Origin of the sequence: Pseudomonas sp. FSL L8-0168 (assembly GCF_037976155.1) — a bacterium.
Taxonomy (GTDB): Bacteria; Pseudomonadota; Gammaproteobacteria; order Pseudomonadales; family Pseudomonadaceae; genus Aquipseudomonas; species Aquipseudomonas paracarnis.
In genome coordinates, this window is the sequence record NZ_CP150262.1 from 3,634,382 (window position 1) to 3,692,052 (window position 57,671).

The window sequence follows — 57,671 nt, forward strand, 5'->3', positions numbered from 1 at the left end:
CAATCCTGCTGTACTGCAATCAGGCCCCAGGAGGGCCCTGATTTAAGGCGGCAGGGAAGCCACACAGACCGTTAATCAGATAGAGCAATCTAAGGAAGTGTTCATGTCACTGTTCAAACGTTCCGTAACGGAAGGACTGGGTACGTTTTGGCTGGTGTTGGGTGGCTGCGGGAGTGCGGTATTGGCCGCAGCGTTCCCCAACGTTGGCATCGGCCTGCTCGGGGTGTCCCTGGCTTTTGGGCTCACGGTGCTGACCATGGCATTTGCCATCGGGCATATCAGCGGCTGTCACCTTAACCCGGCCGTCTCGGTGGGGTTGGTGGTGGGCGGCAGATTCCCGGCCAGGGAGTTGCCGGCCTACATCGTGTCGCAAGTGATCGGTGGCGCCATCGCCGCCGCACTGCTGTACTTCATCGCCAGCGGCAAACCCGGGTTCGAACTGGCCTCCGGGCTGGCAAGCAATGGTTATGGCGAGCATTCACCCGGAGGTTATTCAATGGCGGCAGGCTTTGTCTGTGAGCTGGTGATGACGGCGATGTTCGTGCTGATCATCCTTGGCGCCACCGACCGTCGAGCCCCGGCAGGCTTCGCGCCCATCGCCATTGGCCTGGGGCTGACGCTGATCCACCTGATCTCCATCCCGGTGACCAACACCTCGGTCAACCCGGCCCGCAGCACAGGGCCTGCGTTGATTGTCGGCGGCTGGGCGCTGCAACAATTGTGGCTGTTCTGGCTCGCGCCGATCCTCGGCGCGGTGATCGGCGGCATTACGTACCGATGGTTGGGTGCAGAAAAAACAGCTTGACCCAATCCCTGTAGGAGCGAGCTTGCTCGCTCCTACAGGGTGTTTCACGTGCCGTCAGAGTGCCGATAAGGCAGGGCCGCCCTCGCCTCTTCGGCATACGCCAGAACCCCCACCCGCTCTCGCTCAAGAAAATCCTCCACGGCACTCTTCAACCCCGGGTGGCGCAAGTAGTGCCATGACCGCGTAATCACCGGCTCAAACCCGCGAATCAATTTGTGCTCCCCCTGGGCACCTGCATCGAAGCGCTGTAAGCCGTGGGCGATGGCGTAATCCATGCCTTGGTAGAAACAGGTTTCGAAATGCAGGCGGTCGAATTCAGCCAGGCAGCCCCAGTAGCGGCCATAGAAGCTGTCGCCGCCAAGCAGGCTGAAGGCCATGGCCACCGGGCGCGTGCCTTGTTTGGCCAAGACTACGCGGATGGCTGCGGGCATGCGCTCAGCCAGCAGGCTGAAAAATGCGCGGGTTAGGTAGGGCGATTGCCGACGCACCGCGTAGGTGTTGGCGTAGCAGGCGTAGACAAAATCCCACTGGGCTTCGCTCAGCTCATGGCCTTGCAACCACTCGAACTCGATACCCTGCCCTGCCACTTGTTCACGTTCTTTGCGCATCTGTTTGCGCTTGCGTGAACTCAGGGCGTCGAGGAAATCCTGGAAGTCGCGGTAGCCTCGGTTCTGCCAATGAAACTGGCAACCCAAGCGTTGCAACCAGCCGGGGTGTTGGGCCATGGCTTGATCGGCGAGGGCATCGGTAAAGTTGATATGGGCGCTCGACAGGCCTTCGATCTGCAGATAACCCGGCAGGCTATTGAGCAACTCAAAAGCGTCGGCGGCACTGGCAGCCAATACCCGCGGCCCACCGACCGGGCTGAACGGCACGGCCGTCAGCAACTTGGGGTAATAGTCGATGCCGGCGCGCTCGCAGGCGTCGGCCCAACCATGATCGAACACGTACTCGCCATAAGAATGCCATTTGCGATAACCCGGCAATGCCGCCATCAACCGGTCGCCTTCCCAGTGCAGCAAGTGCTCCGTCTGCCAGCCCGAATGCGGGCCGATGCTGGCGCTGTCTTCCAGCGCACTCAGAAACCCATGCTGCATAAACGGCTGGGCCTGTGGCATCAGGGCATCCCACGTGTGCGCAGCGATATCGGACAAGCTGTCCAGGCGTTGCAGCGGCATCGGCATCCTCATTGTTTCTTGGCATGAAAACCTGGCGAGTATCGCTGATCACAGCCGCGCGCACATCCTCAAAACACGCGGACAGGGCTCAAAACCCTTAGTTCCGTAGCGTAACGATTTGTCATCTAGATGAAATCACTTAGCCACTACTCCGTCATAAACGGTCGCGATACTGACGCCAGTTTTTAGAGCGTCCGGGTCTACCGGGCGACATTTTTTCCGTCCGTCATGGGTCGGTTGTGTCCTGGAGGGTGTTGCCCTCCCTCCTCACTTTCGGAGATTGATATGCGTCTTGCTTCCACTAAAACTGCGGCGGTCCTGTGTGGCGGCCTGTTGCTGGCACTGAGCGTTCCGGCCAGCGCTGCAGTCGACGCTAAATTGCTCGACATGCTCAAGGCCAACGGCCAGATCACCGCGGCGCAGTACACCGAACTGCAAATGGAACTGGCCAGGGATCAGAAAGAGCAGCAGATCGCACGCCAGGCTCAACAAGAGACCAACGAGCAGATCGCGGCCACCGCGAAAAAAACCAACGAGCTGAGCAGCTTCGACCAGAAATTGGCTTGGGCAGCCAAGACCCAGTTCAAGGGTGACGTGCGCTTCCGCCAGGAAACCATAAAGATCGACGGCGAACCCAACAACGGTGGGCGTGACAAGGACCGTCAACGCATTCGTGCCCGCCTGGGTGCCTACACCGAAATCAACCCGCAGGTGGACACCGGTATCCGTATCGCCACCGGCGGCGGCGATGATGCACGCTCCACCAACCAGGACCAGGATGGCTACTTCGATAAGAAGTCGATCTGGCTGGACCTCGGCTACATCGACTACCACCCGGACCAGATCAAGAACCTGCACGTGATCGGCGGCAAGATGCTGCAGCCGTGGGTGAACATGGGCGATGTGATCTGGGATAGCGACATCAACCCTGAAGGCCTGGCCGTCACCTACAAATACCCACTGGGTAGCAGCGCGGAGCTGTTCGGTAGCCTGGGTAACTACAACCTCAAGGACAACGTCGACGGTGACGGCGTGCAATTTCGCCATGACCTGCGCCTGACGTCCGGCCAGTTGGGTACGCGTTTCTCGGTCACCGACAACCTGAAAATGACCTTGGGCGGCAGCATCTACGCCTACAAGAACGACGAAGACAGCCGCTGCACAACCACCACCACGCCTTGCGCATTGGCGGTCAACGGCAACTCGGCCAACAATGAATTCCGCTTGTACGAAGGCTTTGCGCAAGCAGACATCGGTGGCCTGGCCGTGCCGCTGTCGTTCTACGGCCAGTACGTGAAAAACAACGATGCGGTGACCGACCAGGACACCGCCTGGTTGCTGGGTGCCAAGTCCAAGGTGTTCGGTTTGAACCTGGACTACAACTACCGCGACGTTCAACGTAACGCCGTCGTAGGCGCCTTCACCGATTCGGACTTCGCCAACGGCACCACCGGCTCGCGCGGTCACAAGATGAAAGTCAGCTACGACATCGACAAGAACTTCGCCATCGGCGCCACCTACTTCCTGACCAAGGCTGACTTTGCCAGCCGGACCCAGCGCGATGCCGACACCAACACCTTGCAGTTGGATGCTGAAGCCAAGTTCTAACGCTTAACATGTAGGAGCGAGCAAGCTCGCTCCTACATGATGTCTTTAAGCCGCTCGGCTGCCAGTTGTTCGGCCAGCGCATCAACCCCCTCCACCGGCTCCTGCGGCATACGCTTGAGCGTTGCCTGCATCAGGCGCATCTGACGGATAAAGCGCCGGCAGTTCGGGCAGAACATCAAGTGATGACGCACCAGCAGACGCTCCCGAAAGGTCAATTGCCCATCGAGGTAGTCACTGGAACGCGCTACTTGTTCTTTACAGGTCAACATTCACCCGTTTCCTCAAAATGCTCCACCGTGGCGAAGACTTTAAGCCGCGCTCGATGCAACAGCACACGGACGTTGGAGAGTGAAAGGGTCAGAAGATTACAGATTTCTTCCAATTCCAGGCCCTGGCGTTCACGCAGTACCAGCACACTGCTTTGCAATTCGGACAAACTCAGAATCGTATGCTCCAGGCACTTGCGCAATTCATCTTCGGTCAGCAGCGCTTCCGGGGTGTCCTGGTGCCAAGCGTAAGGGGCGACAGCCCAATGGCCATCATCCGGGCTGAAGCGGTCATCGCCGATAGTGCCGTGAGGCGAGGGTAAATCGTCGAGAAGGACTTCCCGACGATTTTGTTTGTAACGGCTCTTTGCGGAATTGGCAGTGATCGTCAATAACCATGTCTTGAGGCTAGATCGCCCTTCGAACTTGGCCAGGTTGCGCACCACCGAGAGCCAGGCATCTTGCACCACCTCATCGGCATGGCGCTGGCCGACGATGGCATACGCCACTGCCCGCATCGCACTCTGGTACGTGTTGACCAAATCCTTATAAGCCCGCTGCTCACCCTTGAGCAGGCGTTCAAGCAGGTGCGCATCGTCCGCTGCGGCCATCGTTTACCTCAATCTTGCCGTGGAAATACGCTCAATGTGGGAGCTGGCTTGCCTGCGATCCAGACAACTCGGTGATTCAGGCACACCGAGCCGATGCCTTCGCAGGCAAGCCAGCTCCCACAGTTGACCGCGTCCGGCCACATACTCAGCGTTTGCGCAGGATCACACTGCCAATCGAATACCCGGCGCCAAAGGAGCTGAGTACGGCAACCGCGCCCTTGGGCAGGTCATCCTGATAAGTGTGGAACGCAATCACCGAGCCGGCCGAGCTGGTATTGGCGTAAGTATCGAGGATCACCGGTGCTTCTTCTACTGACGCGTCGCGCCCCAGCAGTTTCTTCACGATCAGATGGTTCATGCTCAGGTTGGCCTGGTGCAGCCAGAAACGCTTCACATCAGTAACACTCAGCTGGTTTTCTGCCAGGTGCTCGCCGATCAATTCGGCCACCATCGGGCAGACATCACGGAACACCTTGCGGCCTTCCTGCACGAACAGCTTGTCGGGGGCGCCGATGCCCTCTTCCGCCGTGCGATTGAGGAAGCCAAAGTTGTTGCGGATGTTGTTGGAGAACTTGGTCAGCAGCTTGGTACTCACCACGTCGAACTGATGTTCGGACGTCGCCAGGTCAGCACGCTCCAGGATCACCGCCGTGGCGGCATCACCGAAGATGAAGTGGCTGTCACGGTCACGAAAGTTCAGGTGGCCGGTGCAGACTTCCGGGTTGACCATCAGGATCGCCCGGGCCTGGCCCAACTGGATGCTGTTGGCCGCGTTCTGGATGCCGAAGGTGGCCGAGGAACACGCCACGTTCATGTCGAAACCGAAGCCCTGGATACCCAAGGCTTCCTGGACTTCAATGGCGATCGCCGGGTAGGCGCGTTGCAGGTTGGAGCAGGCGACAATCACGCCGTCGATGTCGGCGGCGGTCTTGCCGGCGCGCTGCAGGGCTTGTTCGGCGGCACCGATGGCCATCTGGCAAAGCACCGACCATTCGTCGTTGCTGCGCTCGGGCAGGCGCGGAGCCATGCGCTGTGGATCGAGGATGCCGTCCTTGTCCATCACAAAACGGCTCTTGATGCCGGATGCCTTTTCGATGAATGCCGCGCTCGACTCGGTCAGCGCCTGCACATCGCCACGTTCGATAGCGGCGGCGTTGTCGGCGTTGAACTGTTGTACGTAGGCATTGAAAGACTGCACCAGCTCTTCGTTGGAAATGCTGTTGGCCGGGGTGTACAGGCCAGTGCCGCTGATGACGACGTTATGCACGGTCGTTCCTCTAAATCTGTCAGGCAGAAGATATTGGTACCGTCGTACCAAAATTAAAGTCGTTTGATGTCATCCAGCGGGCATCAAACTGGCAATGCTTTTATTCAATCTTGTGACCGCGAAGTTTGCCACAACACCGGGGATTTGGCGCTATAGGCCAAACAAACACCTTGCGGCAAGGGCTTCAGGGCTCTACCTGGCTCCACTGCTTGCTCAGGCGTTTATCGGAAATCGGCACTTTGGTACCCAACTGCTGGGCAAACAGCGACACCCGGTACTCCTCCAGCCACCAGCGGTACAGCTCCAACTGCGGGTCGCGCTTGCCTTCCTGGGTATGTTTGTTCACGCGGTTCTGGTACTGCGCCCACAGGCCGCCCAATTCGCTGCTCCACACGCGGTCCTTTTGCACCTGGCTCGGCAGTTTTTCCAGGCGCAGTTCGATAGCCTTGAGGAAACGCGGCAGTTCCTTGAACCACTGGGCCGGGGTTTCCCGCACAAAACCTGGATACACCAGGTTGCTCAGTTGCTGCTTGATATCGTTCAAGGCCACGGCCTGGGCCAGGTCGATCTTGCCCTTGAAGCGTTTTTGCAGGCCGTGCCAAAGTTTCAGCACTTCCAGGGTCAGGCGCGCCAGGCGTTCGGCGTGCTCAGTCCAACTGCCGCGCTTGCGTTCAGCCAAGGCCGCCAGGCCAGCGCCATCGCGTGGCAGGCTGGCTTCGCCTTCAAGTACACAGGTATCGAGGCTGGCCAGCAGGATGTCTTCCACCAGCGCGTCGATTCGCCCCAGTTCACGGTACATCAAGCCCAGTTCGGTCAGGCCCGGCAATTTGCCGCGCAGGAATTTCGCCGGCTCCGCCAATTGCTGCATCAGCAGGCGCTGCAAGGCGCGACGGTGCTGGAACTCGGCTTCGGCAGCGGTGGAGAAGCGCCCCTCCTTGACCGTGCCGTTCTCTTCCACCAGTGCCGGATACACCGTCATCGACAGGCCGGCGATGTTCTGCTGGGTTTTTTCCGCCACCGCCGCAAACACCTTGGCCTCTACCGGCTGCTGGCTTTTCGCGGTTTGCGGCACCGCCAAGGCGGCCTGGCTGGCTTCGGCGAACCGTGCGGTCAGCTCGGCCAGGTCACGGCCTTCGCCGAGGAACTTGCCCTGGCCGTCGACCACTTCCAGGTTCATCTTCAGGTGGTTTTCCACCTGTTGCGCCGCCTCGGCCCACGCCTCATCGCTGACCCGCGCACCGGTCATGCGCAGCAATTCACGCCCCAGCGCCTGGGGCAGCGAGCCCTGGCCGAATTCGATGCGTTGCAGCGCGGCCTTGACGAAGTCCGGCACCGGCACGAAGTTTTTGCGCAGCGCCTTGGGCAAGTTGCGCACCAGAGCGATGCACTTGGCTTCGATCAACCCCGGCACCAGCCACTCCAGGCGCTCGGCTGGCAACGCCGGCAACAACGGCGCCGGCACCCGCAGGGTCACGCCGTCACGGGGGTGGTTGGGTTCGAAGTGGTAACTCAAGGCCAGGGCCAGATCGCCCAGGTGCAAGGTGTCCGGGTAATGCGCGGCGGTGACTTCACTGGCCTCGCGGGCCAGTACGTCTTCTTCACGCATGATCAGCAGTTGCGGGTCTTTCTGGCTGTTGACCTTGTACCAACTGTCAAAGGTGGCGGTCTGGTGAATCTCTGCGGGCAAGCGCGCATCGTAGAAGGCGTACAGGGTTTCTTCGTCGGCCAGGATGTCGCGACGGCGGGCCTTGGCTTCCAGCTCGTCGAGTTGCTCCAGCAGTTTCTGGTTGGCCGTCAGGCACTTGGCCCGGGACTGAATCTCGCCGCGCACCAGGCCTTCACGGATAAACAACTCACGGGACACCACCGGGTCAATCGGCCCGTAATGCACCGGCCGGCGCCCGACCACGATCAGCCCGAACAGGGTGATCTGCTCAAAGGCCACCACCTGGCCACGCTTCTTCTCCCAATGGGGTTCGAAGTGGTTTTTCTTGATCAGATGCCCCGCCAACGGCTCGATCCAGTCGGCATCGATCTTCGCCACCATGCGTGCATAGAGCTTGGTGGTTTCCACCAGTTCGGCGGTCATCAGCCATTGCGGGCGCTTCTTGCCGATGCCCGACGACGGGTGAATCCAGAAGCGACGCTGGCGCGCCCCGAGGTAATCGCCGTCTTCGGTCTTCTGGCCGATCTGGCTGAGCAGGCCGGACAGTACCGCTTTATGCAGCTTCGGATAGTCGGCGGGCTCTTTGTTGAGGCTAAGCTGCATGTCGCGGCAGATCAGGCTCAATTGACGATGGGAGTCGCGCCACTCGCGCAGGCGCAAGTAGTTGAGGAAGTTTTTGCGGCACCAGTTGCGCAACGGGCTGGCGGTCAGTTCCTGGCGCTGCTCCTCGAAACCGCGCCACAGGTTGACCAACCCGGCGAAGTCCGAATCCGGGTCTTTCCACTGTGCGTGGGCTTGGTCGGCCGCTTGTTGACGCTCTGGTGGGCGCTCGCGCGGGTCCTGGATCGACATGGCGCTGGCGACGATCAACACTTCCTGCAAACTGCCGAGCTTGGCCGCTTCCAGCAACATGCGGCCCATGCGCGGGTCCACCGGCAAGCGGGCGAGCTGGCGGCCCAACGGCGTGAGCTGGCTGTTGCGGTCGACCGCCGAGAGTTCTTGCAGCAGGTTGAAACCGTCGCTGATGGCCTTGCCATCCGGCGGTTCGATAAACGGGAAATCGGTGATCTCGCCCAGGCGCAGGTGCAGCATCTGCAGGATCACGGCCGCGAGGTTGGTGCGCAAAATTTCCGGGTCGGTAAATTCCGGGCGCCCGATAAAATCTTCTTCGCTGTACAAGCGCACGCAAATACCCGGTTCAACCCGGCCGCAACGGCCTTTACGCTGGTTGGCGCTGGCCTGGGAAATCGCCTCGATGGGCAGGCGCTGCACCTTGGCGCGGTAGCTGTAGCGGCTGATGCGTGCCGTGCCGCTGTCGATCACATAGCGAATGCCCGGCACCGTCAGCGAGGTTTCCGCAACGTTGGTCGCCAGTACCACGCGCCGGCCTGGGTGGGACTGGAAAATGCGCTGTTGCTCGGCCGGTGACAGCCGTGCGTACAACGGCAAAATCTCGGTGTGCTTGAGCTGGGCCTTGCGCAGCATGTCGGCCGCATCACGAATCTCGCGCTCGCCGGGCAGGAACACCAACACGTCGCCAGGGCTGCGCCGTTCGCTGCGCTCATAGGCGGCGATTTCATCGAGGGTGGCGAGGATCGCCTGGTCGACGGTCAGGTCGTCCTCGACGCGGTTGCCCTCCTCGTCCTGTTCCAGGGTGAGGGGGCGATACCAGGTGTCCACCGGGAAGGTACGGCCCGACACCTCGACTATTGGCGCATCGTCGAAGTGCTTGGAAAAGCGCTCCAGGTCGATGGTCGCCGAGGTGATGATAACCTTCAGGTCGGGGCGGCGCGGCAACAGGGTCTTGAGGTAGCCGAGCAGGAAGTCGATGTTCAGGCTGCGTTCGTGGGCTTCGTCGACGATGATCGTGTCGTAGCGCTCGAGGTAGCGGTCGTTCTGGGTTTCGGCCAGCAGGATGCCGTCGGTCATCAGCTTGATCAGGGTGTTGGAGTCACTCTGGTCTTCGAAGCGCACTTGGTAACCGACCAGCGCACCCAATGGCGTGGCCAGCTCTTCAGCGACACGGCTGGCGACACTGCGCGCTGCGATCCGGCGTGGCTGGGTGTGGCCGATCAGACCGTACTGGCCGCGACCGATTTCCAGGCAGATTTTCGGCAACTGCGTGGTTTTACCCGAGCCGGTCTCGCCAGCAATGATCAGCACCTGGTGCTTGTTCAGCGCGTCTTTGATCTCATCGCGCTTGGCAGCAATCGGCAGGCTGTCGTCGTAGCGAATCACCGGCAGGCTGGCGCGCCGCGCCGTGACCTGGGCGCACGATGCCTGCATCCGCGCCACCCACTGCGCCAGCTTGTCCTCATCGGGCTTCTTGCGCAGCTCAAGCAACTGCCGGCGCAAGCGGTGGCGGTCGGCGAGCATGGCGTGATCGAGGGCTTTGAGCAGTTGGTCGAGGGTGGGTGCTTGGTCTGTCATCAGCTATTTCGACGGTCATCTATTTATGCACGGCCGGCAAGTGTGGCAGAAAAGCAGCCCATCTGGCAGGCAGTTGAGCTTCAACGGGTGTAAACCGAACCAAAATGTGGGAGCGGGCTTGCTCGCGAAAGCGGTGTGTCAGTCACAGATGTATCAACTGAACCACCGTATTCGCGAGCACGCCCGCTCCCACAGGGGCAATAGGTTATAGCGGGTCTTTGCGGCGGTAGGGGAATACGTCGATCACCTTACCGGCACGAATCGCGTCCTGCAGGCCCTTCCAGTAATCGGCGTTGTACAACTCGCCATGCAACTCGTCGAACAACTTGCGCTGGCCGGCGTCGGCAAACAGGAACGGCGGGAATTCCTCGGGGAACACATCCAGCGGGCCGATGGAGTACCAGGGCTCGGAGGCCATTTCATCCTCGGGGGTGCGCGGCGCGGGGATATGGCGGAAGTTGGCTTCGGTGAGAAAGCAGATTTCGTCGTAGTCGTAGAACACCACGCGGCCGTGGCGGGTGACGCCAAAGTTTTTCAGCAGCATGTCGCCGGGGAAGATATTCGCTGCCGCCAGTTGCTTGATCGCCAGGCCGTAATCCTCCAATGCTTCGCGCACCTGGGCGGGGTTGGCGTTGTCGAGGTAGAGGTTGAGCGGGGTCATGCGTCGCTCGGTCCAGCAGTGGCGGATAAGCACGGTATCGCCCTCCACTTCGACGGTACCAGCGGCGACTTCCAGCAGCTCGGCCAGGCACTCGGGCTCGAACTTGCTCAAGGGGAAGCGGAAGTCGGCGAACTCCTGGGTGTCGGCCATGCGCCCTACCCGGTCGACGCTTTTCACCAGGCGGTACTTTTCGATTACCGTGGCGCGGTTGACGTTTTTCGACGGCGAGAAGCGGTCCTTGATGATCTTGAACACCGTATTGAAACCCGGCAGCGTAAACACGCTCATGACCATGCCGCGCACGCCGGGGGCCATGATGAACTGGTCATCGGTGGTGGCTAGGTGGTTGATCAGCGCGCGGTAGAACTCGGATTTGCCGTGCTTGTAGAAACCGATGGAGGTGTACAGCTCGGCAATGTGCTTGCCCGGCAGAATGCGCTTGAGAAAGCCAATGAATTCCGCTGGCACGGGCACGTCGACCATGAAATAGGAACGGGTGAACGAGAAGATGATCGACACGTCGGCTTCGTCGGTGATCAACGCATCGATCTGAATGCCACGCCCTTCGCGGTGCAGCAGCGGAATCACCAACGGCCATTGTTCGTCGCGGGTGTAGATGCGCCCCACGAGGTAGGCGCCTTTGTTGCGATACAGCACCGAGGAAAACAACTCGACCTTGAGGTCCGGGTCCTTGCACACCCAATCCGGCAGGTTTTCCCGCAACTGGGCTTCGAGGCGGCGCAGGTCGGCGGGCAGGTCGGCGTAGGGCTCGCTGAAGCGGTAGTCAGAGAAGACCTGCGCCAGCATGTCCGCTATTTTACCGGCCGGCGTGTAGATACGGGTTTGCGCCGCCCGCGCCCGGCGCAGGCTCGGCCGGGTAGTGTGAATGAACATGCAGCCGTCGCTGATCAGGTCATGGCTGAACAGGCCGCAGAAGATCGAGTTGTACCAAGTCTCGGACAGTTCATCGTCAAAGCGCAGGTCGATCAGGCCGATATAGGCGCTTTTTACCAGGGGCCACTGGCCGATGTCCTGCAACGGCGCAGGGTCAAAACTGGCGCACAGGCGGGTCGTGACCTCAGCGACTTTCTCTTCATAGAGGTTGATGCGCGCGGCCGACGCGGCCTGCCCCTGCTGCCACTGGGCCTTCTCGAAACGCTCACGGGCGCCATCGGTGATGTGGCGGAAGTGTTCACGGTAATCGTCGAAACCGTCGAGGATCATCCGGGCGATAGCGAGGGCGGACTGCGACATGCGGGAAACCTCGAACGGGTATCTGGAAGCCCAGAGCTTAGCCAGTGAACCGAGGCAGGAGAAGAATGATTTTGCGCAGGGGTGAACTGACTGCAATTAGCCATTGTGCCGACCTGCCCGCTGGGCAACACTTCTGCGCCCCATTTGGCGTAGGAGTTTTCCGTGAGACCTGTTGACACCCTGTATCTGCTGGGGCTGGCCGCCATTTGGGGCGCGAGTTTCCTGTTTATGCGCATCATCGCCCCGGAAATCGGCACAGTGCCCACCGCGTTTTTCCGCGTGTCGATTGCCGCCGCGGGCTTATTAGTGATCCTGGCGATGATGCGCGTGAGCTGGGATTTCAAGGGCAAGTTCAAGACGGTCCTGTTGCTGGGCGTGATCAACTCGGGGATTCCCGCGACGATGTACTCGGTGGCGGCACAGGTACTGCCGGCGGGTTATTCGGCGATTTTCAACGCCACCACGCCGCTGATGGGCGTGCTGATTGGCGGGCTGTTCTTCAGTGAGCGCCTGACGCCATCGAAAATCGCAGGGGTCGCCCTGGGACTGTTTGGCGTTGCCGTGCTCACGCGTGCGGGGCCGGTGGCCTTTGATCTGGAATTATTGATGGGCGCACTGGCGTGCCTGCTGGCAACCACGTGCTATGGCTTTGCCGGTTTCCTGGCGCGGCGTTGGCTGGACCAGCGCGGCGGGTTGGACAGCCGTCTCTCGGCCTTGGGCAGCATGTTGGGGGCGACGTTGTTTCTGTTGCCGTTCTTTGCCTACAGCGCCATCAGCCATCCACCGGCGAGCTGGGGCGGCTGGCAGGTGTGGTCGTCGCTGCTGGGATTGGGGCTGGTATGTACGGCGTTCGCCTACATTCTGTACTTCCGCCTGCTGTCGTCCATCGGCCCGGTCAAGTCGATGACCGTGACCTTCATGATTCCGCCGTTCGGCGTGTTGTGGGGTGCGTTGCTGTTGGATGAGCCGCTGTCCATGGCCCACCTGTATGGCGGTGTGCTGATTGCCGGGGCGTTGTGGTTGGTGCTGCGCCCGCAAAAACTGTAGGAGCGACCAATCTCGCTCCTACAGGGGTGGGTTTATTGCTTACGGAATACAAACACCAAGCCGACGATGATCAACGCCATTCCCAGCACGCTCAACAAGGCCAGGCGATTACCGAAGATCAGGTAGTCCATCACCGCCGTCACTGCTGGCACCAGGTAGAACAGGCTGGTGACATTCACCAGGTTGCCCCGGGCGATCAGGCGGTACAGCAACAACGTCGCCAGCACGGACACCACCAGCCCCATCCACAGGACCGGCAGGTAAAAACGCGCACTGTGTTCAAAGTGGAACGGCTGGAACGGCACGAACACCGCGCACAGTAGCAACCCGGCCAGGTATTGCAGTGGCAGCGTGCCCAAGGGGTTGTCGGTGATGCGCTTTTGCATGATAGAGCCAAACGTCATGCTCGCCAGCGCCAGCAGCCCGAACACCATCCCGGCCAGGGACATGCCCGCCAACCCGATGCCCTGGTACACCACCATGATCAAGCCCGCCAACCCCAACCCCAGGCCGAACAACCGGCGCCAGGAGCGTTGGCGCTCCATCAGTACCACGGTAAGGATCGGCTGCACGCCCATGATGGTCGCCATCACCCCGGGGGTGACGTTGAGGTCCAGGGCCAGCAGATAGAAAATCTGGTAGGCCCCCAGCAAAACCAGGCCCGTCGCCGCCGCATACAGCAAGGGTTTGCCGGGACGAGGCAGCTTCAACTTGAGGATGGGTACCAACATCACCAACCCCATCAGGGCGATGGCAAAGCGGATCAGCAGAAAGGCAAAGGGCGAAGCATGGGCCAAGCCCAACTTGGAGAAGATCGCCCCGCTGCTCCACAGCAGGACAAACACGCTCGTCGAGGCCGCCGCGGCCACGGATTGTTTCGAAAGCACAGACATGGTTACCACCTGTTATCAGGCAAAAAAGCCGACTCAGTAAAAAACTGAATTTCAGTAGGTTTTTTCAGGCGGGCAGGGGCAACAGCGAATCGCTGATCAGCCCGAAATGCCAACACCCGGCGGTGATACGACTGCGTACACCGGCGTGCTACTGACAGGTGGGGGGTAGTGACTGATCTGCGCAGGCTGCTTGCCACGGCACGGCACGACCACAGCGTTGACCGCTGAATCGACTACCGCTATGCGCTGGGAAGCTGGCATGTGCTGATCTTTTTGATGGGATGAAGACGCGATGACTATAACCAGCCGCAAATACATTTTGCAATCCTTTCCCCTCACCCTGTGGGTGGAGGAGTTTTCATGCCGTCCAGGCAGACCGCTCGCTATAATGCCGCCCAGTTTTTTTCAAGGATTTCACATGATTGCTTTGCCCTGGCTGTACCTCACCCTACTTTCCATTGGCTATGTCGTGGCTTTGATCTACGGCCAACTGGGCGTACTGGCGGCGGTCTCCATCGCACTGTTGCTGGTGGCCGGGTACGCCGTGCGCCAGCAACGCAACCCTTGGGCACGCTACTTGGGCCACGGCTTGTTTATCGTCCTGGCCCTGGGCCTGGCGATGCACTGGCTACCGGGCTTCTATAACGGCCGCGGTATTGCGCCCCAGCGATTTACTCCGGACTCCGTGCCCTTCTCGATGTACCTGAACCAGGACAAACCCCTGATCGGCTTCTGGCTGTTGCTGGCCTGCCCGTGGATTGTGGCGCGGCGCTCATTGCGCCTGTCGATCTGCGTCACAGCCATGGCCCTGACTCTGGCCGCTATCGCCGCCTTGGGTGGCGCGGCCCTGCTGGGGATGATCAGTTGGGCGCCCAAGTGGCCGGACGAGGCGTGGCTGTGGGTGTTGAACAACCTGCTGCTGGTGACGTTGGTCGAAGAAGCGCTGTTTCGCGGGTATATCCAGGGCGGCCTGAGCCAACGCTTCAAACACCTGCCCTATGGCGAGAACCTCGCGCTGCTGCTGGCCTCGCTGTTATTCGGCCTGGTGCATTTTGCTGCGGGTTGGCAGTGGATGCTGCTGGCGGGTATTGCGGGCGTGGGCTACGGCCTGGCGTATCGGTTCGGCGGGCTAGGCGCGGCGATTGCCACGCATTTTGGCTTGAATCTGCTGCACTTCGGGTTGTTTACCTACCCGATGCTCGCCGGCTAAGCCTGCCTTCTACAGAGGCAACGCTGTTCGCAGGATTGTTGCAAAAATAAGTTAAATAAATGCCCCGCATGGCCGATACTCCCTGAAAGCCTTGCGGATTGAACAATCATGCGTAATAACCAACCCGTTACCCAGCGCGAACGTACCTTCCCCGCTCAGCAACGGTTGATCTCCACCACAGATGCCAAGGGTGTGATTACCTACTGCAACGACGCCTTTGTCGAAATCAGTGGGTTCACCCGCGAAGAACTGGTGCGCGCGCCACACAACCTGGTGCGTCACCCGGATGTGCCGCCGGCCGTGTTCGCGCATATGTGGTCCACGCTCAAACAAGGCTTGCCATGGATGGGCATTGTCAAGAATCGCTGCAAGACCGGTGACCACTATTGGGTTAACGCCTATGTGACGCCGGTCTTCGACGGTAACCAGGTGATCGGCTACGAATCGGTGCGCATCAAGCCCACCGCCGAGCAGATCCGCCGGGCCGAAGCGCTCTATCAACGCATCAACCAAGGCAAGTCGGCCGTCCCCCAACGGGACAAGTGGCTGCCGGTGTTGCAGGACTGGCTGCCGTTTATCCTGGTCAGCCAGTTAAGCTTCATGATCGGCGCCACCCTCACCTCCCAATGGGGCTTTGCCCTGGCAGCGGCGCTGTCGGTGCCGTTGGGCCTGCTGGGCTTGAGCTGGCAACAGCGCGGTCTCAAGCGTTTGCTGCGCCTGGCCGAACAGACCACGTCCGACCCGTTGATCGCGCAGATGTACACCGACAGCCGTGGCGCACAAGCGCGCCTGGAAATGTCGATCCTCAGCCAGGAAGCGCGTCTGAAGACCTGTCTTACCCGCCTGCAGGACACCGCCGAGCACCTCAACGACCAGGCCGCGCAATCCAACACCCTGGCGCACAACAGCTCCAGCGGCCTGGAACGCCAGCGCGTGGAAACCGAACAGGTGGCCACTGCGGTAAACCAGATGGCGGCGACCACCCAAGAAGTGGCCAGCCACGTGCAGCGCACCGCCGACGCCACCCAGGAAGCCAACCGCCTGACCGGCCGCGGCCGCGATATCGCCGGGGAAACCCGCGAGGCGATTCAGCGTCTTTCGGCAGCCGTTGGAGAGACCGGTGTGACCGTCACGCAACTGGCCAAAGACAGCGATGAAATCGGCGGCGTGGTTGATGTGATCAAAGGCATTGCCGACCAGACCAACCTGCTGGCACTTAACGCCGCTATCGAAGCCGCGCGTGCCGGTGAGATGGGCCGTGGTTTTGCAGTGGTCGCCGATGAAGTGCGCCAACTGGCGCAGCGTACGGCCGAATCCACCGGGCAGATCCATACCCTGATCGCCAAGCTGCAACACACCGCGGCTGCGGCCGTGCAAACCATGGACGCCGGGCACCGCCAGGCCGAAGAAGGTGTGGCACGGGTGATGGAAGCAGACCAGGCCTTGGTGGGTATCAGTGAGGCGGTGGCCAATATCACCGACATGACCACCCAGATCGCAGCCGCAACCGAGGAGCAAAGTGCGGTGGCCGAGGAGATCAGCCGCAACATCAGCACCATTGCGCTGTTGGCGGACCAGACCTCGGAGCAGGCGATGAACTCGGCGCAACTGAGTGAAGAGTTGACGCATACCGCCAATACCCAGTATTCGCTGGTAGAGCGTTTTAACCGATAAACTGCTATCGCAGGCAAGCCAGCTCCCACACTGGACGGTATTCACCGATAGAAATAGGTGAACCCAGCCCAATGTGGGAGGGGGCTTGCCCCCGATAGGGCGCTAACAGGTCCGGAGAAACTCAGCCACCTGCACCGCCGCCGCCTCCAAGTGCTGCTCATGGCTGAACCCCGAAGCCTTCAGCGGCTTCAAGTCATGGTCCCCCGCCGCCAACCACATCACCTCAATGCTCTCTGACAAGTCATAACTCTGCACCGCCGCACGATTGCCCAAGGCATCGCGCTCGCCCTGCACAATCAAGGTGGGCGTCGTAAGCGCAGCCAAGTGCTCCACCCGGGGTTTCTCTGGCTTGCCCACCGCATAGAACGGATAGCCCAGGCACACCAACCCATCGGCGCCCAGTTCATCGGCCAGTAAACTGGCCATCCGCCCGCCCATGGACTTGCCACCCATCGCCAGTTTCCCAGCGACATGACGTCGCACCTCGGCATACACCTCGCGCCAGCACTCCAGCAGTTTCGGCGCCGGATTCGGGGGGCGTTTGCCGCCGTCCACGCGACGCTGGGCCATGTACGGAAACTCGAAGCGCAACACGCTCACGCCATGCCCGGCAAGGCGTGCGGCCATATCGTTCATGAACGCCGAGTCCATCGGTGCGCCAGCGCCGTGGGCCAGGATCAGCGTGACCGGCTCACCCGACGTCGCGCCGGTGGCGACATCCCACAACCAGCCATGTTCCCGTACACGCTGCGCCCATTGATCCCCGTCAATACTGGCCTTGTGCTCTTTGCCCATGCTTGCCTCGCTTTTTAGTCTGCCTATAACTCCAGCCCAAGTGCCGCACTTGCTTGGGTTGAACCGTGGATGGGGAACCATGAACACTACTTTAAGTACCGCCTATAACTACAAGGTGGTCCGCCAATTCGCCATTATGACGGTGGTGTGGGGCATCGTCGGCATGGGGCTCGGGGTTTTTCTCGCTGCCCAATTGGTTTGGCCTGCGCTCAACTTCGATTTGCCTTGGACCAGCTTCGGTCGCCTGCGCCCTTTGCACACCAACGCGGTGATCTTCGCGTTCGGTGGCTGTGCGCTGTTCGCCAGCTCCTTTTACTCGGTGCAACGCACCTGCCAGACGCAGCTGTTCGCGCCGAAAGTCGCCGCGTTCTGCTTCTGGGGCTGGCAGCTTGTGATCCTGCTGGCGGCAATCAGCCTGCCACTGGGCTACACCAGCTCCAAGGAATACGCCGAGCTGGAATGGCCGATCGACATCCTGATCACCATCGTCTGGGTCGCCTACGCCATCGTGTTCTTCGGCACGATCATGAAACGCAAGACCAAGCATATCTATGTGGGCAACTGGTTCTTCGGCGCGTTCATCATCACCGTGGCCATCTTGCATATCGTCAATAACCTGGAAATCCCGGTCAGCCTGACCAAGTCCTACTCGCTGTACGGCGGTGCGACGGATGCCATGGTGCAGTGGTGGTATGGGCACAACGCGGTAGGCTTTTTCCTGACTGCGGGCTTTCTGGGGATGATGTACTACTTCGTGCCCAAACAGGCCGAGCGCCCGGTGTATTCCTATCGCTTGTCGATCGTGCACTTCTGGGCGCTGATCACCCTGTACATCTGGGCCGGCCCTCACCACTTGCACTACACCGCCTTGCCGGACTGGGCGCAGTCCCTGGGCATGGTGATGTCACTGGTGCTGCTGGCGCCAAGCTGGGGCGGCATGATCAACGGCATGATGACCCTCTCGGGCGCCTGGCATAAGCTGCGCAGCGACCCGATCCTGCGCTTCCTCGTCGTCTCCCTGGCCTTCTACGGCATGTCGACCTTCGAAGGCCCGATGATGGCGATCAAGACCGTCAACGCCCTCTCCCACTACACCGACTGGACCATCGGCCACGTACACGCCGGGGCGCTGGGCTGGGTGGCGATGATCTCCATCGGCGCGCTGTACCACATGATCCCGAAAATCTTCGGTCGCGAGCAGATGTACAGCCTCGGCCTGATCAACGCGCATTTCTGGCTGGCCACCATCGGCACCGTGCTCTACATCGCGTCGATGTGGGTCAACGGCATCGCCCAGGGCCTGATGTGGCGTGCGGTCAACGAAGACGGCACCCTCACCTACTCCTTCGTCGAAACTCTGGTGGCCAGCCACCCTGGCTTCATCGTGCGTTTGGTGGGCGGTGCGATCTTCCTCAGCGGCATGTTCCTGATGGCTTACAACACATGGCGCACCGTGCGTTCGGCGCAACCTGCCGAAGTCACCGCTGCCGCGCAGATGGCCTGAGGAGTCGATGATGAAACACGAAACGATTGAAAAGAACGTCGGCCTGTTGATGCTGCTGATGGTGCTCGCCGTGAGCATCGGCGGCCTGACCCAGATCGTCCCGCTGTTCTTCCAGGACGTGACCAACAAGCCGGTCGAAGGCATGAAGCCCTACACCGCGCTGCAACTGGAAGGCCGCGACATCTACATCCGCGAAGGCTGCGTACAGTGCCACTCGCAGATGATCCGCCCGTTCCGCGCCGAGACCGAGCGCTACGGCCACTACTCGGTGGCTGGCGAAAGCGTGTGGGACCACCCGTTCCTGTGGGGTTCCAAGCGTACCGGCCCGGACCTGGCCCGCGTCGGCGCACGCTACTCGGACGACTGGCACCGCGCGCACTTGTACAACCCGCGCAACGTGGTGCCGGAGTCGAAAATGCCGGCCTACCCATGGCTGGTCACCGCCGCCGTCGACAGCAGCCACACCGAGACCAAGTTGAAAGTGATGCGCACCCTCGGCGTGCCGTACACCGACCACAACATCAACGGCGCCGTCGCCAGCCTCAAGGGCAAGACCGAGATGGACGCGCTGGTTTCCTACCTGCAAGTGCTCGGCACTGCCATCAAGAGCAAGAGGTGAGCCATGGGATTTGAATTCGATGCGGGCACCATCCGCGGCCTTGGCACGCTGGTGGTCGCCATCGCCTTTATCGGCCTGTCGCTGTGGGTGTTCAACAACCGCCGCAACGCGGAATTCGAGCAGGCGCGCCTGCTGCCGTTTGCCGATGAACCTTCCCCACCCGACGCTCAAGCAGAGCCAGCCACAAGGAGCACTCGGCCATGACTACGTTCTGGAGTACATGGATCTGCGTATTGACCCTGGGCAGCCTCATCGGCCTGACCTGGCTGTTGGTCGGCACTCGCAAGGGCGAGACCAAGGGCAGCGTCGACCAGACCATGGGCCACGCCTTCGACGGTATCGAGGAATACGATAACCCGCTGCCCCAGTGGTGGTTCATGTTGTTCGCCGGCACCCTGGTGTTTGCCGTCGGCTACCTGATCCTCTACCCGGGCCTGGGCAACTGGAAAGGTGTACTGCCGGGCTATGAGGACGGCTGGACCCAGACCAAGGAATGGGACAAGGAAATGGCCAAGGCCGACGCCAGGTTCGGGCCGATCTTCGCCAAGTTCGCGGCCATGCCGGTAGAAGAAGTGGCCAAGGACCCGCAAGCATTGAAGATGGGCGGTCGCCTGTTCGCCTCCAACTGCGCGGTATGCCACGGCTCGGACGCCAAGGGCGCCTATGGCTTCCCCAACCTGGCGGACAGCAACTGGCGCTGGGGCGGTTCGGCCGAGGCCATCAAGGCCACCATCCTGAACGGTCGCCATGCGGCGATGCCGGCCTGGGGTGAAGTGCTGGGCGAGGACGGGGTGAAAAACGTCGCCGCTTACGTGCGCCACGACCTGGCCAAGTTGCCGTTGCCCGCCGACAACACCGCCGACCTGGCAGCCGGCCAAGCCGCCTTCAGCACCACCTGCGTGGCGTGTCATGGTCCGCAAGGTCACGGCGTGGAAGCCATGGGCGCGCCCAACCTGACCGAGCCTGCCGGGTTTATCTACGGCACCAGCCTGGCACAGTTGCAGCAGACCATCCGCCATGGTCGCCAGGGCCAGATGCCGGCCCAGGACGTGCTGCAAGGCAATGACAAAGTGCACCTGCTGGCGGCTTACGTGTACAGCCTGTCCCATAACGCTGATGGTGCAACGCCAGATAGCCAACCGCAGTAAAAGCCTTATCTGTGGCGAGGGAGCTTGCTCCCGCTGGAGTGCGAAGCGCTCCCACGATTTTGGGGCCGCTGCGCAGCCCAACGGGAGCAAGCTCCCTCGCCACAGACATAAGTCGCGACCAAGTGTCGCACCCCGTCCAAACCCAACTTTCCCCTCCTCCTATTCGGGTCTACGCTTGTTCCCACAGTGGAGCAATTCTGGCGTAGGCGACGGTATTCGTTGCGCCCCCTAAAATTCCTGTCCACTTGATCAGCTTTCTATTTCGGTCTTTATCCTTACACCAAACATGGAAAGGGCGCAGAATCTGGCGTGGAACGCATTGATACAGGTCAGCCATTGCGTTGCAATGGCCCCTCGGTTTCTACATACTTGCGGCCGATTTTACCTATAAAAAAACCTAAACCGTGGAACCTTAGAATGAGCACAGCAATCAGTCCGACTGCTTATAACTATAAGGTAGTCCGCCAGTTCGCCATCATGACGGTGGTCTGGGGGATCCTTGGCATGGGGCTCGGGGTGTTCATCGCCTCGCAACTGGTTTGGCCGCAATTGAATTTCGACCTGCCCTGGACGACCTTCGGCCGCCTGCGCCCGCTGCACACCAACCTGGTGATCTTCGCCTTCGGCGGATGTGCACTGTTTGCCACCTCCTACTATGTCGTGCAGCGCACCTGCCAGACGCGACTGATTTCCGATGGTCTTGCCGCCTTCACCTTCTGGGGCTGGCAGGCGGTCATCGTCGGCGCCATCATCAGCCTGCCCCTGGGCTACACCACCACCAAGGAATACGCTGAGCTGGAATGGCCGATCGCCATTTTGCTTGCCATTGTGTGGGTGACCTACGGCCTGGTGTTCTTTGGCACCATCGTCAAGCGCAAGACCAAGCACATCTACGTAGGCAACTGGTTCTACGGGGCCTTTATCGTGGTCACTGCGATGCTGCACATCGTCAACCACGCCTCCCTGCCGGTGAACCTGTTCAAGTCCTATTCGGCCTATTCCGGCGCAACGGACGCGATGATCCAGTGGTGGTACGGCCACAACGCCGTAGGCTTCTTCCTCACCACCGGTTTCCTGGGGATGATGTACTACTTCGTGCCCAAGCAGGCCGAGCGTCCGATCTACTCTTATCGCCTGTCCATCGTGCACTTCTGGGCGCTGATCACCCTGTACATCTGGGCCGGCCCTCACCACTTGCACTACACCGCCTTGCCGGATTGGGCACAGTCCCTGGGCATGGCGATGTCGATCATCCTGCTGGCGCCAAGCTGGGGCGGCATGATCAACGGCATGATGACCCTCTCGGGCGCCTGGCATAAGCTGCGCACCGACCCGATCCTGCGGTTTTTGGTGGTGTCCCTGGCGTTCTACGGCATGTCGACCTTCGAAGGGCCGATGATGGCAATCAAGACCGTCAACTCGCTGTCCCACTACACCGACTGGACCATCGGCCACGTACATGCCGGCGCTCTGGGCTGGGTAGCGATGATCTCCATCGGCGCGCTGTACCACATGATCCCCAAACTGTTCGGCCGCGTGCAGATGCACAGCGTCGGGCTGATCAACGCGCACTTCTGGCTGGCCACTATCGGCACCGTGCTCTACATCGCCTCGATGTGGGTCAACGGCATCACCCAGGGCCTGATGTGGCGTGCGATCAACGATGACGGCACCCTCACCTATTCCTTCGTCGAAGCGCTGCAAGCCAGCCACCCGGGCTTTATCGTACGTGCCCTGGGCGGTGCGTTCTTTGCCAGTGGCATGCTGTTGATGGCCTACAACGTCTGGCGCACCGTGCGTGCCAGCGACCCTGTAGAAGCCGAAGCCGCCGCCAAGATCGCCGTTGTGGGAGCTCACTGATGAAGCATGAAGTCGTCGAGAAGAACATCGGCCTGCTGGCCTTCTTCATGGTCATCGCCGTGAGCATTGGCGGCCTGACCCAAATCGTCCCACTGTTTTTCCAGGACGTGACCAACAAGCCGGTCGAAGGTATGAAGCCGCGCACCGCCCTTGAACTGGAAGGCCGCGACGTCTACATCGCCAACGGTTGCGTGGGCTGCCACTCGCAGATGATCCGCCCCTTCCGCGCCGAAACCGAACGCTACGGCCACTACTCGGTCGCCGGTGAAAGCGTGTGGGACCACCCGTTCCTGTGGGGTTCCAAGCGCACCGGCCCGGACCTGGCCCGTGTGGGCGGGCGTTACTCCGATGACTGGCAGCGTGCGCACCTGTACAACCCGCGCAACGTCGTGCCTGAGTCGAAAATGCCGGCGTACCCGTTCCTCGTGGAAAACAAGCTCGACGGCAAGGACACCGCGAAGAAGATGGAAGTCTTGCGCACCCTGGGCGTGCCCTACACCGACGAAGACATCGCCGGTGCGGCCGCCGCCGTGAAGGGCAAGACCGAAATGGACGCATTGGTGGCCTACCTGCAAGGCCTTGGCACCATCATCAAAAGCAAACGGTGACCTACATGGATATCGGGATGATTCGTGGCCTGGGCACCGTTGTGGTGATGGTGGCCTTTATCGGCCTGGCGTTGTGGGTGTTCAGCCCACGGCGCAAGTCGGAGTTTGACGACGCGACCATGCTGCCCTTCGCAGATGACCCCGAAGCCATCAAGCACGTCGAGCAAGCTTCTAGGAGTAACAAAGAATGACTACGTTCTGGAGTCTGTACGTCACAGTCCTCAGTCTGGGTACCATCTTCGCCCTGACCTGGCTGCTGCTGTCGACCCGCAAGGGCCAGCGCACCGAGCAGACGGACGAGACCGTCGGCCACTCGTTCGACGGCATCGAGGAGTACGACAACCCGCTGCCCAAGTGGTGGTTCATGCTGTTTGTCGGCACCATCGTCTTCGCCCTTGGTTACCTGGTGCTCTACCCTGGCCTCGGCAACTGGAAGGGCCTGCTGCCAGGCTACAACTACCTCGACAACGACAAGCAAACCCCGTTCGCCAACGGCCAGACCGGCTGGACCGGCGTGCACGAGTGGGAAAAGGAAATGGCCAGGTCGGAGGCCAAGTTCGGGCCGATCTTCGCCAAATTCGCGTCGATGCCGATTGAAGAAGTCGCCAAGGACCCGCAAGCCTTGAAGATGGGCGGCCGCCTGTTCGCCTCCAACTGCTCGGTGTGCCACGGCTCCGACGCCAAAGGCGCCTACGGCTTCCCCAACCTGACCGACGCCGACTGGCGCTGGGGCGGTGAACCCAACACCATCAAGGAAACCATCATGAAGGGCCGCCACGCGGTGATGCCGGGCTGGGCCGAAGTCATCGGTGAGCAAGGCGTGGCTGACGTAGCAGGCTTTGTGGTGACCCAACTCGATGGCCGCAAACTGCCGGAAGGCGCCAAGGCCGATGTGGCCAACGGTGAGAAACTCTTCGCCGCCAACTGCGTGGCCTGCCACGGCCCGGCTGGTAAAGGCACCCCAGCCATGGGCGCGCCCGACCTGACGCATCCGGGTGCGTTCATCTACGGTTCAAGCTTCGCGCAACTGCAGCAGACCATCCGTTATGGCCGCCAGGGCCAGATGCCGGCGCAGGAGCAGTTGCAGGGCAATGACAAAGTGCACTTGCTTGCGGCGTATGTGTATAGCTTGTCTCATGGGGATAAGAAGGCTGAGGAGCAGTAAAGTTAGCTGAGCACGCCATGGCCTCGCCACTGAGAGAGCGGCGGGGTCATTTCTTGAAAAGCTTAGATCCGGGGTGGGAGCTGGCGTGCCTGCGAAAGCGCTCTGTCCGTCACAAATAGGCTGACCGGCCCATCGCTTTCGCAGGCAAGCCAGCTCCCACATTTGTCCTCCTGCACATTCAAGACCGGGCCTGTTGACGGGATGGCCTTGAGACCTGCCGCGTCACCACAACCACAAAAACCGTCCATACTTGCCAAGTCAATTGATCCAGGTCACGTACACCATCAATTGATTTCCCCCAACGCGACCAAAGGTCGCACCCTTTGCGCACCATCGGGGGCGTATCATTAGGCCACTGCAACACCCTTAATTTGACCCCGGCTGGCACGTACTGGCCGAGGCAAATCTCCACCGCCGTGGGATGCAATGATGAGCGACCAGATACCGGTACATGACGTTACCCCGCCTGCCAAAACCGTCGACCTCTACGCTTCGCGTGAGAAGATTTACACCCGCGCCTTCACTGGCTTGTTCCGCAATCTGCGCATGGTCGGCGGTGCCGCTCTGTTTCTGCTGTACTTCGGCACCGTGTGGCTGAACTGGGGCGGTCACCAGGCGGTATGGTGGAACCTGCCGGAGCGTAAATTCTTTATTTTTGGTGCAACGTTCTGGCCTCAGGATTTCATCCTGCTGTCGGGCATTCTCATTGTCGCGGCCTTTGGCCTGTTCTTTATCACCGTATACGCCGGGCGCGTGTGGTGCGGCTATACCTGCCCGCAAAGCGTGTGGACATGGATCTTCATGTGGTGCGAAAAGGTCACCGAAGGCGACCGCAACCAGCGCATCAAGCTCGACAAGGCGCCCATGAGCGCCAACAAATTCCTGCGCAAATTCAGCAAGCACAGCCTGTGGCTGCTGATCGGCTTTGCCACCGGCCTCACTTTTGTCGGCTACTTTTCACCGATCCGTGAACTGGTATTCGATTTCTTCACCGGCCAGGCCGATGGCTGGTCGTATTTCTGGGTGGGTTTCTTCACCCTCGCCACCTACGGCAACGCCGGCTGGCTGCGTGAGCAGGTGTGCATCTACATGTGCCCCTATGCGCGCTTCCAGAGCGTGATGTTCGACAAAGACACCTTGATCGTGTCCTATGACCCCCGCCGTGGCGAAGTGCGTGGCCCACGTAAAAAGGGTACCGACTACAAGGCCCAGGGCCTGGGCGACTGCATCGACTGCACGATGTGCGTGCAGGTGTGCCCTACCGGTATCGATATCCGCGACGGGCTGCAAATCGAGTGCATCGGTTGCGCCGCCTGTATTGATGCCTGCGACAACATCATGGACAAGATGGAGTACCCACGCGGCCTGATCAGCTACACCACCGAACACAACCTGTCGGGGCAGAAAACCCATAAGCTGCGCCCGCGCCTGATCGGTTACGCCCTGGTGTTGCTGGCGATGATCAGCCTGTTGGTGGCGGCCTTCTTCATGCGCTCGCTGGTGGGTTTCGACGTCAGCAAGGACCGCGTGCTGTACCGTGAAAACGCCGAAGGACGCATCGAAAACGTCTACAGCCTGAAGATCATGAACAAAGACCAGCGCGACCACACCTACGTGCTCGACGCCGCTGGCCTGCCAGACCTCAAGCTGCAAGGCCGACGTGAGATCAAAGTGGCCGCCGGCGATATCGTCAGCATGCCGGTGGAGTTGTCGAGTGCGCCGGAGCAGTTGCCGTCGAGCACCAACGAGGTGACCTTCATCCTCAAGGACGCCGATGACACCAGCGTCCATATTGAAGCCAAGAGCCGATTCATCGGCCCACAAGTTCGTTAACAGGGAACACACGCATGCCTGCAACTACTGCCGCCAGCCCTTGGTACAAACACCTCTGGCCCTGGATCATCATCGCGATTCTGGCCTGCTCAGTGACCCTGACCTTGTCCATGGTGACCATCGCAGTGAACAACCCGGACAACCTGGTCAACGACAACTACTACGAGGCCGGCAAAGGCATCAACCGTTCCCTGGACCGCGAGCGCCTGGCCCAGACCCTGCAACTGCGCGGCAAGCTGCACCTGGACGAACTGACCGGCGAGGTCGAGCTGCAACTGACTGGCTACAGCAATCCAAATACTCTGGAGCTGAACCTGATCTCCCCGACCCAGCCAGAGAAGGATCGCAAGATCAACCTCACCCGCAGCGACAGCGAGCCCGGTCGCTACATCGGCCAGGTCACCGACAAGGTCGAAGGTCGCCGTTTCGTGGAACTGCTTGGCGTGGAGGGCGGCAACACCTGGCGCCTGTTCGAAGAAGAAGAGGTCAGCCACGACAAGGACTTGCTGCTGGGTGACGAACCGTTGCAGGGCGCCGAGGACCTGAGGAAGTAGACGATGATCGTTCCCACGCTCTGCGTGGTAACGCCTTGCTGGACGCTCTGCGTCTGCTTTGTGACGCAGAACGTCACAGGCAACATTCCCACGCAAAGCGTGGGAACGATCTACGGAACTGAGCAATGACCCAACCCACCCCCTGCTACCACTGCGCCCTACCCGTCCCCTCCGGCAGTCGGTTCACCGCCCAGATCCTCGGCGAACGCCGTGAACTCTGCTGCCCGGGCTGCCAGGCCGTGGCCGAGGCGATAGTGGCCGGCGGGCTGGAAAGCTATTACCAACACCGCAGCGAAGCCTCGGCCAACCCCGAGGCGCTGCCCGTGCAGTTGGTGGACGAGCTGGCGCTGTACGACCGCGCCGATGTGCAAAAACCCTTTGTACGCCATCAGGGCGACCTGGCCGAAACCACCCTGCTGATGGAAGGCATCAGTTGCGCCGCCTGCGGCTGGTTGATCGAGAAACACCTGCGCAGCCTGCCTGCCGTGGCCGAAGCGCGACTGAACCTGTCCAACCACCGCCTGCACGTGCGCTGGGCCGATGGGCAATTGCCGTTGAGCCAACTGCTCAGCGAGCTGCGCCATATCGGTTACGCCGCCCATCCTTATCAGGCCGACCGCGCAGCCGAACAATTGGCCAGCGAGAATCGACTGGCCCTGCGACAACTGGGAGTCGCCGGCTTGCTGTGGTTCCAGGCCATGATGGCAACCATGGCCACTTGGCCGGAATTCAATATCGACCTGAGCCCGGAATTGCACGTCATCCTGCGCTGGGTTGCGATGTTTCTGACAACGCCCATCGTGTTCTACAGCTGCGCGGCCTTCTTCAAAGGCGCCCTGCGTGACTTGCGCACACGCCACCTGACCATGGACGTCTCGGTGTCCCTGGCGATTGGCGGCGCGTACCTGGCCGGCATCTGGACCGCGATCACTGGCGTAGGCGAGTTGTATTTCGATGCCGTGGGCATGTTTGCCCTGTTCCTGCTGGCCGGGCGCTACCTTGAGCGCCGCGCCCGGGAGCGCACTGCCGCAGCCACCGCCCAACTGGTCAACCTGTTGCCCGCCTCCTGCCTGCGCCTCAAAGACGATGGCCAGAGCGAGCGCATCCTGCTTAGCGAATTGGCGCTGGGTGATCGCGTGCTGGTACACCCCGGCTCCGTACTGCCGGCGGATGGCGTGATTCTCGACGGCCAATCCAGCATCGATGAATCCCTGCTGACCGGCGAGTACCTGCCGCAACCTCGGCGCACGGGCGACAACGTCACGGCCGGCACGCTGAATGTCGAAGGCGCGCTGACCGTTCAGGTGCGCGCCCTGGGGCATGACACGCGCTTGTCCGCCATCGTGCGCCTACTGGAGCGCGCCCAGGCCGAGAAGCCGCGCCTGGCGCAGATCGCCGACCGCGCTGCACAGTGGTTCCTGTTGTGCTCGCTGATCGCCGCTGCGCTGATCGGCCTGCTGTGGTGGGAGCTGGACCCGTCGCGGGCGTTCTGGATTGTGCTGGCGATGCTGGTGGCGACCTGTCCGTGCGCTCTGTCCCTGGCCACGCCCACCGCGCTCACCGCCGCCACCGGCACCTTGCACAGTCTCGGGTTGCTGCTGACCCGCGGCCATGTGCTTGAGGGCCTGAACCAGGTTGATACGGTGATTTTCGACAAGACCGGCACCCTCACCGAAGGGCGCCTGGCGTTGCGCGCCATTCGGCCCTTGAGTGCGCTGGACGGCGACCAGTGCCTGGGCCTTGCCGCCGCCCTGGAGAACCGTTCCGAACACCCGATTGCCCGTGCCTTCGGCCGTGCGCCGCTGGCCGCCGATGAAGTGCTGAGCACCCCAGGCCTGGGCCTGGAAGGTCGTGTGGGCGAACGTTTGTTGCGCATCGGCCAGCCGGGTTTTGTCTGTGAACTCAGTGGCTGTGCGATTCCCGCCTCACCGGACGAAGCCGGGCAATGGCTGCTGCTGGGCGACCGCAGCGGGGCGCTGGCCTGGTTCGTACTGGATGACCGCCTGCGCAGCGACGCACCCGCCTTGCTGGCCGCATGCAAGGCGCGGGGCTGGCGCACGCTGTTGCTCTCCGGCGACAGTTCGCCGATGGTGGCCAGTGTCGCCTCTGAGCTGGGTATCGACGAAGCCCACGGCAGCCTGCGCCCTGACGACAAGCTGAAGGTACTGCAAAACCTGCACAAAGAAGGTCGCAAAGTGCTGATGCTGGGCGATGGAGTCAATGATGTGCCGGTGCTGGCCGCCGCTGATATCAGCGTGGCGATGGGCTCGGCCACGGACCTGGCGAAAACCAGCGCCGATGCGGTGCTGTTGTCCAACCGCCTGGATGCGCTGGTGCAGGCCTTCAGCCTGGCGCGGCGCACTCGCCGAGTGATCATCGAGAACCTGTTGTGGGCCGGGTTGTACAATGGGCTTATGCTGCCGTTTGCGGCCCTGGGTTGGATCACTCCGATCTGGGCGGCGATCGGCATGTCCCTCAGTTCGTTGACCGTGGTGCTCAACGCGTTGCGCCTCACTCGCCTGCCGAGCGCGCAAGCCTCGGGCACCGCCCCAGTAACCCGCTCGCTGCCGGCCTGAGCCGCGTGGGCATGGAGTACAGATGCCAGCTCTCTATGTAATGATTCCGGCGGCACTGCTGTTAGTGGGCGTGGCCATCTACATTTTCTTCTGGGCCGTGGACAGCGGCCAGTACGAAGACCTCGATGGCCCGGCCCACAGCGTGCTGTTCGACGACCAGGACCCGAACCACCTGGCCGCCATCGATGAAGCCAACAACCCTGAGCAAGCGCCCAAAGAGCCGCCCCATGCTTGAGCTGGCGCCCTTGCTGGTCTCGGCGCTGATCCTAGGCCTGCTTGGCGGCGGCCATTGCCTGGGCATGTGCGGCGGACTGATGGGCGCGCTGACCCTGGCGATCCCCAAGGAACAGCGCAGCCGCCGTTTTCGCCTGCTGCTGGCATACAACCTGGGGCGCATCCTCAGCTATGCCACCGCCGGTTTATTGATCGGCCTGGCCGGTTGGGCGGTGGCCAACAGCCCCGCGGCGATGTTCATGCGAGTGCTTGCCGGGCTGCTGCTGATCTGCATGGGCCTGTACCTGGCCGGCTGGTGGAGCGGCCTCACCCGTATCGAAAGCCTGGGACGCGGCCTGTGGCGGCATCTGCAGCCGGTGGCCAACCGTTTGCTGCCGGTGTCCAGCCTGCCCCGTGCCTTGCTGCTAGGCGCGCTGTGGGGCTGGTTGCCGTGCGGGCTCGTCTACAGCACCCTGCTATGGGCGGCGAGCCAGGGCAATGCACTGGACAGCGCCTTGCTGATGCTGGCGTTCGGGCTGGGCACCTGGCCGGTGCTACTGGCCACCGGGCTGGCCGCCGAACGGGTGACGGCGTTATTGCGCAAGCGCAGCGTGCGGGTGACCGGTGGGGTGCTGGTGATGATCTTCGGCCTCTGGACCTTGCCCGGCCCCCATCAGCACTGGCTAATGGGGCATTAGCAGGCCCTGTGGCATAGCGCCGCTCCCCGTTGATGCAAATCAAGATGCCTGCACCGCCCTGCCCCTAGACTCGGCCCACTAGCCAATCCGGGGGACCGCCCGCATGCTCGACGCCATTCGTTGGGACACAGATCTGATTCACCGCTACGACTCGGCGGGACCGCGCTACACGTCCTACCCCACCGCCGTACAATTTGACAGCCAGGTCGGCACCTTCGACCTGCTCCACGCCCTGCGTGACAGCCGCAAGGCCGTAAGGCCACTGTCGCTGTATGTGCATGTGCCGTTCTGCGCCAACATTTGTTACTACTGCGCCTGCAACAAGGTGATCACCAAGGACCGTGGCCGCGCCCAGGCCTACCTGCAGCGCCTGGAGCAGGAAATCCAGCTGGTGGCCTGCCACCTCGACCCGCAGCAGCCCGTGGAGCAACTGCATTTGGGCGGCGGTACGCCCACGTTTCTCAGCCACGATGAACTGCGCCAGGTGATGAAATGCCTGCGCCAGCATTTCAATTTGCTGGATGACGATTCGGGCGACTACGGCATCGAAATCGACCCACGCGAAGCCGACTGGGCCACCATGGGCCTGCTACGCGAACTGGGCTTTAACCGCGTGAGCATCGGCCTGCAAGACCTCGACCCCGAGGTGCAACGGGCGGTCAACCGCCTGCAAAGCCTGGAAGAAACCCGCGCCGTGATCGATGCAGCGCGCACCTTGCAATTTCGCTCGATCAATATCGACCTGATCTACGGCCTGCCCAAGCAGTCGCCGTTGAACTTTGCGCGCACCGTGGAAGAAGTCATCCGCTTACAGCCTGACCGCCTGTCCGTGTTCAACTACGCGCACCTGCCGGAACGCTTCATGCCCCAACGGCGGATCAACACTGACGAGCTGCCCTCACCAGCGGAAAAACTGCTGATGCTGCAAACCACCATCGAACAACTGACCCAGGCCGGTTGCCGCTACATCGGCATGGACCACTTTGCCCTGCCGGACGACGAATTGGCCGTCGCCCAGGAAGAAGGCAAGCTGCAGCGCAACTTCCAGGGTTACACCACCCACGGGCACTGCGACTTGATTGGGCTGGGGGTGTCAGCGATCAGTCAGATCGGCGACCTGTATTGCCAGAACAGCAGTGATCTGAACCAGTACCAGAATGCCTTGGCGGGTGCGCAATTGGCGACCAGCCGCGGCCTGGTCTGCACTACGGACGACCGGTTGCGACGGGCTGTAATCCAGCAGTTGATCTGCAATTTCAGCCTGGCATTCGAAGGGATCGAACAGGCGTACAACATCGATTTTCGCGGCTATTTTGCCGAGGTATGGCCGCAGCTGGAAACGATGGCCGCCGACGGCCTGATCGCGTTGGACGCCCAGGGCATTCGTGTGCTCCCGGCCGGGCGCTTGCTGGTGCGTTCAGTGTGCATGGTGTTCGATGCCTACCTGGAGCACCAGAACAGGCAACGATTTTCGCGGGTCATCTAGACGTACTTACTTCATGGCCAGGCTGGCAGCCTTGACTGCATCACCGGCACTCATGTCTTTCATCGCCTTGGTCAGGGACGCCTGGGCGCTGGTCAAGCTGGCTTGCAGTGCGCTCAACGCTGACTGCAGCCCGGAGAGTCGGGCACGGGCCTGTTCTGGGCTGAGATTTCTGTCGGCCATTACCGCAGCCATCTCGGCTTGTTTCTCGGCAATCTGCTTTTTGATCTCACGAATCATCTTGAGCAGATTCTTGACGTTGTCCGCCAGGCCGCTGTCGTCGATGTCACTGTTTGTGGCTTTTTCCGCCGCAGCAGCTTTCATCGCGGCGCCAGAGATGGTCACAGAAACGGCAGGCTTGGCTTCGTCGGTCGTCGGGATCGCGGCAACATCCGGTTCGGCAGCTTTCTTGGGTTCGGGCAGTGCCTGGATCTGAGTGCGCGAAGCGAGTTGAGCAGTGAGGGCTAACATGGTCTGAGCCGCCGTATTTGTAGTCGATAGCAGGACTATCGGCGGTTTTAGCCAAATCTTTATATACCGGTCGGTTTTTTGTACACGCTGGCCTCCGTGCCCCCCAGTGCGTTACCCTTACGTCTTATGTGTGTTTTCCCACAAGGATTTAAGAAATGTCCGAGCCAGTCAAACTGCGCGCTCACAGCCAGGCCCATTGCAAGGATTGCAGCCTGGCTCCCCTCTGCCTGCCACTTTCATTGAATCTGGAAGACATGGATGCGCTGGACGACATCGTCAAACGCGGCCGCCCGCTGAAAAAAGGCGAGTTTCTGTTTCGCCAGGGCGACAAGTTTGATTCCGTCTATGCAGTACGCTCTGGCGCGTTGAAGACCTTCAGCCTCAGCGACGGCGGCGAAGAGCAAATCACCGGTTTCCACCTGCCAAGCGAGTTGGTCGGGCTGTCGGGGATGGACACCGAGATTCACCCGGTGTCGGCCCAGGCCCTGGAAACCACCTCGGTGTGCGAAATCCCATTCGAGCGCCTGGATGAACTGGCCCTGCAACTGCCGCAATTGCGCCGCCAATTGATGCGCGTGATGAGCCGCGAGATTCGTGACGACCAGCAAATGATGCTGCTGCTGTCGAAGAAAACCGCCGATGAGCGCATTGCCACCTTCCTGGTCAACCTGTCGGCGCGCTTTCGCGCCCGTGGGTTCTCGGCCAACCAGTTCCGCCTGAGCATGTCGCGCAATGAGATCGGTAATTACCTGGGCCTGGCGGTTGAGACCGTGTCCCGCGTGTTTACTCGTTTCCAGCAGAACCAGTTGATCGCCGCCGAGGGCAAAGAGGTGCATATCCTCGACCCGATCCAGCTGTGTGCATTGGCTGGCGGTTCCCTGGAGGTCTGATCCAGGCTGCGGCCGCGCCAATCGGCGAGGCCGCAGGTATACTTCGAGTCCGTTTTCCGCTCTGGACTCCTCGACGATGACTTTTGATTCGTTCGACATCAAATCCCTGATTCGCCCCGTCATCGACTTCCCCAAGCCTGGGGTGATCTTCCGTGACATCACGCCGCTGTTCCAATCGCCCCGCGCCCTGCGCCTGGTGGCCGACAGCTTTGCCCAACGCTATGTCGAAGCCGACTTCACCCATATCGGTGCGATGGATGCCCGTGGCTTCCTGATCGGCTCGATCATCGCCTACCAGCTCAACAAGCCGCTCATCCTGTTTCGCAAGCAAGGCAAGCTGCCGGCGGACGTGCTGGCCGAGGGTTACCAGACCGAGTACGGCGAAGCCTTCCTGGAAGTGCACGCCGACAGCCTGTGCGAAGGCGATTCGGTGCTGATGTTCGATGACCTGATCGCCACCGGCGGCACCCTGATTGCTGCAGCGAACCTGGTGCGGCGCATGGGGGCAAAGATTTTTGAGGCTGCGGCGATTATTGATTTGCCAGAGCTGGGTGGCTCGCAGCGCTTGGCAGACATGGGGATTCCGACGTTTTGCCTGACGCAATTTGGGCTGACCGAGAGATAAGGGTCGGCAGTACTGCCGTCATCGCGGGCAAGCCCGGCTCCCACCTTGGAATGCATTCCCCTGTGGGAGCTGGGCTTGCCCGCGATGAGGCCCGAAAGAACACCCCGGTTTACAACCCCATCTGTTTACTGATGATTTCATTCATCACTTCACGCGTCCCGCCACCAATCGACAGAATCCGGTTATCGCGATAAAGCCGTTCCACCAGGCTGCCACGCATATACCCCTGCCCCCCCAATATTTGCACCGCGTCATACGTCACCCGATCAGCGGTATCGGTGGCCAGGTTCTTGGCCATGGAAATCTCTTTGATCACACTCTTGCCAGCGGCCATCTTCGCGGCCTGACGATAGGTGAACTCGCGGGAAACCTCCACGGCGGTAGCCATTTCCGCCAGGCGATGCTTGAGCACCTGGAATTTGCCGATGGGTTTGCCGAATGCTTCGCGCTGGGCGGCCCACTGGAGGCTTTCCTCCAAGGCCAGTTGCGCGGTCATGTTGGCCATGAGGGCCAAGGCCAGGCGCTCGCTCTGGAAGTTGCCCATGATGCAGGCAAAGCCCATGTTCTCGACACCGATGAGATTGCCCACAGGCACGCGGCAATCGTCGAAGAACAACTCGGCGGTGTCCGACGCCCACCAGCCCATCTTCTTCAGCGGCTGGCCGACGGTGAAACCCGGGATGCCCTTTTCGATCAGCAGCAGGCTGATACCGCCAAAGCCCGGCCCACCTGTGCGCACGGCCACGGTGTAGAAATCAGCGCGAATGCCGCTGGTGATAAAGGTCTTGGCGCCGCTCACGCGGTAATGCTCGCCTTCACGTACGGCGCGGGTTTGCAGGTTGGCTACATCCGAGCCGCCGCTGGGCTCGGTGACCGCCAGGGCGATGATCTTCTCGCCGGCGAGCACCAGAGGCGCTATGCGCTCACGCACGTCGGGCCGGGCCCATTTGACGATGGGCGGCAGGCCAATATCCAGGGAGCCGAGCCCGGCCACCACGCCACCGGAGCCGCAGCGCATCAGCTCTTCGCTGGCGGCGACCTTGGCGAACAGATCGCCTTCGTGGCTGCCACCCAGCGCCTCGGGGTAGCCGATGCCCAGAACGCCCGCCGCACCGGCCTTGAGGTAAAGCTCGCGGGGAAAACTTTCCGCTTCCTCCCATTGCTCGATGCCGGGCAACATCTCGCGTTCGACGAAGCGGCGCACGCTGTCGCGGACCAATTGGTGGCTGGGATCGAAGTATTCCTGAAAGGCAGACATCGGCAAGCTCCATGGCGGGATGGAGCGAACTTACCAAGCGCTTGCTTGGTTATCAAGCCGAATACATTTTTTACCGTCACACAAAACCAATGTGGGAGCCGGGCTTGCCCGCGATGCAGACGCCTCGGTTTTTCAGGTACACCGTGGTGATGCTATCGCAGCGATGCGGCGACCCGACAAGCCAGCTCCCACATTGGGACTGCAGTAGGTTTTAAAGCGCGATGGGTTTGCGGCCTGCGAACGAGTGCGCCAGGGTGCCGCCGTCCACCAATTCCAACTCGCCACCCAACGGTACGCCATGGGCGATCCGTGAAGTAATCAAACCTTTATTGGTCAGCAACTGAGCGATGTAGTGCGCCGTGGCTTCACCTTCCACCGTCGGGTTGGTCGCCAGGATCACTTCAGTAAAGGTGCCCTGCTCTTCGATTCGCGCCACCAGTTGTGGAATACCGATGGCTTCCGGCCCCAGGCCATCGAGCGGCGACAGGTGGCCCTTGAGCACGAAGTAACGCCCGCGGTAACCGGTCTGCTCCACGGCGTACACATCCATCGGCCCTTCCACCACGCACAGCAACGTGTCGTCGCGACGCGGGTCGGCGCATTGCGGGCAGAGTTCTTCTTCGGTAAGGGTGCGGCACTGGCGGCAATGGCCCACACCTTCCATGGCCTGGCTCAGGGCCTGGGCCAGGCGAGTGCCGCCGCTGCGATCACGCTCCAGCAGTTGCAGCGCCATGCGCTGGGCAGTTTTCTGGCCGACGCCGGGCAAAGTGCGCAAGGCGTCGATCAGTTGGCGAATCAGGGGGCTGAAGCTCATGGGCGAAGGGTCCGACAAAACAACGAGACGCGGTTTATACCCGCGCCCCGGATTAGCGTCAAATACTCAATCCTGCGCGACGCGCACCACCAACTTGCCGAAGTTGCGCCCTTCGAGCAGGCCGATAAAGGCTTCGGGCGCCTGCTCCAGGCCATCGACCACGTCCTCGCGGAACTTGATCTTGCCCTCGCGCACCCAAGGCGCCATAGCGCTGAGGAACTCCGGCTGGCGGTCGCCATAGTCGTCGAACACAATAAAGCCCTGGATCCGCACCCGCTTGGTCAGCAAGGTGCGTTGCAGCGCCGGCAAACGGTCAGGGCCGCTGGGCGCTTCATGGGCGTTATAGCCGGCGATCAACCCGCACAGCGGCACGCGCGCCTTGGGGTTGAGCAAAGGCAGCACAGCATCGAAGACTTTACCGCCGACGTTTTCAAAGTAGATGTCCACGCCTTTGAAGCAGGCCAGGGCCAGTTCATGGGCAAAGTCTTCGCTCTTGTGGTCGATACAGGCGTCAAAGCCCAACTCATCCACCACATAGCGGCATTTGTCCGCGCCACCGGCGATGCCCACCACGCGCAAGCCCTTGAGCTTGGCCACCTGGCCCACCACCGACCCCACCGCGCCCGACGCAGCCGCCACCACCAGGGTTTCCCCGGCCTTGGGCTGGCCGATATCCATCAGGCCCATATAGGCCGTCATGCCCGGCATACCCAGTACGCCCAGGGCCATCGACGGACTCGGCAGACCCTTGGGCAGCGGGATCAGGTTATGGCCTTCGCAAATGCAGTGGCTTTGCCAGCCAGTGGCGCCGACCACCAGGTCGCCCACTTCGAATTTCGGGTTGCGCGATTGCTCGACACGGCTGACAGCCCCACCGGTCATCACTTCACCGATTTCCACGGGTGCGGCATAGGACGGCGCGTCACTCATGCGTCCACGCATGTAGGGGTCCAAAGACAGGTACAGGGTCTTGAGCAGCACCTGGCCGTCTGCCAGGTCCGGCAGGCTGACACGTTCCAGGCGAAAGTTTTCCGGCGTGGGGGCGCCTTGAGGGCGTGAGACCAGAACGATGCGTTGGTTGAGCGTCATTTCTTGAGGCATCAGCGGGGCTCCTTTATCGGTGAGTGGTTTCAACGGTATAGGGTGCAGACCATCGGTGAAGGCTTGGGGTTCGATGTTTCGACCGGCGAAAAAAATGCCAGGCACGATGCCTGGCATTTGAGTCTAGCTAAAGCGTGTATCAGAACGGCAGTTTCATGCCCGGTGGCAGTTGCATGCCAGCGGTCACGCCGGACATTTTGTCCTGGCTGTTGGCTTCGATCTTGCGCACAGCGTCGTTGACGGCTGCGGCGAACAGCGCTTCGAGCATTTCCAGGTCATCTTCACCCACGCCCGGCAATACGCTTGGGTCGATGCTGACACGCTTGATGTCGTGACGACCGGTCATCACCACGCTGACCATATCGCCACCGGCTTTACCGGTGACTTCGGCGTTGGCCAGCTCTTCCTGCATCTTGGCCATTTTTTCCTGCATCTGCTGCGCCTGCTTCATCAGGCCGGCCATGCCACCTTTCATCATGGGAATCACCTCAAAAGTACGTGGATCAATGAATAGCCCGGTGTCATGACGCTTGGGGCACCGGGGCTTCGACAGGTTCAATAGTATCGTGGCGGACGACCGCACCGAACTGTTGCATCATTTGTTGGATAAGCGGATCTGCGTGGATCGAATCCTCAGCCTCGCGCTGGCGGTTAAGGCGCCGACGGGTCGCGGCCTGGGCCGGCGTTTCCTGCTCGGGCTTGATCAGCTCGATGGCAATGGTCAGCGTGCGCCCATGGTACTGGTTGAGCGCATCGTTGAGCCGGCGCTGCTGGGTGGCGTTGAACAAGGCGCTATGGGCCGGGTCCAGGTGCAGCAGCCAGTGGTCGCCTTCGATGGAAATCAGGGTGCAGTTGGCGGCGATACTGCCGGTCATGCCGGAGATCGGCAATTTCGGAAACAATTCCAGCCATTGCAGGGCCAGACCGGTAGCCGGGGCCGCGGCAGGTTCTGCCTCGGGCTCGGGCGCCGGTTCCGCGGTGTGCTCGCTGGCCAGTTCGTCCAGGTAGCTGTAGGCCGAATCCATGTCCGGCTCGATGTAGTCTTCGTCCAGCGGCGGTTCGTCATCCAGGTCAATGCCCGGCGTGGCCGCGTCGACCTGGGCGACCGTCGGTTCAGGAACGGGCGCCGATACCCACTCAGGGGCATCCGGCACCACGCTGTCCGGAGTCGGCGTAGGCATCGGCGTCAGCTCGGGTTGCTCGCCGGTGGTTTCCAGCACGGGCTCCACGGCGGGCTGTTGCTCGGGCTCTACTTGCGCTTCGACCGGGTCATTCCAGGGCAAGTCGACCACGGGTTCGGGCTCGGGCTCAATGACCGGCTCGGGCTCGACCACCGGTGCGACGGCAACCGGCGCAGGTTCAGGCTCAGGTGCCGGCGCAACCGGCTCAGGCACAGCAACCGCAGGCGCTGCAACTACTGGCGCGACAACGGCCGCCCCAGCCACGGGTTTGGCGGAATCAACTGTGGCCTGGCTGATCCCCACTGGCTTTAGCGGCTGTCTCGGTGCGTCTGCCGAATCTGCCGGCCGGAACGCCAGCATGCGCAGCAGCACCATTTCAAAGCCACCCCGCGGGTCGGGTGCCAGGGGCAAGTCGCGGCGACCGATCAGGCCCATCTGGTAGTAGAACTGCACGTCTTCGGCCGGCAAGGCCTGGGCCAGGGCCAATACGCGATCACGGTCGCCATGACCGTTGTCCACGCCTTCCGGCAGGGCCTGGGCGATGGCGACGCGGTGCAATACGTTGAGGATTTCCGAAAGCACGCCATTCCAATCCGGGCCTTGCTCCGACAGGTGGCGCACCGCTTCGAGCAACGCCTTGGCGTCACCCTCGATCAGCGCGTGCAGCACGTCGAACACCTGGCCGTGGTCCAGGGTACCGAGCATGGCGCGCACGTCGGCGGCCATGACCTTGCCTTCACCAAACGCGATGGCCTGGTCGGTGAGGCTCATGGCATCGCGCATCGAACCATCGGCGGCACGGCCCAGCAACCACAGCGCGTCGTCTTCGAACGGTACGTTCTCGACGCCCAGCACGTGGGTCAAATGCTCGACCACACGCTCGGGGGTCATGTTTTTCAGGGAGAACTGCAGGCACCGCGACAAAATCGTTGCCGGAAGTTTCTGCGGGTCGGTGGTGGCCAGGATGAATTTGACGTAGGGCGGCGGCTCTTCCAGGGTTTTCAACAAGGCGTTGAAGGAGTGGCTGGACAGCATGTGCACTTCGTCGATCAGGTAGACCTTGAAGCGGCCACGGCTCGGCGCGTACTGCACGTTGTCCAGCAGTTCGCGGGTGTCTTCGACCTTGGTACGACTCGCGGCGTCGATCTCGATCAGGTCGACGAAACGCCCTTCGTCGATCTCACGGCACACCGAACAGGTGCCACAAGGCGTCGAGGTAATACCGGTTTCACAATTCAGGCATTTGGCGATGATGCGCGCAATCGTGGTCTTGCCCACCCCGCGCGTACCGGTGAACAGGTAGGCGTGGTGCAGCCGTTGGCTGTCCAAGGCATTGATCAGAGCCTTGAGCACATGGGTCTGGCCGACCATTTCGCGGAACGAGCGCGGGCGCCATTTACGTGCAAGAACCTGATAACTCATCGAAAACCGTCGCAACTGGGAAGCAGAAGCCGGTAATGCTAGCGGAGCAAGGGGGAAATTGCATCCGGCACGCTCGTCTAATCTGACGAAGCTTGTTCGATTGGCCTCCCAGAGGGCACCTGAGGACGTTTTGCTGGCACCTTGGAGCGCCAACGCCCTTCCAGACTGATAGCGGCGACGCTGGCCAGCACGACCACTGCGCCCAGCATCACCTGCAGGGTGACGTGCTCGCCAAGCAGCGTGGCGGCCATCAGCATGGCAACCGGTGGAATCAGGTACATCGCCACCGACGCACGACTGACCTCGACGTGCTTCAACACGTAACCCCAGGCCAGATAGGCCAAGGCACTGGGAAAAATACCCAGCACCAGCACGGCGAGATTCTCCCCCATCGGTGCCTGCACGATGGCGGCGGGCAGTCCCGGCAGGTTCACGCACAGCATCAGCGTGCCGGACCACACCATGTAGCACGCCATCGTCAACGGGCTGTAGCGATGGGCGTAATGTCGCTGGATGGCGAAGTACACACTCCATGAGCAGGCCGCCAACAAGATCAGCAAACCCCGTGGGTTGAGATCGCCCATGCCCTGGTCGCCCCAGATCACCACCAGTACGCCAGCCAACCCCAACAGTACGCAACCCCAGCGCCAGGCGCTGACCTGCTCTTTCAAGCAGAAAAACGCGATCAACACACTGAACAACGGCGCCGACTGTGCCAACACACTCGACGCTGCCGCCGTCACCCATTGCTGCCCATGATTGAGACTAGTGTGGTGCAGGAACACCCCGAAAAAGCCCAGCACCAACAACCACGGCAGGTCGCGCAATGGTGGCCGTCCAATTCCCACCCCCCAGGCCACGCAGCCCATGAATACCGACGCGATCAAAAACCGCAGCAGCGCCAATTGGCCGGGGCTATAACTGTGCAACCCCATGTGTACGCCGATGGGCGAATACGCCCAGCAGAGGATGACGCTGGCAATGACTAGCGTAAGCTTCAGAGGTGACGGAGTATTCATCGACAGCATCCACGCAAAAGGAATGCTGCCAGTCTTGGCCCAGGCCAGGCATAGGACAATTAAGCGTTTCTGACTTCTGAAATCATTGGAACTGAGCAATGGAACTGGCCCAACTGAAAATGGTGCGAGCCGTGGCGCAAACCGGCAGCGTGGCCCAGGCGGCACTGCAATTGCACTGTGTGCCGTCCAACATCACCACGCGCATCAAGCAGCTGGAAAGCGAGTTGGGCACGCCGCTGTTTATCCGTGCTGGCCGAGGGCTGGCGATCAGCGCTGCGGGAGAAATCTTCCTGGATTACTGCGAACGTATCCTGGCCTTGGTGGATGAATCCAAACGCGCGGTGGATGCCAGCGCCATTCCCCGTGGCACCTTGCGCATCGGTGCGGTGGAATCCAGTGCCAGCGGGCGCTTGCCGCCGCTGCTGGCGGAATACCACCGGCGTTATCCCAATGTCAGCCTGGAACTGGTCACCGGTGCCTGGGCGCAACTGCTGGACGACCTGCAGCACCACCGCCTGGACGTGGCGCTGGTGGCCGCCGGCGGCAAACGCACGAAGCTGGAACAGAGCGTGGTCTACAGCGAACGCCTGGTGCTGATCGCCAGCGCGTGCAGCGCGCCTATCAATAGCGCCGAGGACTTGGCCGGCCGTACATTGCTGGTATGGCCGCCGGGCTGCCCTTATCGCGCCGCCCTGGAAAACTGGCTCAAGCCCCATAACGTCAAGCCAGCGATTGCCAGCTATGCAAGCTGGGGCACGATCATCGGTTGCGTCAGCGCGGGGATTGGCGTGGCGTTGGCACCCGAGGGGATCCTGGCGCGCTATGAACAGGCCAATCAGTTGGCGTCTTATCGCTTTGAAGCGCTGACGCCCGTGGACAACCTGTTGTTCTGGCATACGGACACCCAGCGGCACCTGGCGCGAGATGCGTTCGCCGGGCTACTGCGCGAGACCTTTGGCTGACTTGCTCGCTCCTACAATTTAGGGCTTCGGGGCAGCCAACCGTGCGTACTGGCCCTGGCTGATCCAGCCCGTGAAAGAGCGGTCGTCAGCGTTGATGAATTCCACCTGCGCCCAACCGTCCTTGAACGCCAGTACGCCCACCACGTCATGCTTGACGATGTAGGGCCGCTTTGCCGCTTTGGCGCCCGGCGTTTTAAGCAGGTAAGCCTTGTCGGCAGACACCGTCACCAAGCCGATCCATTGTTTGCTGGCGGTCTGGCTCAGCTCCAGGCCCGTGGCGATTTCCGGCATCAGCACATTGATGCAGCCAGGGTGTTGGCGGCCCTGCGCCACGGTCAGGGTCACCCCGTCGGGCGCCGCGGCCAAACTGCCTGGGTAGGCAGCGTCCCGCCAGGTGGTGAGCGCTTCGGGCTTGCCTTGCAGGTAGAACGTGCAACCACGGGCCACACCCTCGCCCATCGATTCCTGATAGAACCCCTCGACCTGATGCCCAGGCGTCACCGCCAGCATCAGCCCTTCATATTTACCTGAATGCAACGCCGCCGAGCCGGCCAACGCGGGCGCCACGGCGCACCACGACAACACTCCCATCGCCAGATAACGAATCATCTTATTTCTTCCCTTCAAAGGCTTCGTAGGCTTGTTTCATCAGGACGTCATAGTTGCCGTAATCGTCGCCATTATAGTTTCGGGCCATGGCGGTAAAATCCTTGTTTTTCATCGCGCTCAACAAGGCCGAGTTGTGGCTGCAAAGGCTGAGATAGGCCTTGAGTTGATTACCGGCATTGACCTTCAATGACGCCACGAACTCAAACACCGTCTTGAATCCGCACGCCGCAAAATTGAACCCCATGATTTGAAACATGCCCCAGGAGGCCGACATCAAAGCCGCTTCCTGGTCCAGCGCAAAGGCAGTGGCCATGGTCTCCCAGGCCTTGACCTGATCCTTGTTGTTCGTCTGCCATTGCGGGCCGGCTTTTTTCTTGTAGACATACGACAGCAGCGGCTGCGACTGGTCGTAGATGTGCTTGGTGTACTTGCGAAAGTGGTGCCCTTCAAAGGCGATGATCGGCAACTTGGCAGGCCCGAACCCCACCTTCCCGCCCGACTCCACCGTGGCGAACGCCTTGACCACATTCACCGAAATACCGTTGCCCAATTGCTTGGCGGCGTTCTGGAAATCCGTATCGCTCAAGGTCGTCCCGCCGTCGCAGGTGGACTGCATCATCAACTGCCGGTTACGCCGCTCGGCCTCGATCACCGCACGCACACGGTCCAGGTACACATTGACCGTGGCCTGTACCGCATCGATGTTGTTATTGCCGAAAATGTTGAGAAACGTCGGAATGCGCGTGTTAGGAAAAGCCCGCACCGGCACCTTCAGCGCCTCTTCGATCAGACTGTTGAACGTTCGCCCGGTGGGGTCGATCACGCCATCGGGATGGGCGTACTTGAGATGGCGAAACTGATACTGGCTGATGCACTGCACCAACTGGCCGTCGCACTTGCCGTTTTCCAGCAAGGCAAACCCCATCTTGGGAATGATCAAATTGAATAGATACTGGATGCACTGAACATCGGCGGGCAAGTTGCGGGCTTTGCCGGGCGTCCCTACCGAAGCACTGATAAGACGAGGCAACCCTTGCAGGCTTTTCATGACAGACATCCTTGTGAGTGAAAGAAGCGATAGCACTTCAATATCAAATCCATGCCCTTGTCATACTCTGAAACAAGTGGCCGGCGCAAGCTAACAAGGCGGTCTGCGGGTTGTCCAGAGGGCTTTATGAAAGTTGTGAAACAGCCGGATTAAATCCGTCAGTAACCGTGGGATTCACGGGCCTTTTGATACTTGTGGTAGTCGAGCCACTCGACCACATCGTAGGGCAGGTACAACTGCACCCGGGCTCGTGAAATCGCGATATACACCGCACAGAGTCGTTGATCGAACGCGTAGGCGTCCTGGAACTTCACGTTGGTCAACAGTTCCGGCGTAAGCAATACCCGGTCGAACTCCATGCCGCCCGCATCCTGCGCCAGCATCAACAGGACGCGCTCGTCCGGATGGCCGATCAACCTGTTCAAACGCGTGACATCCGCCACGTTAAAGCCTTTTTCCAGTTCGGCCTCGACCCAAAGAAACGCCTCATCGAACTGGCAGGCTTCGCGCACCTGCTGCCAATCGGCCATGTCACTGAAAAACGCATGGGGGCCGAGGTCATTGAACTCATTGCTATAGAAATCGGGTTTGAACAACGCGATGACCGTGTCCATGAAATGCTTGAGCGACTGCTGGGCCTCTTTGCTCGCCAGGCCGAACGCACAACGGGCGAGGCTCAGTTGGATCGCCCACTGCATGGTGTCCCAATGGGAAGCGGTCAACACCACGCAACCTTGCGGGGGTACAAAACCCTGCGGATAAAACTCAATGCCGACATCGGCATCGCGTGCGCCCTCGAAAAGCGATTTGCTTTTTTCCGAGTGCAAGCTGATCAACGGGTTGACCAGGCGCTCGACATTGCGCCCGGAACGCACGGAGTAGCACACGTCGGTATGGCGAACCTCACGGGCGCGTTTGACCACGCCGCCACTGGCCTGCTGATACTCATCCCCCAAAGTGATCAGCACCTGGCGGCCGCGCTCGATGATTTGCAGCAACGGCGCGGGGATGTCCTGGCTCTCATCGATGAGCACGTGGGTATAGCGCTCGGGGACGACGCAGCCTGCAAGGCTGGCGCGCTTGATCATCAACAAGGCTTCAAACCCGGTATGCCGGCCCCAGGCCGGGTTCGCCTCAAGGTAGCCCCACAACCGGCTGGCATATTCGAGCAGCACCCTGGCATCGACGCCGGCGAGCGGTTGCTTGAAATGCGGCAAATGCTGGGCCGACAAGCTGTACTCCCAAGAGCGGCAGTAGGCTTCAAGCACCTTGAGGCACACCTCCACTACCGCTTGCCCTTCCAGGCGACGAAAACCAAAGATATTCAGTTCTTGGGCGAGCGCCTGCTTGGTCGGCACCCTCACCGGCGCATTCAGCGGCTTTGGCCTGGGGCCATGCAATAGAGCATGGGCGAAGTCCTGAAAGGTATGCCCGGCCTTACGCTCCCGCGCTCCCACCATGCGAGCACGCAGGGTTTCGAGTTTTGCCGGGGTGCGTGCCAGCAGCAAGGTCTTTTCCGGGCGCAGGTGCTCCAGCAAGGCCACCAGCAGGTGACTCTTGCCAATGCCTGCGTAGCCTTGCACATGCAGGTCTTCGTTCAGGTTGGCACGGAAGGTTCTGAGCAGCTTGTCCTGCTCGGCGCTCAACCAGCGCTCGCGATGCCTGGGCGTGATCACCTGCTGGCTGAACGGATCATTGGCCTTGAGATGGCGGACTTTATACTCGACGTCCCATTTGCCACTGGGTAACAGGTAGTCCTGCGCCTGGACTTCCTCCTCCAGCAGAAAGCGCAGCTTCAGGCTTTTGACCACATTGAGGCCGAAGTACAGCTTCCTCTGATCGAACAGCCGCTGCGCTTCAGAGAGCAGGGACACACTGGCCGAATGGCGGGCATCGACTGCCCAGTCAATCAGCTTGGCCAACACTTTTTCAGCACCGTTGGCGCTAAGGTCGCTTTCCGGCACCTGCGCCAGGTTCTGGATCACCAACACCGCCGCCAATTGGGGCTCACTCAGGGCTACAAGCGCATCGAAACCCTCACTGCCCAACAACCCCGCACAGGTGTGCTCGGTGATCGGCAAGAAAACAGGGCTGGATAAATTGAAATGTTCCGAGTGCATAGAGCCTCGTAGCCAGGGGAAGAGACGCTTGGGAGTATGCCACCAGACGGGAAATGACCGTCATGCACTGTGCAGGAAGCATCACAGATGACGGGCTGAAAATAACTTGAGATTTAGAAGGGACTGCAGAAGGGAGCGTTATGGAGGCAACCCCACCAGCCACACCCCGGCACACAATGTTCCCGCTGTGGCTGCTGCCTTCCGGCTCTGACCAGGTTCACGGGTAATCGTTGCGGGGGGACCGATGGGGTCACCATAACGACGCTGCCTCTCGGCAAGCCGCGCCATTGTACCCATCTCATCGGAAGTTACAACCGTTGGTTCCGGATTAAAAAATGAGAAGGCTCAAGCACTTGCCATAACCCCATCAGCCCTGCCGCCTTCTTCCTGGATGACCAGGTGAATAAAGTGCAGCTTGGCAATCACCGCGGGCGGCAGCACGAAGGGGTAGAAATCCGGCTGGCCCATGGCGCGGGACAGTTCGTTGAGCATGCCGGCCAGTTCGATCCAGGCATTGACGAAGGAAAGGAATGCCGGGCCGCCAGGGTGTTGCGGGTCGTAGAGAGTGGTCAGGGGGAATGGCTGGTAATCCAGGTCCATCTCGCGGGCGCTCATGCCAAAGCCCAGGGCTGTGTCCACGGCGTCCATCATGTGCAGGTAGTGGGCCCAGGTTTCAGCCCAATCTTCCCAGGGGTGCATGGTGGCGTAGGCGCTCACGCAGGTGAGTTGCCAGTCGGGGCGCGGGCCGTTCTGGTAGTGCTGGTCGAGGGCCTCGGCATAACTGGCGCGTTCGTCGCCGAACAGGTTGCGAAAATGAGGGAGCCAGTGGCTGTTGGCGATCAGGCGGTCCCAGTAGTAATGACCGACTTCATGGCGAAAATGGCCGAGCAAGGTGCGGTACGGCTCGCGCATCTGTACGCGGACTTTTTCGCGGTGGGCGTCATCGGCTTCCTTGATGTCCAGGGTGATCAGCCCATTGGCGTGGCCGGTGGTGGGCGCGTTGCCTTCCAGGTCGATACCGATAAAGTCGAAGGCCAGGCCAGTCTCTTCGTCAACGCTCTTGGGCACCACTTGCAGGCCCAGGCTGATCAGTTGCGCCACCAAGCGGCGCTTGGCGGTTTCGACCTTGCGCCAGCGTTCGGGGTTTTCCGCAATTGATAGGTCAGGAATGGTGCGGTTCAGGCTACAGGCCACGCACAACGGCGCGGTGCTGTGGGCAGGAATCAGCCAGTTGCACGCAGCCGGTGAGTCGAGGTTGGCGCAGCGCCGAAAAGCGCCAGCATCAAGATTGTCGTCGGCCAGCCAAGTACCGACCACCGGCCCAGGTTGCAGGGACGACAGGCGGCTTTGCTGCGGCTGGTAACCCAACGCCGCCTGGCAGGCCAGGCATTGGCTGTTGCGAAAGAACAGCGACTGGCCACACCGGCATCGCCACACCTTGCTGTTGCGCGAGGTTTCGGCCATGAACGGAGCGGCGATGCGCGTGCTGAGTTGCTCGAAGTAGCGGAACATGGCGATCTCTCCCTGGGTGACAGAGACTAGATCATTTCTCGGGAGAGATCGTTCCCACGCTCCGCGTGGGAATGCCGCCTTGGACGCTCTGCGTCTGCGCGAAGGCCGTGACGCGGAGCGTCACAGGATGCGTTCCCACGCGGAGCGTGGGGACGATCAATCAGACGGTGATGTTGTGCTTGGCCAGGAAGGCGACGAAGGCCTCTTCGTCCAGTACTTTCAGGCCCAGCTCATTGGCCTTGGCCAGTTTCGAGCCGGCGCCGGGTCCCGCCACCACACAGTGGGTTTTCGCCGAAACGGAACCGGCCACCTTGGCCCCCAGGCTTTCGAGCTTGTCCTTGGCCACATCGCGGCTCATCAACTCCAGGGAGCCGGTGAGTACCCAGGTGTGCCCGGCTTCGGGCAAGCCTTCAACGACCTTTTTCTCGCTCTGCCAGTGCATGCCGAAGTCCTTGAGCTGCTGCTCGATGGCCAGGGCATGGTTGGCGTTGTCGGCATTGTCGAAAAACTCCCGTACAGCCTTGGCTTGCTTCTCGGGCAGCGCCTGGCGCATGTCGAGCCAGTCAGCCTTGATGATGCCCTCCAGCGAACCGAACTTGTCCGCGAGCTTCTGCGCAGCACCTGGCCCTACCGACGGCACGTGCAGTTTGTCGAGCAAACCGCCCAAGGTGGTGCTGGCGGCGAATTCCGCGCTGAGTTCGCCCTGCTCCTGCAATTGCAGGCCGCATTCGTCTGGCGACAACAGCGCGCCAATCACCTGCTGGTTGTGCCCGTCTTCAAAGAAGCTATGGATCTCATGGGCCACTTCCAGCCCTACATCCGGCAAGTACGTCAGCACCTCTGGCAACGCCTTTTGAACACGCTCCAGGGACGCCAGCGAGCGCGCAAGCACCTTGGCCGTCTCCTCGCCCACATCGGGAATGCCCAAGGCGTAGATAAAGCGTGCCAGGGTCGGGGTCTTGCTGTTTTCGATGGCGCTGATCAGCTTCTTGCTGGAGATATCGGCAAAGCCTTCCAGGTCGATGATCTGTTCGTATTTGAGCTTATAGAGATCGGCCGGCGAGCCGATGAGCTGTTCATCCACCAGTTGCTCGATGGTCTTGTCGCCCAGGCCGTCGATGTCCATGGCCCGGCGCGAGACGAAATGAATGATGGCCTGCTTGAGTTGCGCACCGCAGGCCAGACGCCCGACGCAACGGTACACCGCGCCTTCGCTGACGGTTTCCTTGCCCTTACTGCGCTTGACCAACTGCGTGCGCTCCACATGGGAACCGCACACCGGGCAATTTTGCGGGATCTGCACAGCGCGGGCGTTTTCCGGGCGGCGTTCGGTGACCACCGAGACCACCTGCGGAATCACATCACCGGCGCGGCGGATGATCACGGTGTCACCGATCATCAGCCCCAAGCGTGCCACTTCGTCCATGTTGTGCAGGGTGGCATTGGACACGGTCACACCGGCCACCTTGACCGGCTTGAGGCGCGCCACCGGCGTGACCGCACCGGTACGGCCGACCTGGAATTCCACGTCGAGCAGCTCGGTGAGTTCTTCCATAGCCGGGAATTTGTGCGCGATCGCCCAGCGCGGCTCGCGGGCACGGAAGCCCAGTTCACGCTGGTAGGCAATGCTGTTGACCTTGAACACCACGCCGTCGATTTCATAGCCCAGCGCATTGCGGCGCTCGCCGATGTCGCGGTAGTAGTCCAGGCATTCCTGAATGCCCTTGGCCAGCTTCAACTCGTGGCTGATGGGCATGCCCCACTTCTGCAACTGCTTGAGGTTGCCGATATGGGTGTCGCTGATATCCGCGGTCACCTGGCCGATGCCATAGCAGCAGAACTCCAGCGGGCGACTGGCGGTGATCTTCGAATCCAGTTGGCGCAGGCTGCCCGCCGCGGCGTTGCGCGGGTTGGCGAAGGTCTTGCCACCCACTTCCAGTTGCGAGGCGTTCAACCGCTCGAAACCGGCCTTGGACATGAACACTTCACCGCGCACTTCCAGGGTGGCTGGCCAGCCCGCGCCGTGCAGTTTCAGAGGGATATTGCGCACGGTGCGCACGTTGACGCTGATGTCCTCGCCCGTGGTGCCGTCGCCCCGGGTGGCACCGCGCACCAGCTCGCCATCCTGGTACAACAGGCTGACCGCCAGGCCATCCAGCTTCGGCTCGCAGCTGTATTCCACCGCCGCGCCAGCGCCAAACAGATCGCCCACCGGCAGGTCAAGGCCCTCGGTGACCCGGCGATCAAACTCCAGCATGGTGGTTTCATCGAAGGCGTTGCCCAGGCTGAGCATCGGGATCTCGTGCTTGACCTGGGTGAACGCCGACAATGCCGCACTGCCGACCCGCTGCGTCGGTGAATCACGCGTCACCAGTTCCGGGTGCTCGGCCTCCAGAGCTTTGAGCTCGTGGAACAGGCGGTCGTATTCGGCGTCCGGGATGCTCGGCTCGTCGAGGACGTGGTAGCGGTAGTTATGCTGATCCAGTTCAGCGCGCAGTTCGAGGATGCGGGTATGGGCGGCGGTCATGGGTGTTCTCTCATAAAGCAAAAGAGCAGCCGAAGCTGCTCAATATGTTAGTGCACGGATTCTACAGACAACGCTTAAGATCGTTCCTCAGCGTTTCTGTGTCAGGGCGCGACGCTCGAACTCGACGATGCGCTGACGGTAGTGTTCGATGGTCTGGGCGGTGAGCACGCTGCGTTGGTCGTCCTTGAGCTCGCCGTTGAGTTCCTGGGACAGCTTGCGGGCGGCGGCCACCATCACGTCGAACGCTTGTTTGGGGTGACGCGGGCCTGGCAGACCAAGGAAGAAACTCACCGCCGGGGTGCTGAACAGGTCGATATCGTCGAGATCGAACGTGCCCGGCTTGACCGCGTTGGCCATGGAGAACAGCACTTCGCCGTTACCGGCCATGCTTTCGTGACGATGGAAGATATCCATCTCGCCAAAACGCAGGCCGCTTTCGAGGATGTTCTGCAAGAGTGCCGGGCCTTTGAAACCGCCGGCGTCGCGGCAGATCACGCTGATGACCAGCACTTCTTCGGCAGCCGGCTGATCGTTCACCGATTGGCGCGACGCGCTTTTGGTCGCGGTCTCGTCCGGGAAATCATCATCACGGCTGCTGAAGCTCGGGCCGTCGTCAACGTCGAGGTTCAGGTCGCCCTGGTGTGGCTCGGCAACCGCCGCGCCACCACGCTTGCCGCGCTTGGAGGACGGTTCGCGGGCTTCACGCAGCGGGGCGCTCATCGACGGCAGGTCGTGCTCGTCCAGTTGCGGCTCTTTATGGGTATCCAGCACACGGGGCGGCCCAAGCAGCTCGGCGGCGCCGTCGTCGTCAGGCAAGTTGGACAGGTTTCGGTCCAGACGGAACTTGAGCTTGCCCTTGCCACCGCGCATACGGCGCCAGCCATCGAAAAGAATACCGGCAATGACAATGATGCCGATGACGATCAGCCACTCGCGCAGACCGATTTCCATGTAATCCCGTGCCTCTAATAAAAAATGCTGAAAAATAAGGGGTTTAGCACCGTGCAAACCGCTTTAAAACGTGGCGCCAACTCTATGTTCTGACTGACGTTTTGCCCACGCACACGAAAAATTGACATTAAACTAGCACGACCAAAGATAACTTTACACCGTCTGTCAAAATGCCTTGAACAAATATGTCCATTTGCCACTTTCCCCAGGCCGGTAAATCGCCCTACAGCGTGCTGTAAATTCTCTCTCCCAGCGTGGCTCAGGATTCCACCATCGCCATCGCCTCTTCCACATCCACCGCGACCAATCGCGAACAGCCGGGCTCATGCATCGTCACCCCCATCAACTGGTCGGCCATTTCCATGGCGATCTTGTTGTGGGTGATATAGATGAACTGCACCGTCTGGGACATCTCTTTGACCAACCGAGCGTAGCGTCCAACGTTAGCGTCATCCAGCGGTGCGTCAACCTCGTCGAGCATGCAGAACGGCGCCGGGTTCAACTTGAAGATGGCAAATACCAGGGCCAATGCGGTCAGGGCTTTTTCGCCGCCGGACAACAAATGGATGGTGCTGTTCTTCTTGCCCGGAGGCCGCGCCATGATCGTTACCCCTGTATCGAGTAGATCTTCGCCCGTCAGTTCCAAGTAGGCGCTGCCACCACCGAAAACTTTTGGGAATAACGCCTGTAAACCGCCATTAATCTGATCAAAGGTATCTTTGAAGCGGTTGCGGGTTTCCTTGTCGATCTTGCGGATCACGTTTTCCAGGGTGTCCAGGGCTTCAACCAGATCAGCGTCCTGGGCATCCAGATAACGTTTACGCTCGGACTGCTGCTGGTACTCATCGATAGCGGCGAGGTTGATCGCGCCCAGGCGTTGAATACGTGCGGCAATCCGTTCAAGTTCTTCTTCGGCGTCTTTCTCGTTGGCCTGGGCGGTCAGGGTGTTGAGCACGCCGTGCAGGTCATAGCCGTCTTCCAGCAATTGGTCTTGCAAGGTCTTGCGGCGCACGGTGAGGGCTTGCCATTCCATACGCTGTTGTTCGAGTTGGCCGCGGATCAACTGGGACTGCTGCTCGGCCATGGTGCGACGCTTTTCGGCGTCGCGCAGTTCGCGGTCTGCGTCTTCCAGGGCGATCTGTGCGGTCTTGAGTTCGACGTCGACGGTCATGCGCTTATCGAGCAATTCCTCAAGCTTGAGGCGCAGCTCTTCCAGCGGCGCCTCGCCCTCCTCCAGGTTGAGGCTCAGTTGCTCGCGCTTTTCGGTCAGGCGTTCGGACTGCATCTCCAGGCGCTCAAGGGCCTGGCGCGTGGAATCATGCTGGGCGCGCAACGAGCCCAAGCGTACGGCCAACTGATGGGCGTGGTCCTTGTGCTGCCGGGCTTCCTGGCGCACGCGGTCAAGGCGCTCACGCAGGCTGTCGCGCTGGGCCAGCAGCAACTCGCGCTGTTCGGTGTCCAGGGCCATGCTGTCGAGGGCTTCCTGCAAGTGCAGGCGCGCTTCACCGATCTGTTCGTGTTCCAGGGCGCGCTGTTCGCCCATCTCGGCCACTTCTTCGTCAAGACGGGTGCGGCGCAGGGTCAATTGCTCCACCTTGGCCCTGCTCGCAGACAACTGGGCTTTCAATTCGCCTTGCTGGCGCGCTTCGTCCTGCAACAGCCGACGCAGGTGTTCGCGGCCGGTTTCCTGCTGACGCTGGGTAGCACGCAGGGTTTGCAGTTCGGTTTCCAGGCTTTCCAGTGTGGCTTCGCGTTCTTCACGCTCAGCGCTCAGGTTGACGATTTCCTGGCCACGGGCCAATACGCCACTTTCCGCCTCACTGGCGCGGCGCACGCGCAGGAAGTGGCGGCCGACCCAATAACCATCGCGGCTGATCAAGCTTTCGCCGGCCGCCAATTGGCCGCGTTGGGCCAAGGCTTGCTCCAGAGACTCCACCGGCCTGACCTGGCCCAGCCAAGGCGACAGATCCATCGCCGCCTCGACCTTGTCCAGCAAACTACCCGGCACCCGCGCACCCTCGGGCGCCGGGCTGAGCAGGCGCAAATCGCCCTGGGCAAACCCGGCCAGGTCGAAGCCGCCGAAATCATCCACCAGCACCGCTTGCAGATCGGCGCCCAGCACGGTTTCCACCGCCAATTCCCAGCCGGCTTCGACTTTCAAGCCTTCGGCCAGGCGGGGGCGCTCGGCCAAATGCTGGTCGCGCAGCCATTCGGCGGTGCCGGTACCGGGGTCGAGCGCGGCTTGCTGCAAGGCCTCCAGCGAAGCCAACCGACCATTGAGCCGCTGCAAGTCGCCCTGGGCTTGCTGCTGCGCCTGGGTCGCGGTGTGCAATTGCTGACGCAGTTGCTCCAGGCGCTCCACTTGCTGCTCTTCGCTGGCCTCCAGCTCTTCCAGGGTCATTTCGCTTTCGGCCAGTTGTTCGCTCAGCGCCATGATCGCCGCGTCTTCCGGGTCGGCGGCGAGCAGTACGCGCTCTTCCTGCAGCCGGCGCTGGCGCTCGGCCAGGCGTTCCATGCTGGTTTCCAGCTGCTGGATGCGCGACTGCTGCACCTCGGCCTGGCGGCGTGGTTCGGCGGATCGCAGGTTGAAGGCGTCCCACTGTTCCTGCCAACCGTGCATGGTGGTTTCGGATTCTTCCAGGGCGGCGGCGGCCTCTTCGGCGGCGGCGCTGGTGATTTCCTGCTCGGGGGTGAGCATGTCCAGCTCTTCGCCCAAGGTCAGCAGCAAAGTACGGTCATGGCCCAGATGCGATTCGGTTTCCAGGCGTGCGCGTTCGGCTTCCTTCAAGTCATCCTGCAACTGGCGCAAACGCTGCTGGCCGTGCTGGATACTCTGCTCGACCCGGGCAATGTCACCGCCCACCGAATAGAAGCGGCCTTGCACCAGATTGAAGCGTTCGGACAACTCATGGTGGCCGTCACGCAGGCGCTCGATGCTGGCGTCGGCATTGCGCTGCTCGGCCACCAGCGCTTCAAAGCTGACTTCCTGGGTGCCAATAATCGCTTCGCGCTGGCCCACCTGGTCATTCAAGGCCTGCCAGCGCAGGGCCGACAGTTGCGCCTTGAGCTGGCGCTCTTCGCCCTTGTATTCCTGATACTTCTCGGCGGCCTGCGCCTGGCGGTGCAGGCGTTCGAGCTGGCGCTCCAGCTCTTCGCGCAGGTCGGTCAGGCGGGCGAGGTTTTCGTGGGTGCGACGGATACGGTTTTCAGTCTCGCGACGGCGCTCCTTGTACTTGGAGATGCCGGCCGCTTCTTCGATAAAGTTACGCAGGTCTTCGGGCTTGGCTTCGATCAGCTTGGAGATCATGCCCTGCTCGATGATCGAATAGCTGCGCGGGCCCAGGCCGGTGCCGAGGAAAATATCGGTGATATCGCGACGGCGACACTTGGTGCCGTTGAGGAAGTAGCTGTTCTGGCTGTCGCGGGTGACTTTACGACGGATGGAAATTTCCGCGTAGGCGGCGTATTCGCCGATCAGGGTGCCGTCGGAGTTATCGAATACCAGTTCGATACTGGCCTGGCTCACCGGCTTGCGGCTGGTGGAGCCGTTGAAAATGACGTCGGTCATCGACTCGCCGCGCAGGTTTTTCGCCGAGCTCTCGCCCATCACCCAGCGCACGGCGTCGATGATGTTCGACTTGCCGCAGCCATTGGGCCCCACCACCGCCGCCATGTTGCTGGGGAAGTTGACGGTGGTGGGGTCGACGAAGGATTTGAACCCCGCCAACTTGATGCACTTGAGCCGCACGCTTAGGCGTCCGCCAAGGCTGCGATGACCAGCGAACTGCTGCGCTGGCAATAGGCTGTGAGCACCAGGCGAATCTGCACCAGGTCACGGGCCAGTACTGCGGCGAGCAATTGCTCGAACAGCGCCAGGAACTCGCTCATGGACGCCTTGCGCTGATCCAGGGCCAGGTAATAAGCGCGGTTCATCGCCGGCTGCAGGTTTTCGACGGTTTCCTGCAAATAAGGGTTGTTGGCGAAGGGGTATGCGGCGCGCATCACGCTGAAGCTTTCTTCGACGAAAGCGCGGATGTCCTCACGCTCCAGGCTCAATTGAAGGCGTTGCTGGATCTGCAGAAACGGCGCCATGTCGGCCTGGGTCTGCCAACCTTCGGCAACCGCATTGCCGAGCAGGATGTACATCTCGCCCATCAACGTACACAGGCTCTGCACCTTGTGCGCGGTAAGTTCGGTGACGTGAGCGCCACGGCGCGGCAGGATCGCAATCAAATGGCGGCGCTCAAGGATCAGCAAAGCTTCGCGCACGGAACCACGGCTGACGTTGAGCGCCAGCGTGACCTTCTGTTCCTGGATCCGCTCCCCAGGCTTGAGATCGCCACGAATGATACGTTCGGCGAGGTGGTGAGCAATTTGCTCGGCGAGACTGTCCGGCGCCTTGAACGTCATGTTTTCCCTTCAAAATCTTCTATCAGTACAAGCGCGGCAGTGTAGCGCATTGGCCCGCTGATGGCGCTACGCCCACCGTGGCGAATTTGGCATGAAATAAGCAACGTTGAAGCCTGTAAGCCGCCAAAAACGCCGGTTCCAGAAGACTGGACCATAATTGAAAGTGTTGCGACCGCATTTTCTTGACCCTTAGGTCAGAAAACCATTGACCGAAAAGTCAGACATGACTAGATTCGGCGCAAAGCGGTTAACAACAATAATGAGTCTGCGAGGCCTTCCGTGATCCAGTTTTTACTTAACCAGGAACTCCGTAGCGAGCACGCCCTGGACCCCAACCTGACCGTGCTCAACTATCTGCGCGAGCATGTGGGCAAACCCGGTACCAAGGAAGGCTGCGCCAGCGGCGACTGTGGCGCGTGCACCGTGGTGGTCGGCGAGCTGCACACCGACGAGCAAGGCGCCGAGCAGATTCGTTACCGCAGCCTCAATTCCTGCCTGACGTTCGTGTCGTCGCTGCACGGCAAACAACTGATCAGCGTTGAAGACCTCAAGCACAAGGGTCAACTGCACAGCGTGCAACAGGCCATGGTCGAGTGCCATGGCTCACAGTGCGGCTTTTGCACCCCGGGCTTCGTGATGTCGCTGTTTGCCCTGCAAAAGAACAGCGACGCCCCCGACAGCCACAAAGCCCATGAAGCCCTGGCCGGCAACCTGTGCCGCTGCACCGGTTATCGCCCGATCCTCGCCGCCGCCGAACAGGCCTGCTGCAACAAGCCCCAGGATCAATTCGACAGCCGCCAGGCTGAAACCATCGCCCGCCTCAAGGCTATCGCGCCGACCCAGACCGGCGAACTCAACAGTGGTGACAAGCGCTGCCTGGTGCCACTGACCGTTGCCGACCTGGCCGACCTCTATGACGCCTACCCACAAGCCCGGCTGCTGGCCGGCGGCACTGACCTGGCGCTGGAAGTCACCCAGTTCCACCGCACCCTGCCGGTGATGATCTACGTCGGCAACATTGAAGCCATGAAGCGCATCGAGCAGTTCGACGACCGCCTGGAAATCGGCGCGGCCACCGCCCTCTCCGACTGCTACGCCGCGCTGCACCATGAATACCCGGACTTCGGCGAACTGCTGCAACGCTTCGCCTCCCTGCAAATTCGCAACCAAGGCACCCTGGGCGGCAATATCGGCAACGCTTCGCCGATTGGTGACTCGCCGCCGCTGCTGATTGCCCTGGGCGCGCAGATCGTACTGTGCAAGGGCAACACCCGCCGCACCCTGGCGCTGGAAGACTATTTCATCGACTACCGCGTCACCGCGCGCCAGGACAGCGAGTTCATCGAGACCATCATCGTGCCCAAGGGCCACACGCTGTTCCGGGCCTACAAGGTGTCCAAGCGCCTGGACGACGATATTTCCGCCGTATGCGCAGCGTTCAACCTGAAGATCGACAACGGCGTGGTCAGCGAAGCGCGCGTTGCGTTCGGCGGCATGGCCGCCACGCCAAAACGCGCAACCCGCTGCGAGGCTGCGCTGGTAGGCGCCACGTGGAATGCGGCCACGGTAGAAAAAGCCTGCACCGCCCTGGCCGGCGACTTCACCCCACTGTCGGACTTCCGCGCCAGCAAGGAATACCGCCTGCTCAGCGCGCAGAACCTGCTGCGCAAATACTTCATCGAACTGCAAACGCCGCACATCGAGACTCGGGTGACCGCTTATGTCTAACCATCACGCCGTGGTAAAAACCCAGGCCGAACTTGCCGCACTGTTTGCCCAGGACCTCACCACCGGAGTCGGGCGCAGCGTCAAGCATGACAGCGCCGCCAAACACGTCAGCGGTGAAGCACAGTACATCGACGACCGCCTGGAATTTCCCAACCAGTTGCACCTGTATGCGCGCATGTCGGACCGCGCCCACGCCCGGATCATCAGCATCGACACCGCGCCCTGCTACGCCTTCGACGGCGTGCGCATTGCGATCACCCATGAAGACGTACCGGGCCTGAAAGACATCGGCCCGTTGATGCCCGGCGACCCACTGCTGGCCATCGACACCGTTCAGTTCGTCGGCCAGGTGGTGCTGGCCGTGGCCGCCCGCGACCTGGAGACCGCACGCAAGGCGGCAATGGCGGCAGTGATCGAATATGAAGACCTGGAGCCAGTGCTGGATGTGGTCGAGGCGTTTCGCAACAAGCACTTCGTGCTCGACAGCCACACCCACCAACGCGGCGACTCGGCCACTGCGCTGGCAAGCGCCAAGCATCGCATACAGGGCACCTTGCATATCGGCGGCCAGGAACACTTTTATCTGGAAACCCAGATCTCTTCGGTGATGCCCACCGAAGACGGCGGCATGATCGTCTACTGCTCCACGCAAAACCCCACCGAAGTGCAGAAGCTGGTGGCCGAAGTGCTGGATGTGTCGATGAACAAGATCGTGGTCGACATGCGCCGCATGGGCGGTGGTTTTGGCGGCAAGGAAACCCAGGCCGCCAGCCCGGCGTGCCTGTGCGCCGTGGTGGCGCGCCTCACTGGCCAGCCGACCAAGATGCGCCTGCCACGGGTCGAAGACATGCTGATGACCGGCAAGCGCCACCCCTTCTATATCGAATACGACGTAGGGTTTGACGACAACGGCCGACTGCACGGCATCAACCTGGAACTGGCGGGTAACTGCGGTTGTTCGCCGGACCTGTCCAACTCGATTGTCGACCGCGCCATGTTCCACGCCGACAACTCGTATTACCTGGGCGACGCCACGGTCAACGGCCATCGCTGCAAGACCAATACCGCCTCCAACACGGCCTATCGCGGCTTCGGCGGCCCGCAGGGCATGGTCGCCATCGAAGAGGTGATGGACGCCATCGCCCGCCATCTAGGCCAAGACCCGCTGGCCGTGCGCAAGGCCAACTACTACGGCAAGACCGAGCGCAACGTTACCCACTACTACCAGACCGTCGAGCACAACATGCTCGAAGAAATGACCGCCGAGCTTGAGGCCAGCAGCCAATACGCAGAGCGCCGCGAAGCGATCCGCCTGTACAACGCCCACAGCCCGATCCTGAAAAAAGGCCTGGCGCTGACCCCGGTGAAATTCGGTATTTCGTTCACCGCCAGTTTCC

General features: G+C 61.1%; 47 protein-coding genes and 1 other RNA gene (1 of these 48 cut by a window edge). 24 read left to right on the forward strand and 24 right to left on the reverse strand.

Features of this window, described 5'->3' with window-relative positions:
* The first annotated feature begins 103 nt into the window (after positions 1-103).
* On the forward strand, positions 104-805 hold the full coding sequence (gene aqpZ, locus MHH62_RS16565; RefSeq protein ID WP_019820470.1) for an aquaporin Z: 702 nt from the start codon (positions 104-106) through the stop codon (positions 803-805).
* A 44-nt stretch (positions 806-849) separates the two neighbouring features.
* Here the strand turns inward: aqpZ and MHH62_RS16570 are convergent, their stop codons facing one another.
* Positions 850-1,983, reverse strand: a complete 1,134-nt coding sequence (locus MHH62_RS16570) for a GNAT family N-acetyltransferase (protein ID WP_014719431.1) — start codon at positions 1,981-1,983, stop codon at positions 850-852.
* Positions 1,984-2,268: 285 nt separating this feature from the next.
* On the opposite strand from MHH62_RS16570, the gene MHH62_RS16575 reads away from it, so the two are divergent.
* Positions 2,269-3,591: a putative porin gene (locus MHH62_RS16575; RefSeq protein ID WP_003193136.1), complete on the forward strand. Its 1,323-nt coding sequence runs from the start codon at positions 2,269-2,271 to the stop codon at positions 3,589-3,591.
* 32 nt (positions 3,592-3,623) lie between these two features.
* Here the strand turns inward: MHH62_RS16575 and MHH62_RS16580 are convergent, their stop codons facing one another.
* From MHH62_RS16580 to aceK, 5 genes are all read right to left on the reverse strand, one after another.
* Positions 3,624-3,860, reverse strand: coding sequence for a zf-HC2 domain-containing protein (locus MHH62_RS16580; RefSeq protein WP_020302662.1), 237 nt, complete (start codon positions 3,858-3,860; stop codon positions 3,624-3,626).
* Positions 3,854-4,468 carry an RNA polymerase sigma factor gene (locus tag MHH62_RS16585; protein ID WP_014719433.1) on the reverse strand — a complete coding sequence of 205 codons (615 nt, stop codon included), beginning with the start codon at positions 4,466-4,468 and terminating at the stop codon, positions 3,854-3,856. The genes MHH62_RS16580 and MHH62_RS16585 overlap by 7 nt, the downstream gene beginning before the upstream one ends.
* 145 nt (positions 4,469-4,613) lie before the next feature.
* The gene (locus MHH62_RS16590) at positions 4,614-5,735 is read right to left on the reverse strand and encodes a beta-ketoacyl-ACP synthase III (RefSeq protein WP_003193141.1); all 1,122 of its coding nucleotides are present in this window, start codon (positions 5,733-5,735) and stop codon (positions 4,614-4,616) included.
* A 184-nt stretch (positions 5,736-5,919) separates the two neighbouring features.
* Entirely contained in the window at positions 5,920-9,831 is a 3,912-nt protein-coding gene (gene hrpA, locus MHH62_RS16595) for an ATP-dependent RNA helicase HrpA (protein ID WP_019820474.1), read from the reverse strand.
* 205 nt (positions 9,832-10,036) lie between these two features.
* Positions 10,037-11,746, reverse strand: coding sequence for a bifunctional isocitrate dehydrogenase kinase/phosphatase (gene aceK / locus MHH62_RS16600; protein WP_339231437.1), 1,710 nt, complete (start codon positions 11,744-11,746; stop codon positions 10,037-10,039).
* A 162-nt stretch (positions 11,747-11,908) separates the two neighbouring features.
* Between aceK and MHH62_RS16605 the strand changes: the two genes are divergently transcribed.
* On the forward strand, positions 11,909-12,793 hold the full coding sequence (locus tag MHH62_RS16605) for a DMT family transporter (protein ID WP_014719437.1): 885 nt from the start codon (positions 11,909-11,911) through the stop codon (positions 12,791-12,793).
* A gap of 32 nt (positions 12,794-12,825) precedes the next feature.
* On the opposite strand, the gene MHH62_RS16610 is transcribed toward MHH62_RS16605, so the two are convergent.
* Positions 12,826-13,686, reverse strand: coding sequence for a DMT family transporter (locus MHH62_RS16610; RefSeq protein WP_019820477.1), 861 nt, complete (start codon positions 13,684-13,686; stop codon positions 12,826-12,828).
* 418 nt (positions 13,687-14,104) lie between these two features.
* On the opposite strand from MHH62_RS16610, the gene MHH62_RS16615 reads away from it, so the two are divergent.
* Together MHH62_RS16615 and MHH62_RS16620 are read left to right on the forward strand one after the other, a co-directional pair.
* On the forward strand, positions 14,105-14,896 hold the full coding sequence (locus MHH62_RS16615) for a CPBP family intramembrane glutamic endopeptidase (protein WP_019820478.1): 792 nt from the start codon (positions 14,105-14,107) through the stop codon (positions 14,894-14,896).
* 108 nt (positions 14,897-15,004) lie between these two features.
* Complete coding sequence (locus MHH62_RS16620) at positions 15,005-16,570, forward strand: PAS domain-containing methyl-accepting chemotaxis protein (protein ID WP_014719440.1); 1,566 nt, start codon at positions 15,005-15,007, stop codon at positions 16,568-16,570.
* A gap of 102 nt (positions 16,571-16,672) precedes the next feature.
* On the opposite strand, the gene MHH62_RS16625 is transcribed toward MHH62_RS16620, so the two are convergent.
* Positions 16,673-17,365, reverse strand: coding sequence for an alpha/beta family hydrolase (locus tag MHH62_RS16625; RefSeq protein WP_339231440.1), 693 nt, complete (start codon positions 17,363-17,365; stop codon positions 16,673-16,675).
* Between the two features lie 79 nt (positions 17,366-17,444).
* Between MHH62_RS16625 and ccoN (MHH62_RS16630) the strand changes: the two genes are divergently transcribed.
* The 14 genes from ccoN (MHH62_RS16630) to hemN all read left to right on the forward strand — a co-directional run bounded on the left by ccoN (MHH62_RS16630) (position 17,445) and on the right by hemN (position 31,629).
* Positions 17,445-18,869: a cytochrome-c oxidase, cbb3-type subunit I gene (gene ccoN, locus MHH62_RS16630; RefSeq protein WP_003193158.1), complete on the forward strand. Its 1,425-nt coding sequence runs from the start codon at positions 17,445-17,447 to the stop codon at positions 18,867-18,869.
* Positions 18,870-18,879: 10 nt separating this feature from the next.
* Complete coding sequence (gene ccoO, locus MHH62_RS16635; RefSeq protein WP_339231442.1) at positions 18,880-19,488, forward strand: cytochrome-c oxidase, cbb3-type subunit II; 609 nt, start codon at positions 18,880-18,882, stop codon at positions 19,486-19,488.
* 3 nt (positions 19,489-19,491) lie between these two features.
* Positions 19,492-19,692, forward strand: coding sequence for a cbb3-type cytochrome c oxidase subunit 3 (locus MHH62_RS16640; protein ID WP_003193161.1), 201 nt, complete (start codon positions 19,492-19,494; stop codon positions 19,690-19,692).
* On the forward strand, positions 19,689-20,636 hold the full coding sequence (ccoP, locus tag MHH62_RS16645; protein WP_014719442.1) for a cytochrome-c oxidase, cbb3-type subunit III: 948 nt from the start codon (positions 19,689-19,691) through the stop codon (positions 20,634-20,636). Before MHH62_RS16640 ends, ccoP (MHH62_RS16645) begins: the two co-directional genes overlap by 4 nt.
* Positions 20,637-21,053: 417 nt before the next feature.
* On the forward strand, positions 21,054-22,496 hold the full coding sequence (gene ccoN, locus MHH62_RS16650) for a cytochrome-c oxidase, cbb3-type subunit I (RefSeq protein WP_014719443.1): 1,443 nt from the start codon (positions 21,054-21,056) through the stop codon (positions 22,494-22,496).
* Positions 22,496-23,104 carry a cytochrome-c oxidase, cbb3-type subunit II gene (gene ccoO, locus MHH62_RS16655; RefSeq protein WP_003193167.1) on the forward strand — a complete coding sequence of 203 codons (609 nt, stop codon included), beginning with the start codon at positions 22,496-22,498 and terminating at the stop codon, positions 23,102-23,104. The genes ccoN (MHH62_RS16650) and ccoO (MHH62_RS16655) overlap by 1 nt, the downstream gene beginning before the upstream one ends.
* Before the next feature lie 5 nt (positions 23,105-23,109).
* Positions 23,110-23,295, forward strand: a complete 186-nt coding sequence (locus MHH62_RS16660) for a CcoQ/FixQ family Cbb3-type cytochrome c oxidase assembly chaperone (protein WP_003193169.1) — start codon at positions 23,110-23,112, stop codon at positions 23,293-23,295.
* On the forward strand, positions 23,292-24,269 hold the full coding sequence (gene ccoP, locus MHH62_RS16665; protein WP_014719444.1) for a cytochrome-c oxidase, cbb3-type subunit III: 978 nt from the start codon (positions 23,292-23,294) through the stop codon (positions 24,267-24,269). Before MHH62_RS16660 ends, ccoP (MHH62_RS16665) begins: the two co-directional genes overlap by 4 nt.
* Before the next feature lie 429 nt (positions 24,270-24,698).
* Positions 24,699-26,102, forward strand: coding sequence for a cytochrome c oxidase accessory protein CcoG (ccoG, locus tag MHH62_RS16670; RefSeq protein WP_019820489.1), 1,404 nt, complete (start codon positions 24,699-24,701; stop codon positions 26,100-26,102).
* Positions 26,103-26,116: 14 nt separating this feature from the next.
* A complete protein-coding gene (locus MHH62_RS16675; RefSeq protein WP_073452575.1) occupies positions 26,117-26,656 on the forward strand; it encodes a FixH family protein in 540 nt (179 codons plus the stop codon).
* A gap of 125 nt (positions 26,657-26,781) precedes the next feature.
* Positions 26,782-29,232: a heavy metal translocating P-type ATPase gene (locus MHH62_RS16680; protein ID WP_339231446.1), complete on the forward strand. Its 2,451-nt coding sequence runs from the start codon at positions 26,782-26,784 to the stop codon at positions 29,230-29,232.
* 22 nt (positions 29,233-29,254) lie between these two features.
* Positions 29,255-29,467 carry a cbb3-type cytochrome oxidase assembly protein CcoS gene (ccoS, locus tag MHH62_RS16685; protein WP_014719448.1) on the forward strand — a complete coding sequence of 71 codons (213 nt, stop codon included), beginning with the start codon at positions 29,255-29,257 and terminating at the stop codon, positions 29,465-29,467.
* Positions 29,460-30,143, forward strand: coding sequence for a sulfite exporter TauE/SafE family protein (locus tag MHH62_RS16690; protein ID WP_014719449.1), 684 nt, complete (start codon positions 29,460-29,462; stop codon positions 30,141-30,143). The genes ccoS and MHH62_RS16690 overlap by 8 nt, the downstream gene beginning before the upstream one ends.
* Before the next feature lie 103 nt (positions 30,144-30,246).
* Positions 30,247-31,629 (forward strand): oxygen-independent coproporphyrinogen III oxidase, encoded by a 1,383-nt coding sequence (gene hemN, locus MHH62_RS16695; protein ID WP_339231448.1) that lies wholly within the window; start codon positions 30,247-30,249, stop codon positions 31,627-31,629.
* Between the two features lie 6 nt (positions 31,630-31,635).
* On the opposite strand, the gene MHH62_RS16700 is transcribed toward hemN, so the two are convergent.
* Entirely contained in the window at positions 31,636-32,097 is a 462-nt protein-coding gene (locus tag MHH62_RS16700; protein ID WP_014719451.1) for a hypothetical protein, read from the reverse strand.
* 155 nt (positions 32,098-32,252) lie between these two features.
* On the opposite strand from MHH62_RS16700, the gene fnr reads away from it, so the two are divergent.
* Complete coding sequence (fnr, locus tag MHH62_RS16705; RefSeq protein ID WP_005790290.1) at positions 32,253-32,987, forward strand: fumarate/nitrate reduction transcriptional regulator Fnr; 735 nt, start codon at positions 32,253-32,255, stop codon at positions 32,985-32,987.
* Between the two features lie 76 nt (positions 32,988-33,063).
* Positions 33,064-33,612, forward strand: a complete 549-nt coding sequence (locus tag MHH62_RS16710; RefSeq protein WP_003193191.1) for an adenine phosphoribosyltransferase — start codon at positions 33,064-33,066, stop codon at positions 33,610-33,612.
* Between the two features lie 109 nt (positions 33,613-33,721).
* Here the strand turns inward: MHH62_RS16710 and MHH62_RS16715 are convergent, their stop codons facing one another.
* The 6 genes from MHH62_RS16715 to MHH62_RS16740 form a co-directional block, all read right to left on the reverse strand.
* Positions 33,722-34,870, reverse strand: coding sequence for an acyl-CoA dehydrogenase family protein (locus MHH62_RS16715; RefSeq protein ID WP_014719452.1), 1,149 nt, complete (start codon positions 34,868-34,870; stop codon positions 33,722-33,724).
* A gap of 211 nt (positions 34,871-35,081) precedes the next feature.
* On the reverse strand, positions 35,082-35,684 hold the full coding sequence (gene recR / locus MHH62_RS16720; protein WP_014719453.1) for a recombination mediator RecR: 603 nt from the start codon (positions 35,682-35,684) through the stop codon (positions 35,082-35,084).
* A 66-nt stretch (positions 35,685-35,750) separates the two neighbouring features.
* A complete protein-coding gene (locus MHH62_RS16725) occupies positions 35,751-36,785 on the reverse strand; it encodes an NADP-dependent oxidoreductase (RefSeq protein ID WP_003193196.1) in 1,035 nt (344 codons plus the stop codon).
* A gap of 139 nt (positions 36,786-36,924) precedes the next feature.
* Complete coding sequence (locus tag MHH62_RS16730) at positions 36,925-37,263, reverse strand: YbaB/EbfC family nucleoid-associated protein (RefSeq protein WP_003193199.1); 339 nt, start codon at positions 37,261-37,263, stop codon at positions 36,925-36,927.
* Between the two features lie 43 nt (positions 37,264-37,306).
* Positions 37,307-39,388, reverse strand: coding sequence for a DNA polymerase III subunit gamma/tau (gene dnaX, locus MHH62_RS16735; protein ID WP_014719454.1), 2,082 nt, complete (start codon positions 39,386-39,388; stop codon positions 37,307-37,309).
* A 77-nt stretch (positions 39,389-39,465) separates the two neighbouring features.
* Positions 39,466-40,407, reverse strand: coding sequence for a DMT family transporter (locus tag MHH62_RS16740; RefSeq protein WP_032874161.1), 942 nt, complete (start codon positions 40,405-40,407; stop codon positions 39,466-39,468).
* A 98-nt stretch (positions 40,408-40,505) separates the two neighbouring features.
* Between MHH62_RS16740 and MHH62_RS16745 the strand changes: the two genes are divergently transcribed.
* Positions 40,506-41,369 carry a LysR substrate-binding domain-containing protein gene (locus MHH62_RS16745; protein WP_014719456.1) on the forward strand — a complete coding sequence of 288 codons (864 nt, stop codon included), beginning with the start codon at positions 40,506-40,508 and terminating at the stop codon, positions 41,367-41,369.
* Between the two features lie 18 nt (positions 41,370-41,387).
* Here MHH62_RS16745 and MHH62_RS16750 read toward each other — a convergent pair whose 3' ends face one another.
* From MHH62_RS16750 to MHH62_RS16790, 9 genes are all read right to left on the reverse strand, one after another.
* Entirely contained in the window at positions 41,388-41,978 is a 591-nt protein-coding gene (locus tag MHH62_RS16750) for a hypothetical protein (protein ID WP_020302653.1), read from the reverse strand.
* A gap of 1 nt (position 41,979) precedes the next feature.
* Positions 41,980-43,026 carry an N-acetylmuramidase family protein gene (locus MHH62_RS16755; protein WP_014719458.1) on the reverse strand — a complete coding sequence of 349 codons (1,047 nt, stop codon included), beginning with the start codon at positions 43,024-43,026 and terminating at the stop codon, positions 41,980-41,982.
* A gap of 158 nt (positions 43,027-43,184) precedes the next feature.
* The gene (locus MHH62_RS16760) at positions 43,185-45,146 is read right to left on the reverse strand and encodes a hypothetical protein (RefSeq protein ID WP_339231453.1); all 1,962 of its coding nucleotides are present in this window, start codon (positions 45,144-45,146) and stop codon (positions 43,185-43,187) included.
* A 150-nt stretch (positions 45,147-45,296) separates the two neighbouring features.
* Positions 45,297-45,393: signal recognition particle sRNA small type (gene ffs, locus MHH62_RS16765), an RNA gene on the reverse strand.
* 98 nt (positions 45,394-45,491) lie between these two features.
* A complete protein-coding gene (locus tag MHH62_RS16770) occupies positions 45,492-46,658 on the reverse strand; it encodes a putative zinc-binding metallopeptidase (RefSeq protein ID WP_014719460.1) in 1,167 nt (388 codons plus the stop codon).
* Between the two features lie 160 nt (positions 46,659-46,818).
* A complete protein-coding gene (gene ligA, locus MHH62_RS16775) occupies positions 46,819-49,185 on the reverse strand; it encodes an NAD-dependent DNA ligase LigA (RefSeq protein ID WP_339231455.1) in 2,367 nt (788 codons plus the stop codon).
* Positions 49,186-49,272: 87 nt separating this feature from the next.
* The gene (zipA, locus tag MHH62_RS16780) at positions 49,273-50,136 is read right to left on the reverse strand and encodes a cell division protein ZipA (protein ID WP_014719462.1); all 864 of its coding nucleotides are present in this window, start codon (positions 50,134-50,136) and stop codon (positions 49,273-49,275) included.
* Between the two features lie 259 nt (positions 50,137-50,395).
* Positions 50,396-53,884 carry a chromosome segregation protein SMC gene (gene smc, locus MHH62_RS16785; RefSeq protein ID WP_014719463.1) on the reverse strand — a complete coding sequence of 1,163 codons (3,489 nt, stop codon included), beginning with the start codon at positions 53,882-53,884 and terminating at the stop codon, positions 50,396-50,398.
* A gap of 2 nt (positions 53,885-53,886) precedes the next feature.
* The gene (locus MHH62_RS16790) at positions 53,887-54,546 is read right to left on the reverse strand and encodes a GntR family transcriptional regulator (RefSeq protein ID WP_014719464.1); all 660 of its coding nucleotides are present in this window, start codon (positions 54,544-54,546) and stop codon (positions 53,887-53,889) included.
* A 279-nt stretch (positions 54,547-54,825) separates the two neighbouring features.
* Here MHH62_RS16790 and xdhA point away from each other — a divergent pair, with 279 nt between their 5' ends.
* Both xdhA and xdhB read left to right on the forward strand, forming a co-directional pair.
* Positions 54,826-56,274, forward strand: coding sequence for a xanthine dehydrogenase small subunit (gene xdhA / locus MHH62_RS16795; protein WP_060767344.1), 1,449 nt, complete (start codon positions 54,826-54,828; stop codon positions 56,272-56,274).
* On the forward strand, positions 56,267-57,671 hold the 5' portion of the coding sequence (gene xdhB, locus MHH62_RS16800; protein ID WP_019820507.1) for a xanthine dehydrogenase molybdopterin binding subunit. Its footprint extends 995 nt past the window's final position; only the first 1,405 of its 2,400 coding nucleotides appear in the window; the start codon lies at positions 56,267-56,269; its stop codon lies beyond the right edge, outside the window. Before xdhA ends, xdhB begins: the two co-directional genes overlap by 8 nt.

What these genes read in the sequence shown, in the direction of transcription:
- aqpZ (WP_019820470.1), top strand. Translation starts at nt 104, where the DNA reads ATGTCACTGTTCAAACGTTCCGTAACGGAAGGACTGGGTACGTTTTGG.
- MHH62_RS16570 (WP_014719431.1), bottom strand. Translation starts at nt 1,983, where the DNA reads ATGCCGCTGCAACGCCTGGACAGCTTGTCCGATATCGCTGCGCACACG.
- MHH62_RS16575 (WP_003193136.1), top strand. Translation starts at nt 2,269, where the DNA reads ATGCGTCTTGCTTCCACTAAAACTGCGGCGGTCCTGTGTGGCGGCCTG.
- MHH62_RS16580 (WP_020302662.1), bottom strand. Translation starts at nt 3,860, where the DNA reads ATGTTGACCTGTAAAGAACAAGTAGCGCGTTCCAGTGACTACCTCGAT.
- MHH62_RS16585 (WP_014719433.1), bottom strand. Translation starts at nt 4,468, where the DNA reads ATGGCCGCAGCGGACGATGCGCACCTGCTTGAACGCCTGCTCAAGGGT.
- hrpA (WP_019820474.1), bottom strand. Translation starts at nt 9,831, where the DNA reads ATGACAGACCAAGCACCCACCCTCGACCAACTGCTCAAAGCCCTCGAT.
- aceK (WP_339231437.1), bottom strand. Translation starts at nt 11,746, where the DNA reads ATGTCGCAGTCCGCCCTCGCTATCGCCCGGATGATCCTCGACGGTTTC.
- MHH62_RS16610 (WP_019820477.1), bottom strand. Translation starts at nt 13,686, where the DNA reads ATGTCTGTGCTTTCGAAACAATCCGTGGCCGCGGCGGCCTCGACGAGC.
- MHH62_RS16615 (WP_019820478.1), top strand. Translation starts at nt 14,105, where the DNA reads ATGATTGCTTTGCCCTGGCTGTACCTCACCCTACTTTCCATTGGCTAT.
- MHH62_RS16620 (WP_014719440.1), top strand. Translation starts at nt 15,005, where the DNA reads ATGCGTAATAACCAACCCGTTACCCAGCGCGAACGTACCTTCCCCGCT.
- MHH62_RS16625 (WP_339231440.1), bottom strand. Translation starts at nt 17,365, where the DNA reads ATGGGCAAAGAGCACAAGGCCAGTATTGACGGGGATCAATGGGCGCAG.
- ccoN (WP_003193158.1), top strand. Translation starts at nt 17,445, where the DNA reads ATGAACACTACTTTAAGTACCGCCTATAACTACAAGGTGGTCCGCCAA.
- ccoO (WP_339231442.1), top strand. Translation starts at nt 18,880, where the DNA reads ATGAAACACGAAACGATTGAAAAGAACGTCGGCCTGTTGATGCTGCTG.
- MHH62_RS16640 (WP_003193161.1), top strand. Translation starts at nt 19,492, where the DNA reads ATGGGATTTGAATTCGATGCGGGCACCATCCGCGGCCTTGGCACGCTG.
- ccoP (WP_014719442.1), top strand. Translation starts at nt 19,689, where the DNA reads ATGACTACGTTCTGGAGTACATGGATCTGCGTATTGACCCTGGGCAGC.
- ccoN (WP_014719443.1), top strand. Translation starts at nt 21,054, where the DNA reads ATGAGCACAGCAATCAGTCCGACTGCTTATAACTATAAGGTAGTCCGC.
- ccoO (WP_003193167.1), top strand. Translation starts at nt 22,496, where the DNA reads ATGAAGCATGAAGTCGTCGAGAAGAACATCGGCCTGCTGGCCTTCTTC.
- MHH62_RS16660 (WP_003193169.1), top strand. Translation starts at nt 23,110, where the DNA reads ATGGATATCGGGATGATTCGTGGCCTGGGCACCGTTGTGGTGATGGTG.
- ccoP (WP_014719444.1), top strand. Translation starts at nt 23,292, where the DNA reads ATGACTACGTTCTGGAGTCTGTACGTCACAGTCCTCAGTCTGGGTACC.
- ccoG (WP_019820489.1), top strand. Translation starts at nt 24,699, where the DNA reads ATGAGCGACCAGATACCGGTACATGACGTTACCCCGCCTGCCAAAACC.
- MHH62_RS16675 (WP_073452575.1), top strand. Translation starts at nt 26,117, where the DNA reads ATGCCTGCAACTACTGCCGCCAGCCCTTGGTACAAACACCTCTGGCCC.
- MHH62_RS16680 (WP_339231446.1), top strand. Translation starts at nt 26,782, where the DNA reads ATGACCCAACCCACCCCCTGCTACCACTGCGCCCTACCCGTCCCCTCC.
- ccoS (WP_014719448.1), top strand. Translation starts at nt 29,255, where the DNA reads ATGCCAGCTCTCTATGTAATGATTCCGGCGGCACTGCTGTTAGTGGGC.
- MHH62_RS16690 (WP_014719449.1), top strand. Translation starts at nt 29,460, where the DNA reads ATGCTTGAGCTGGCGCCCTTGCTGGTCTCGGCGCTGATCCTAGGCCTG.
- hemN (WP_339231448.1), top strand. Translation starts at nt 30,247, where the DNA reads ATGCTCGACGCCATTCGTTGGGACACAGATCTGATTCACCGCTACGAC.
- MHH62_RS16700 (WP_014719451.1), bottom strand. Translation starts at nt 32,097, where the DNA reads ATGTTAGCCCTCACTGCTCAACTCGCTTCGCGCACTCAGATCCAGGCA.
- fnr (WP_005790290.1), top strand. Translation starts at nt 32,253, where the DNA reads ATGTCCGAGCCAGTCAAACTGCGCGCTCACAGCCAGGCCCATTGCAAG.
- MHH62_RS16710 (WP_003193191.1), top strand. Translation starts at nt 33,064, where the DNA reads ATGACTTTTGATTCGTTCGACATCAAATCCCTGATTCGCCCCGTCATC.
- MHH62_RS16715 (WP_014719452.1), bottom strand. Translation starts at nt 34,870, where the DNA reads ATGTCTGCCTTTCAGGAATACTTCGATCCCAGCCACCAATTGGTCCGC.
- recR (WP_014719453.1), bottom strand. Translation starts at nt 35,684, where the DNA reads ATGAGCTTCAGCCCCCTGATTCGCCAACTGATCGACGCCTTGCGCACT.
- MHH62_RS16725 (WP_003193196.1), bottom strand. Translation starts at nt 36,785, where the DNA reads ATGCCTCAAGAAATGACGCTCAACCAACGCATCGTTCTGGTCTCACGC.
- MHH62_RS16730 (WP_003193199.1), bottom strand. Translation starts at nt 37,263, where the DNA reads ATGATGAAAGGTGGCATGGCCGGCCTGATGAAGCAGGCGCAGCAGATG.
- dnaX (WP_014719454.1), bottom strand. Translation starts at nt 39,388, where the DNA reads ATGAGTTATCAGGTTCTTGCACGTAAATGGCGCCCGCGCTCGTTCCGC.
- MHH62_RS16740 (WP_032874161.1), bottom strand. Translation starts at nt 40,407, where the DNA reads ATGAATACTCCGTCACCTCTGAAGCTTACGCTAGTCATTGCCAGCGTC.
- MHH62_RS16745 (WP_014719456.1), top strand. Translation starts at nt 40,506, where the DNA reads ATGGAACTGGCCCAACTGAAAATGGTGCGAGCCGTGGCGCAAACCGGC.
- MHH62_RS16750 (WP_020302653.1), bottom strand. Translation starts at nt 41,978, where the DNA reads ATGATTCGTTATCTGGCGATGGGAGTGTTGTCGTGGTGCGCCGTGGCG.
- MHH62_RS16755 (WP_014719458.1), bottom strand. Translation starts at nt 43,026, where the DNA reads ATGAAAAGCCTGCAAGGGTTGCCTCGTCTTATCAGTGCTTCGGTAGGG.
- MHH62_RS16760 (WP_339231453.1), bottom strand. Translation starts at nt 45,146, where the DNA reads ATGCACTCGGAACATTTCAATTTATCCAGCCCTGTTTTCTTGCCGATC.
- MHH62_RS16770 (WP_014719460.1), bottom strand. Translation starts at nt 46,658, where the DNA reads ATGTTCCGCTACTTCGAGCAACTCAGCACGCGCATCGCCGCTCCGTTC.
- ligA (WP_339231455.1), bottom strand. Translation starts at nt 49,185, where the DNA reads ATGACCGCCGCCCATACCCGCATCCTCGAACTGCGCGCTGAACTGGAT.
- zipA (WP_014719462.1), bottom strand. Translation starts at nt 50,136, where the DNA reads ATGGAAATCGGTCTGCGCGAGTGGCTGATCGTCATCGGCATCATTGTC.
- MHH62_RS16790 (WP_014719464.1), bottom strand. Translation starts at nt 54,546, where the DNA reads ATGACGTTCAAGGCGCCGGACAGTCTCGCCGAGCAAATTGCTCACCAC.